Origin of the sequence: Fortiea sp. LEGE XX443 (assembly GCF_015206815.1) — a bacterium.
GTDB lineage: Bacteria > Cyanobacteriota > Cyanobacteriia > Cyanobacteriales > Nostocaceae > Nostoc_B.
Genome location: NZ_JADEXZ010000046.1, coordinates 1 through 48168, shown reverse-complemented (window position 1 = coordinate 48168; position 48168 = coordinate 1). Strand labels below are relative to the sequence as shown.

General features: G+C 39.9%; 44 protein-coding genes and 2 pseudogenes. 27 read left to right on the top strand and 19 right to left on the bottom strand.

Annotated features, from left to right (window positions below; translation table 11 throughout):
• Positions 1-22: 22 nt before the first annotated feature.
• Positions 23-397, bottom strand: coding sequence for a hypothetical protein (locus IQ259_RS17265; protein WP_193886925.1), 375 nt, complete (start codon positions 395-397; stop codon positions 23-25).
• A gap of 138 nt (positions 398-535) precedes the next feature.
• Here IQ259_RS17265 and IQ259_RS17260 point away from each other — a divergent pair, with 138 nt between their 5' ends.
• From IQ259_RS17260 to IQ259_RS17240, 5 genes are all read left to right on the top strand, one after another.
• The gene (locus IQ259_RS17260; RefSeq protein ID WP_193886924.1) at positions 536-1144 is read left to right on the top strand and encodes a hypothetical protein; all 609 of its coding nucleotides are present in this window, start codon (positions 536-538) and stop codon (positions 1142-1144) included.
• A 188-nt stretch (positions 1145-1332) separates the two neighbouring features.
• Positions 1333-2931, top strand: a complete 1599-nt coding sequence (gene gpmI / locus IQ259_RS17255; RefSeq protein WP_193886922.1) for a 2,3-bisphosphoglycerate-independent phosphoglycerate mutase — start codon at positions 1333-1335, stop codon at positions 2929-2931.
• A gap of 217 nt (positions 2932-3148) precedes the next feature.
• Positions 3149-3382, top strand: a complete 234-nt coding sequence (gene secG, locus IQ259_RS17250; protein ID WP_193886920.1) for a preprotein translocase subunit SecG — start codon at positions 3149-3151, stop codon at positions 3380-3382.
• A gap of 10 nt (positions 3383-3392) precedes the next feature.
• Positions 3393-4154 carry a peptidase gene (locus IQ259_RS17245; RefSeq protein WP_193886918.1) on the top strand — a complete coding sequence of 254 codons (762 nt, stop codon included), beginning with the start codon at positions 3393-3395 and terminating at the stop codon, positions 4152-4154.
• 87 nt (positions 4155-4241) lie between these two features.
• Complete coding sequence (locus IQ259_RS17240; RefSeq protein WP_193886917.1) at positions 4242-6026, top strand: DUF262 domain-containing protein; 1785 nt, start codon at positions 4242-4244, stop codon at positions 6024-6026.
• 38 nt (positions 6027-6064) lie between these two features.
• On the opposite strand, the gene IQ259_RS17235 is transcribed toward IQ259_RS17240, so the two are convergent.
• From IQ259_RS17235 to deoC, 4 genes are all read right to left on the bottom strand, one after another.
• Positions 6065-7213 carry a glycosyltransferase family 4 protein gene (locus IQ259_RS17235; RefSeq protein ID WP_193886915.1) on the bottom strand — a complete coding sequence of 383 codons (1149 nt, stop codon included), beginning with the start codon at positions 7211-7213 and terminating at the stop codon, positions 6065-6067.
• A gap of 345 nt (positions 7214-7558) precedes the next feature.
• Positions 7559-9196, bottom strand: coding sequence for an MFS transporter (locus tag IQ259_RS17230; RefSeq protein ID WP_370568045.1), 1638 nt, complete (start codon positions 9194-9196; stop codon positions 7559-7561).
• Positions 9180-10091: a DNA repair protein RecO gene (gene recO / locus IQ259_RS17225; RefSeq protein ID WP_193886914.1), complete on the bottom strand. Its 912-nt coding sequence runs from the start codon at positions 10089-10091 to the stop codon at positions 9180-9182. Before recO ends, IQ259_RS17230 begins: the two co-directional genes overlap by 17 nt.
• Before the next feature lie 81 nt (positions 10092-10172).
• Complete coding sequence (deoC, locus tag IQ259_RS17220) at positions 10173-10853, bottom strand: deoxyribose-phosphate aldolase (RefSeq protein ID WP_193886912.1); 681 nt, start codon at positions 10851-10853, stop codon at positions 10173-10175.
• A gap of 799 nt (positions 10854-11652) precedes the next feature.
• Here deoC and IQ259_RS17215 point away from each other — a divergent pair.
• The gene (locus tag IQ259_RS17215) at positions 11653-12186 is read left to right on the top strand and encodes a hypothetical protein (RefSeq protein ID WP_193886910.1); all 534 of its coding nucleotides are present in this window, start codon (positions 11653-11655) and stop codon (positions 12184-12186) included.
• Between the two features lie 415 nt (positions 12187-12601).
• On the opposite strand, the gene IQ259_RS17210 is transcribed toward IQ259_RS17215, so the two are convergent.
• On the bottom strand, positions 12602-13237 hold the full coding sequence (locus IQ259_RS17210) for a response regulator (RefSeq protein ID WP_193886908.1): 636 nt from the start codon (positions 13235-13237) through the stop codon (positions 12602-12604).
• Positions 13238-13469: 232 nt separating this feature from the next.
• Here IQ259_RS17210 and lipA point away from each other — a divergent pair, with 232 nt between their 5' ends.
• Both lipA and IQ259_RS17200 read left to right on the top strand, forming a co-directional pair.
• Positions 13470-14393: a lipoyl synthase gene (gene lipA / locus IQ259_RS17205; RefSeq protein ID WP_193886907.1), complete on the top strand. Its 924-nt coding sequence runs from the start codon at positions 13470-13472 to the stop codon at positions 14391-14393.
• A 193-nt stretch (positions 14394-14586) separates the two neighbouring features.
• A complete protein-coding gene (locus tag IQ259_RS17200) occupies positions 14587-14724 on the top strand; it encodes a photosystem I protein PsaX (RefSeq protein ID WP_193886905.1) in 138 nt (45 codons plus the stop codon).
• 21 nt (positions 14725-14745) lie between these two features.
• Here IQ259_RS17200 and IQ259_RS17195 read toward each other — a convergent pair whose 3' ends face one another.
• On the bottom strand, positions 14746-15612 hold the full coding sequence (locus IQ259_RS17195) for a branched-chain amino acid ABC transporter permease (protein WP_193886904.1): 867 nt from the start codon (positions 15610-15612) through the stop codon (positions 14746-14748).
• A 189-nt stretch (positions 15613-15801) separates the two neighbouring features.
• Between IQ259_RS17195 and hrmK the strand changes: the two genes are divergently transcribed.
• Both hrmK and larE read left to right on the top strand, forming a co-directional pair.
• Positions 15802-17574, top strand: coding sequence for a hybrid histidine kinase/response regulator HrmK (hrmK, locus tag IQ259_RS17190; RefSeq protein WP_193886902.1), 1773 nt, complete (start codon positions 15802-15804; stop codon positions 17572-17574).
• Positions 17575-17659: 85 nt separating this feature from the next.
• Complete coding sequence (larE, locus tag IQ259_RS17185) at positions 17660-18490, top strand: ATP-dependent sacrificial sulfur transferase LarE (RefSeq protein ID WP_193886900.1); 831 nt, start codon at positions 17660-17662, stop codon at positions 18488-18490.
• A 94-nt stretch (positions 18491-18584) separates the two neighbouring features.
• Here the strand turns inward: larE and IQ259_RS17180 are convergent, their stop codons facing one another.
• Together IQ259_RS17180 and IQ259_RS17175 are read right to left on the bottom strand one after the other, a co-directional pair.
• Positions 18585-18947, bottom strand: a complete 363-nt coding sequence (locus IQ259_RS17180) for a DUF4864 domain-containing protein (protein ID WP_193886890.1) — start codon at positions 18945-18947, stop codon at positions 18585-18587.
• Between the two features lie 5 nt (positions 18948-18952).
• Positions 18953-20107 (bottom strand): SGNH/GDSL hydrolase family protein, encoded by a 1155-nt coding sequence (locus IQ259_RS17175; protein WP_193886889.1) that lies wholly within the window; start codon positions 20105-20107, stop codon positions 18953-18955.
• Positions 20108-20758: 651 nt separating this feature from the next.
• Between IQ259_RS17175 and IQ259_RS17170 the strand changes: the two genes are divergently transcribed.
• Positions 20759-20953, top strand: coding sequence for a hypothetical protein (locus tag IQ259_RS17170; protein WP_193886887.1), 195 nt, complete (start codon positions 20759-20761; stop codon positions 20951-20953).
• Positions 20954-20997: 44 nt separating this feature from the next.
• Here the strand turns inward: IQ259_RS17170 and IQ259_RS17165 are convergent, their stop codons facing one another.
• From IQ259_RS17165 to IQ259_RS17155, 3 genes are all read right to left on the bottom strand, one after another.
• Positions 20998-21903, bottom strand: coding sequence for a site-specific DNA-methyltransferase (locus IQ259_RS17165; protein WP_193886885.1), 906 nt, complete (start codon positions 21901-21903; stop codon positions 20998-21000).
• 92 nt (positions 21904-21995) lie between these two features.
• Complete coding sequence (locus IQ259_RS17160) at positions 21996-23063, bottom strand: DUF6745 domain-containing protein (RefSeq protein ID WP_193886883.1); 1068 nt, start codon at positions 23061-23063, stop codon at positions 21996-21998.
• The gene (locus IQ259_RS17155) at positions 23050-23343 is read right to left on the bottom strand and encodes a hypothetical protein (RefSeq protein WP_193886881.1); all 294 of its coding nucleotides are present in this window, start codon (positions 23341-23343) and stop codon (positions 23050-23052) included. The genes IQ259_RS17160 and IQ259_RS17155 overlap by 14 nt, the downstream gene beginning before the upstream one ends.
• A gap of 515 nt (positions 23344-23858) precedes the next feature.
• Between IQ259_RS17155 and topA the strand changes: the two genes are divergently transcribed.
• From topA to IQ259_RS17125, 6 genes are all read left to right on the top strand, one after another.
• Positions 23859-26504 carry a type I DNA topoisomerase gene (gene topA, locus IQ259_RS17150; protein ID WP_193886879.1) on the top strand — a complete coding sequence of 882 codons (2646 nt, stop codon included), beginning with the start codon at positions 23859-23861 and terminating at the stop codon, positions 26502-26504.
• Between the two features lie 276 nt (positions 26505-26780).
• Positions 26781-26918 carry a hypothetical protein gene (locus IQ259_RS17145; protein WP_193886877.1) on the top strand — a complete coding sequence of 46 codons (138 nt, stop codon included), beginning with the start codon at positions 26781-26783 and terminating at the stop codon, positions 26916-26918.
• 25 nt (positions 26919-26943) lie between these two features.
• Positions 26944-27396: a type II 3-dehydroquinate dehydratase gene (gene aroQ / locus IQ259_RS17140; RefSeq protein ID WP_193886875.1), complete on the top strand. Its 453-nt coding sequence runs from the start codon at positions 26944-26946 to the stop codon at positions 27394-27396.
• Between the two features lie 156 nt (positions 27397-27552).
• Positions 27553-28491, top strand: a complete 939-nt coding sequence (locus IQ259_RS17135; RefSeq protein ID WP_193886873.1) for an ADP-ribosylglycohydrolase family protein — start codon at positions 27553-27555, stop codon at positions 28489-28491.
• A 207-nt stretch (positions 28492-28698) separates the two neighbouring features.
• Positions 28699-31455: an HD family phosphohydrolase gene (locus IQ259_RS17130; RefSeq protein WP_193886871.1), complete on the top strand. Its 2757-nt coding sequence runs from the start codon at positions 28699-28701 to the stop codon at positions 31453-31455.
• Positions 31456-31527: 72 nt separating this feature from the next.
• Positions 31528-32103 carry a Uma2 family endonuclease gene (locus IQ259_RS17125; RefSeq protein WP_193886870.1) on the top strand — a complete coding sequence of 192 codons (576 nt, stop codon included), beginning with the start codon at positions 31528-31530 and terminating at the stop codon, positions 32101-32103.
• 21 nt (positions 32104-32124) lie between these two features.
• Here IQ259_RS17125 and IQ259_RS17120 read toward each other — a convergent pair whose 3' ends face one another.
• From IQ259_RS17120 to IQ259_RS17110, 3 genes are all read right to left on the bottom strand, one after another.
• Positions 32125-33372, bottom strand: a complete 1248-nt coding sequence (locus IQ259_RS17120) for a DUF445 domain-containing protein (protein WP_193886868.1) — start codon at positions 33370-33372, stop codon at positions 32125-32127.
• A 105-nt stretch (positions 33373-33477) separates the two neighbouring features.
• A complete protein-coding gene (gene ubiE / locus IQ259_RS17115; RefSeq protein ID WP_193886866.1) occupies positions 33478-34170 on the bottom strand; it encodes a bifunctional demethylmenaquinone methyltransferase/2-methoxy-6-polyprenyl-1,4-benzoquinol methylase UbiE in 693 nt (230 codons plus the stop codon).
• Between the two features lie 73 nt (positions 34171-34243).
• Positions 34244-35200, bottom strand: a complete 957-nt coding sequence (locus IQ259_RS17110) for a response regulator (RefSeq protein WP_193886864.1) — start codon at positions 35198-35200, stop codon at positions 34244-34246.
• A gap of 243 nt (positions 35201-35443) precedes the next feature.
• On the opposite strand from IQ259_RS17110, the gene IQ259_RS17105 reads away from it, so the two are divergent.
• Complete coding sequence (locus tag IQ259_RS17105; protein ID WP_193886862.1) at positions 35444-36529, top strand: RuBisCO accumulation factor 1; 1086 nt, start codon at positions 35444-35446, stop codon at positions 36527-36529.
• A 19-nt stretch (positions 36530-36548) separates the two neighbouring features.
• On the opposite strand, the gene IQ259_RS17100 is transcribed toward IQ259_RS17105, so the two are convergent.
• Positions 36549-38243, bottom strand: a complete 1695-nt coding sequence (locus tag IQ259_RS17100) for a glycosyltransferase family 39 protein (protein ID WP_193886860.1) — start codon at positions 38241-38243, stop codon at positions 36549-36551.
• Positions 38244-38451: 208 nt separating this feature from the next.
• On the opposite strand from IQ259_RS17100, the gene IQ259_RS17095 reads away from it, so the two are divergent.
• The 9 genes from IQ259_RS17095 (at position 38452) to IQ259_RS17055 (ending at position 46075) form a co-directional block, all read left to right on the top strand.
• On the top strand, positions 38452-40911 hold the full coding sequence (locus IQ259_RS17095) for an ATP-dependent helicase (RefSeq protein WP_193886858.1): 2460 nt from the start codon (positions 38452-38454) through the stop codon (positions 40909-40911).
• A gap of 129 nt (positions 40912-41040) precedes the next feature.
• Positions 41041-41358 (top strand): hypothetical protein, encoded by a 318-nt coding sequence (locus IQ259_RS17090; protein WP_193886856.1) that lies wholly within the window; start codon positions 41041-41043, stop codon positions 41356-41358.
• Positions 41359-41524: 166 nt separating this feature from the next.
• Positions 41525-41788: a prevent-host-death family protein gene (locus IQ259_RS17085; RefSeq protein WP_193886854.1), complete on the top strand. Its 264-nt coding sequence runs from the start codon at positions 41525-41527 to the stop codon at positions 41786-41788.
• Entirely contained in the window at positions 41785-42102 is a 318-nt protein-coding gene (locus IQ259_RS17080; RefSeq protein WP_193886852.1) for a type II toxin-antitoxin system RelE/ParE family toxin, read from the top strand. Before IQ259_RS17085 ends, IQ259_RS17080 begins: the two co-directional genes overlap by 4 nt.
• A gap of 274 nt (positions 42103-42376) precedes the next feature.
• Positions 42377-43687 carry a hypothetical protein gene (locus tag IQ259_RS17075; protein ID WP_193886850.1) on the top strand — a complete coding sequence of 437 codons (1311 nt, stop codon included), beginning with the start codon at positions 42377-42379 and terminating at the stop codon, positions 43685-43687.
• A 213-nt stretch (positions 43688-43900) separates the two neighbouring features.
• Complete coding sequence (rpmI, locus tag IQ259_RS17070; protein WP_193886848.1) at positions 43901-44098, top strand: 50S ribosomal protein L35; 198 nt, start codon at positions 43901-43903, stop codon at positions 44096-44098.
• Between the two features lie 24 nt (positions 44099-44122).
• Complete coding sequence (gene rplT, locus IQ259_RS17065) at positions 44123-44479, top strand: 50S ribosomal protein L20 (protein WP_193886846.1); 357 nt, start codon at positions 44123-44125, stop codon at positions 44477-44479.
• Positions 44480-44523: 44 nt separating this feature from the next.
• Positions 44524-45429: a transporter substrate-binding domain-containing protein gene (locus IQ259_RS17060; protein WP_228014598.1), complete on the top strand. Its 906-nt coding sequence runs from the start codon at positions 44524-44526 to the stop codon at positions 45427-45429.
• A gap of 121 nt (positions 45430-45550) precedes the next feature.
• Positions 45551-46075 (top strand): tetratricopeptide repeat protein, encoded by a 525-nt coding sequence (locus IQ259_RS17055; RefSeq protein WP_193886844.1) that lies wholly within the window; start codon positions 45551-45553, stop codon positions 46073-46075.
• Between the two features lie 190 nt (positions 46076-46265).
• On the opposite strand, the pseudogene IQ259_RS27225 reads toward IQ259_RS17055, so the two are convergent.
• From IQ259_RS27225 to IQ259_RS17045, 3 genes and pseudogenes are all read right to left on the bottom strand, one after another.
• Positions 46266-46394 (bottom strand): annotated as a pseudogene (locus IQ259_RS27225) (ABC transporter ATP-binding protein); the annotation flags it as partial.
• A 20-nt stretch (positions 46395-46414) separates the two neighbouring features.
• The gene (locus IQ259_RS17050) at positions 46415-47521 is read right to left on the bottom strand and encodes an IS630 family transposase (protein WP_193886843.1); all 1107 of its coding nucleotides are present in this window, start codon (positions 47519-47521) and stop codon (positions 46415-46417) included.
• Positions 47522-47584: 63 nt separating this feature from the next.
• Positions 47585-47766, bottom strand: a pseudogene (locus tag IQ259_RS17045) (ABC transporter ATP-binding protein); the annotation flags it as partial.
• Between the last annotated feature and the right edge of the window lie 402 nt (positions 47767-48168).

Here is a 48168-nt window from a genome sequence, read left to right as displayed (position 1 = left end):
GGTCGCAAGGTAACAGATGAATTTAAGCAGATGATGGAAATTGTATTTGATGATTATTTACCGCAATGGAATTATACAGCAGTCCCGCAGACCTCATAATTCTGGATCTTATTTTATCCTCATTCCTAACCGATTTGATTCTTGATTTCATAAGTTCATAAAGTGCAAGTATTGAACCCGTGATACCACCAGCCATCATAGCACCTACACCCGGTGCAATAACTCCAGACACAATTGTTGCAACTCCTCCGAGTGCTGCATAAGCGTTTCTTTCTACATCAATTTTTGCCAACGCTGTATCGATTTCATCGTTAGTAAGTTCCCAACGACAACCCCACTCGAAACTTTCCCACTTTCCAACTGACTCAAACCCCTTAAAAATATCAGGAACATCCATAATGTGTGATCGCTATTTTAAAAAATTAGATTTTTCCTAAGTATTATACAAAAAAATTCTGTATATCAAATCAAAATAATGAGTACAATTATTATTAACACCATATATCACTATGCGTTGGCTGCGATCGCCTAATTCATGAGCAAAGCCAAAATTCTTAACCAATCGGAGAGTTATACCTTTAGTAAATATGCCGAATTAGCCTACGATAGCGCCGATATCCTAGCTGAATTTGGTGTAACTCTCAAAAATAGCTCCCTCCAACTCCCACAACAGTTACCAATCGATCCTGAACCACTAAAAATAGAATTACAAGAAAATCTGACTTTGGTAGATCCTGTTTCAGAGATAGCTAGAAGGGAAGCACTGATATTTCCAATTCTCAAAACTGTTTGTAAATTCATTGAAGTCCCTCTCAAAATTGAATATCCTGTGAGAGTGAACAATTGGCTCAAAGGCACTTTTGATTATTTCATTTCTACTGAACAAAATTTATTAGTAATTGAAGCTAAAAATGCAGATTTAGCAAGAGGCTTCACCCAACTAGCGGTAGAATTAATTGCCCTTGATCAATGGACTGATTCAACAGTTCCCATGCTCTATGGCTCTGTAACCACGGGGGATACTTGGAAATTTGGTAGTTTTCAGCGACAAGAAAAAATAGTTTACAAAGATACCAACACATACGCCGTTCCTAGTGATTTAAATTTGGTGCTTTCTACTCTCTTTGGTATAAGTTTGAGCTAAGGCAGATCAAAAAATTAATTTTTGAAATGCAGTATCACACCATTGATGTGTAAAATTTGCAAAACTGCAAAAAAATCTAAAAAAGCTGTGAATACATGAGAAATTAAGTTAGTAAGCAAAATTCACTTGCACCTGTGATTAGCAGTGGTATCATTCGGGTATTACAAAAAGTAAAGGGCAATATGACTATGACCAAAGCACCTGTTGCTCCTGTGGTGCTAGTCATTTTAGACGGATGGGGCTACTGCGACCAGACGCGAGGAAACGCCATTGCTGCCGCTAAAACACCAATTATGGACAGCTTGTGGGCGGCGTATCCGCATACACTCATCCGCACATCAGGAAAAGCCGTAGGCTTGCCAGAGGGTCAAATGGGTAACTCAGAAGTTGGTCATTTGAATATCGGCGCTGGGCGAGTTGTGCCACAAGAACTAGTACGCATCTCAGATGCGGTGGAAGACGGTTCAATCCTCAGCAACCCTGCACTGGTTAAAATTTGCCAGGAAGTTCGCTCTCGGAATGGCAAGCTGCACTTAGTAGGGCTTTGTTCTGATGGAGGGGTACACTCGCACATTACCCACCTGTTCGGACTACTTGACTTAGCCAAAGATCAGCGAATTTCAGAAGTTTGTATCCATGCGATTACTGATGGTCGTGACACTTCCCCTAGCGAAGGTATAAAAACGATACGGCAGTTGCAAGATTACATCGACCACATTGGTATTGGACGCATAGCTACCCTCAGCGGCCGTTACTACGCGATGGATCGCGATCGCCGCTGGGATCGAGTCAAGCGTGCTTACGATGTCATGTCCCAAGATGGTGCAGGTGATGGACGAACAGCAACACAAGTCTTGCAAGCATCTTACGCCGAAGGCGTGACAGACGAGTTTATTATCCCAGTCCGCATTGCTCCTGGTGCAGTGGAACCAGAAGATGGGGTAATATTTTTCAATTTCCGCCCTGACCGTGCTAGACAACTGACTCAAGCCTTTGTCAGTTCAGAATTTACGGGCTTTGAAAGACAACAAATTCAGCCACTGTCGTTTGTTACCTTTACCCAGTACGATTCAGACCTACCAGTGACGGTAGCCTTTGAGCCGCAGAACTTGACTAATATTCTCGGTGAAGTCATTGCTAATCATGGTCTGAAGCAATTTCGGACTGCGGAAACAGAAAAATACGCCCACGTCACCTACTTTTTTAACGGTGGTTTGGAAGAACCTTTTGCTGGGGAAGACCGAGAACTTGTCAACAGTCCGATGGTGGCGACTTATGACGAAGCCCCAACCATGTCAGCAGCAGCAGTCACAGATGTGGCGATCTCGGCAATTCAAAAGGGCATATATTCCCTAGTGGTGATTAACTATGCTAACCCAGACATGGTAGGGCATACTGGTCAAATGCCAGCCACAATCACAGCAATTGAAGAAGTGGATCGCTGTGTGGGTCGTCTCCTGGAAAGCATTATCAAAGCTGGCGGAACAACAATTATTACCGCCGATCATGGCAACGCTGAGTATATGCTAGATGAAGAGGGTAATTATTGGACAGCCCACACTACCAATCCAGTACCCTGGATTTTGGTGGAAGGTGAAAAAGTTAAAATTCCTGGACATGGTACCAATGTTGAACTGCGTAGCGATGGCAACTTAGCCGACATTGCGCCCACCATTCTAGAGATTTTACAGCTACCTCAGCCACCAGAAATGACCGGGCGATCGCTGGTGAAACCAGTAGAGTTTGACCTCAAACGCGATCGTACACCCATGCAAATTGGTCTGTAAACAAAGTTAGAAGTTAAGAGTTAAAAGTGATGAAACAAAGTCCTTCTAACTCCTGACTTCTTCATTTTCAAACAGTTATAAGTAGAAAGGTGCAAATAAACCGAACTATGTAACGGAAAGTAAAGTAGCTTGAAAACCTCTTCCCTTCTGCCCTCTGCCTCCTGCCTTGTCATAACGACAATTTTTAACACCTACCTACTTAAATGAGATTACTAACATGACAGTAACAAGCATCGTACAAATTGTTTGGGCTTTAGCCGCCCTTGGCGTAATTATTTTGGTATTGTTGCACAGCCCCAAAGGTGACGGTATTGGTGCTATTGGTGGACAAGCCCAATTGTTTAGCAGCACCAAGAGTGCAGAAAACACCTTAAACCGAATTACTTGGGCTTTAACAGTAATTTTTCTCGGTTTGACAGTGGTTTTGAGTGCTGGTTGGCTACCTAAATAAGGATAGGGAAATGGGGAAAATCACCCTACACCCAATATTTAATATCCAAGAAAATCTCGTTTTACGGCGTTTACTAGCAGTCCTGACCTTAGCTATTGGTACAGGACTGCTAGTTATTTTTGCTAGTTTAAAATCCGATGCTATCCTAGCTAAATCCCTTCCTTCCCAACAAGCGCATTCTCTGCCGCCCACATTAGCACAATGGCAAGATAGTACGAACAGCGGTGATTACTTTTCTCAAGTTGCGACAACCGAATTAGGTTATTTAGTTTGGTCGCAATTTCCGGTTCGAGTTTATCTAGCAAGACCACAAGGAATTAGCAATCAACAGGCTGAAGCATGGGTTAACGATGTCTTACAGACTGTACAAGAATGGAGTATTTATTTACCTTTAACTATAGTTGAAGAACCAGAAGTTGCTGATATTAAAATTTTGCAGAAAGCACCGCCATTAGAACTTTCACCTGATAAAAAAATCACTCGCGCGCGTTCTGCACTAACTAGCTACGAAATATACACCAACAATAATCTTTTATTACACCGTTTCACTATCCTACTAAGTCCTAGCCAAACAGGTAGTTATCTCATTGCAGCCGCCCGCCATGAACTCGGCCACGCCTTGGGAATTTGGGGTCATAGCCCATTACAAACTGATGCTTTATATTTTTCCCAAGTTCGTAACTCGCCGAATATTTCGCCCAGGGATGTGAATACTTTGAAGAGAGTTTATCAGCAGCCAACAAGTTTGGGGTGGATAATATCTAATTATTAGTAATTAAAGTTTAAAAATTAAATATTTTTTTTAATAAAATGAATACATAAATTTATCTGCTAAAGCAGGCAAGGAGAATAAAGCTTAATGGCAGCAATTGAATCTCGTGATTATACTTTAGAGGAATTATTTCAAGATTTTTATGTAGTTAAAGAGTACCAGCGTGAATATGTTTGGGAAGAAAAACAAGTTCTAGAACTTCTTGAAGATGTCTACGAACTATTTCTAGATAATAAATCTGGCTCTGACTGGGAGTGTTTTATAGGGAGTATCATTGTCTGTAAATCTCAGGAGTTATATGAACTTATCGATGGTCAACAAAGAATGACCACTGCTTATTTAATTTTGTGTGCCGTTAGAGATTATTTACTAGAATTAAATCCTGATGAACCTGTCGGTAAAATTAAAGAATTTATTACTTCATATTGTGTGGAACAAAATGGAAATGAGAGATTAAAAGAAAGAATAGAGCTTCAGTATGATGACGAAAGCCGCCATGTTTTGGAAAAAATTGCTAGGCAACAAAATTTTTTAGATATTTCTGAAAATAGTTCTGTACAACGTATCAAAAATGCTTATCAAGTCGCATTAAAATTTCTAAAAGATGAATTTGGTGGAAACGAAACTACTATTCAGCAAGTTAGACTATTTTTTGCACGTTTTATTAAAAATGTAAGGGTAGTTCGTGTAGAAACCAAGAGTATGTCTCAAGCGCTCAAAGTTTTTGCAACTATTAATAATCGTGGAGTTGGCCTTGATTCTATGGACTTACTCAAAAACCTCATGTTTATCCAAATTAGTAAAGATAAAATCATTAAAGATAAAGACTTTGAAAGGCTTAAAAATAAGTGGAAAGAAATGCTAAAAATTTTATATGAATCCAATGAAAATCCTATAAGATTTCTCCGTTATTTTATTATTTCAAAATATGATTCGGAACGGATAAGAGAAGATAAAATTTATGAATGGTTTGATAAAAATGAAAGTAAATGTAAATATAAAGATAACCCATTTGAATTTGTTGATTCTTTGTTAAAATCAGCAAAAGCATTTGCAAATTTTAAAGAAGGAAAAGACATTTTTGGAAAACATAACCGTTATTTATTAAATATATCTTATCTCTCAACTAGTCAGCATTTTGTTTTACTTTTAGCATCTCAACATTTCTCAAAAGAAATGTTTATAGAAATTTGTAAACATCTGGAGAATTTCTTATTCATCTATATTATTACCGAGGCTAGGTCAAGTAAACTTGAGGTTTTATTTGTAAAATGGGCATCCAAGTTAAGGCAAATTAACAATCAGCAGTCACTTGATAAGTTTATATCTGAAGAAATCCAGACAGAAAAACAAAAATTATCAGAAAAATTTTTACTTGCTTTTCGTCAACTTGATGAGAATTCTGTACGTAAAAAAGTATTACAGTATATCCTAGCTAAACTTACGCAATATATTGATGAATTAGCCTATGGAGATATAGAAGCTCATACTAATTTAAAAAACTACATAAATAGAACTGTTGAAATAGAGCATATACTACCTCAAAACTATGAGTTAGTAAGAGCTTCTTTTGATAAAGAAGACCAAATATACAAATATGTTAAATATTTAGGAAATCTTACTTTAATAGAAAAGTCTATTAATACTTCAATAAAAAATAAAACATTTGAATTTAAGAAAAATGCTTATCAAAAGTCAAAGTTTTTAATTACTAAGTCAATAGTAGAACCAATAAATATTGGATTAAACACAGCAATTGACCGTGCAGCAAAAGACTTAAGCACATTTACTGTTTGGAACTCTGAGTCCATAGAGTACCGCCAAGAAATGTTAGCACAATTGGCAGCAAAAGTTTGGGACATTAATTATTAAAAAAGTCACAAAGTCATAGGCTACTATTTAATTTTCTCCTATGCACCCCAACTCAGATGTACAGGTCGCTGTACTAAAATTTCCTTATATAATTCTTCTAGCTGAGTAATATTCTTACTCAGGGTATAGCTTTCTAGTACGCGTTTTCTAGCCTTCTGCCCTAATAATGTTGTTAACTCTGGATGATCTTGACATAGTGGCAATAGGGTTTTCAATTGCGATCGCACTGTTTTAGTATTTAAAACTATGCCTGCCCCTTTTTCCAATACTTCTCCATCTGCACCTACATCTGTGGCTATACAAGCGACTCCACAAGCCATTGCTTCTAATAACGATAGAGACAGACCTTCTACCAAAGAAGGCAAAATAAATACATCCGCGCCCCGTAAAATTTCGATGCGTCTTTCTTCTTCAGCTATAAAACCTAGCCAGATAATGCCATATTCCCAACCATAAAATGGTTCTAAAGAAGCTCTTAAAGGGCCATCACCTACAATTAATAACTTACTATCCGTCCCCATATTCGACTGTTTCCAAGCTCGAAGGAGGGCTTCAACATTTTTTTCTGGGGCTACGCGTCCTTGGTAGACAAATAAGCGTTCAGCGTTGAATTCTGTTTTAATTTGAGAATATCCAGGGGAATATTTGACAGTATCTACACCATTAGGAATAACGGCAATATTTTCCTTCCGCACACTCATACTTGCCAGTAATTCTCGCTGAATTTGAGAAAATACAATTACGCGATCGTAGTTATCTAAAAAAGGTGCATATAATTGATAAGCTAACAGTTGAGTTCCTGATATGAGCTTTGCTCCTTTGCCTGCAAACGGTGTGTGAAACGTTGCAACTAGAGGCAAATTTAGCTGTTCGCAAATTTCTGGTAGAAAAAAATCAAGCGGAGATAGAGTCAAGGAAGCATGAACTATGTCCGGTTTGATTTCCCTTAACGATTCGGTTAGAACTTTGGTTGCTTTCAGCGCGGGAATTGTATAAACCTGAGACTTGTAAATGAAGGGTAGAGAAACTTCTTGGAATTTCGGCCAGTTGTCTGGTTCAGGTTCTTCTTGAGCGAAGTGAAGAAAACTAACTTGATGTCCTCTATCTAGCAAAGCATTTGTAATCTCTCGGCTGTAGGTGACATTGCCACAAAAGGGCGATTTTTTTCCAATCCAGGCTATACGCATTCTTTAAAGTTAGTTATAAGAAAGCTAGTTTCATTTATTAGTTTTGCGCCTTAGCTGTATTTAACTTGATCCTGATTTTACTTGATGATTTTTGATACAATAATACCGATGTAAGCCATTGTTAAAGTTGGGTATCAACTGATAAAAACAATGGATTTTCGGCTTGATTTATCTTAATGAATAAGTTGCTGATTTTTCACTTGGAATACAACTTAATTCTGTGTAATATCAGGTTTATTCCCAGCGACTAGGCACTAAATTATTTGTGGATTTAGTTTACCATGAAATCAAAGTCAATAGTAAATTATTAGTTTTGTCAAGTAATTAATTAATAACTCCTATTTTTTATAAATACTGACGGGAGTTATACCAGGTTAAGATACCACCAAAAAATACGATCGCGGCTAATCCCAAAAAAACGGCTTTCAATCCCACAAAGGTTTCTGCTACACCGGCTAATGCCAAAGGTAAAGTCAGAGCAATATTAATTACATTATTTTGCAGGCCAAAGACTTTACCGCGCATTTCTGGTGGAGTTTCTGTTTGAATAGCGGTTTGCATGGGAATCCCAACGAGCGCCCCAAAAATGCCCAATATAGCCACAAACAGCAGGACTAGCCATAATTGTGTTGTAAATAAGGCAAGACCAATTAAAGCTCCGGCCATCCCTAAACAACCACACAAGCCGAGTTGAGAATAAGAGAAGCGTTGCCCAAACTGACCAAGAATTGTCGCTCCAGCTGCAATACCCACACCGCCTGCTGCTAGTAAAAAGCCAAACTGGGAGGCTTTTAAGTTAGGAATTACTTCTGCCATGCGAACGGCTAGGACAGTTAATGCTGCAAAGACAGAAAATAAAATAATTAGTCTTACTAAAGCATTACGGACATGATGATTGGCTTTGAGATAAGCGAAACCATCCCGTAAGTCTGATAAAACGTGGGGAAACTCTGTGTCAGGAGGGTGGGGTTTTTCGTTGGTTGCCAACAACATTAAAATTATCCCAGCGATCGCATAACTGCCACCCACTAAAATTTCTTTACCCAGTCCATTGTTACCACCAAACTGCGCCCAAATATTATCAGCGATCGCTAAAATTGGTTCCCCAATGGCAAACCCAATAATCACCGATGCCATCATGGTTGTTGTGTAAAGGGAATTGGCTGAAAGTAAATGCTGTTCTTCCACTACTAAAGGAATTGCTGCTTGTTCCGCCGGGGCAAAAAACTGTGTCAGTGTAGATACTAAAAAAGTTACACCTAGAATAATCGCAAAACCTACTGGCAAAACTCCTATAGGTTGCCAATCATGAGTTAACCACAGCAAAAACGGAATTATTAAAACCAAAATGCCACGCCAAACATTTGATGCTACCAAAACTACTTTTTTCGACCAGCGATCTACAAACACTCCAGCTACAGAACCAAATAATACTGCTGGGATGGTAAATGCCATCATCAACGCTGACACCCAAGCACTAATGCTCTGACTACCTGCTTGAAAGTGACTATTAATTAAAGCAATCATCAATACCAGATATACTTTATCAGCCAGTTGGCAAAACACTTGACCACCCCAAAGTGCCAGAAAATTTGGATTTTGCAACACAGGTAAAAATCCCTGCTGTTGTAAGTTTTCTGATTTTGCTTCACCACCTGATCCATTCCAATCTGCTTTTTCTGGAGTAGTATCTACTGGCAAACTACCCTCATTGCCGCTTTTCTCAACATTGATTAATGGATCGTTAGCTTGTTGATCATCTTGACTAGGCACATCAGTTTTGGATTTTTCCGATTTCCACTGTTTACCATTTGTCGAAATGTCTGGTTTTGACATTTCGTGATTGTGAATTTGACTATTTGTAGAAGCGGGAATGGATCTCAGATTATTGTTAACAGTGGGATCTGATGCCCTACTCTGTTTTTTGGCATGGCTTGGTGATAAAGGCAGGATTTTTCTATCCAAATCAGATGGTTGCATCATGGTTGGCAGCAAAATAAGAGTCAATCAGGGTAGCGGAGCGAATCAAGTGGCCTAGATGATACTGAGCATACTGGCGCAAAATCTGCTCAATAGATAACCAGTCATTATCTCTAACTGCATCAATCTGCATTATCTCTGGTTGTGACAACTGTTGGAGCAGAGCAAATTCTGTAGCACTCAGACGACTGGAAATTACTGGAATTTCTTGTCTATGGACAACAGTCTCGTAACTAGGGATAGGAGAAGGCGGCGATGAGGAAAGCTGGGGATCATCTCTATCTTCCCACCTTTCTATCTCCTGTTTTCTGCGTAAATGTTCCCAAGCCTCCAAACAAATTGCTCCACCAGCCGCAACACTAAATCCTACTTGCCATTTGGGATTTACAAAATCTGGTGTTAAGGAGCGTTGAGTCAGACAACACGTTTGGATTTGAGGTGTCAGTCCTGCCAAGGCTAAAAGCTGAAATACCCCATGAGCTAGGTATCCGTAAATACCAGATATCTCAGTTTTTGAGAGTATTTCTAACCGATGTAGGTATTCATTGAGTAAATCATAAAGTTCTTCTTGGGGTTGTTCACTCAAAGCTTGAGATATGACTATTTCTGTTAAATACTGACCTGCGGCTAATTTTCCTAAATCTTTAGCCAATCCGGGATAGGTTTTGAGAGTTTGTGCTTGAGTAATTTTATCGAGCGATCGCCCTTTGGCGATCAGTAGTTCATTCACCACAAACATTCCACTCCTACCACCAAGGCTAGAGTTATGCTTGCGCGCCCCTGGTGCAACTGCTCGAATCAGACCGAACTCTCGTGTCAAAATGGTCACTATTTTGTCTGACTCTCCCAGCACTTGAGTTTTAAGATTAATTCCAGTTGCTTTATAAGTTTTACTCATGAGTCATTAGTCATTAGTCATCGATCATTAGCCATGAGTCATAAGTCGTTAGTCATTAGCTCAGGACAAAGGACAAAATGACTATTCCCCTTTCTTTAGATTATCGCGCTGGCGAATCAAATCGATACCACGAGATGTACCCAATCTGGTTGCACCTTCTATGATTAAGTCTAGGGCTTGCTCATGAGTCCGAATACCCCCTGAAGCTTTAATTCCTATTCTCTCTCGTACTAATTCTTTTAAAAAATGCACATCTTCTACTGTTGCTCCGCCATTCCAACCTGTACTAGTTTTTAGGAATGCTGCCCCCGCATCCATACATATTTCTGCTGCTAGTTTTTTTTCCGCATCCGTCAGCAGGCTGGTTTCCAAAATTACCTTAACTGTTTGCCCTGTTTCTTCGCAAATCTCGGCAATTTCTCGGTGAACTTCCTCGGTTTTGCCAACCTTCAACCAGCCTAAGTTAAGCACTACATCCAACTCAGTAGCTCCATTTTCTACCGCTTCCTGAGCTTCATACAGCTTAACGGCTGAAGTTGTCGCCCCAGTCGGAAAGCCAATGACTGTACAAACTTTCGGCTTTTTCCCTTTGAGGAGTTCTGCTACTTGCTTAACGTAGGTAGGATAAATGCAAACCGCTGCAAAATTAAATCTATATGCTTGTTCACACCATTGCTCAACCTGCTCTGGAGTGGCCGTTGGCGTTAACAGGGCGTGATCGATAAATGGCGCAATATCAATATCTGGATAGCCTGCTGCCATTGAGTCTTTTGCCTATGAAGATTATTAAACTTTATAAAAAATTAATACACTTTATTATATATTAAATCATATCTATTACAAATTTAGCGTGCCAACTACTCCGTTCGCTGAATGTGAGATGTAATTTTCCTTCTTTTACCCGAATCTAAAAGGACGTTTGAGTAAGGATCATGAACGCCTCCCGGAAATCTTAGAGATGTTCATTTATATTGCCATGATTCGTATTATGGTCAGACAAACTGCCTGATTTTTGACTGCTGTCAACTTTTAAAACATTCTCTCAAAAATAACGGGTGATCGCAGGGTAAACAGCGTTTAGAATACCAGGAGTGTGATAAAAACTGCCTAGATTGATAGCAGTTACCTATGAAAAATCTTGTAGAGTTAAAAATTAAGGGTAAGTAGGTCGGTGTTAAAAATTGTCGTTATGACAAGGCAGGAGGCAGAGGGCAGAAGGCAGAAGGGAAGAGGTTTTCAAGCTACTTTACTTTCCGTTACATAGTTCGGTTTATTTGCACCTTTCTACTTAGGTTTTGAGCTTACCCCTTGGTTTGTCTTCTAAAAAGCAGTGATGGGTTCAGTCATTTGATTGAAGTAATTTCTCTATTAAAAATTTAATTTAAATTTAACTTTTCATCATAAAACTTGACTTATCTTTATAGAATCGCACTTAAAGTCACAAATATTTATAGCTAAAAGCTGTTTTTCTCATACAGGCTTCCTCTTAGACATTGCAAAAATAAGTAAATTTCTATTTCCTATACTCTATTCCTTGTAGAACAAGGAATAGAGCATCTGAATGAGATTACTAGAACATATCAAAACTTTTATGTTACTCAATAAAAATCGATGCTACATAGCATTACTTATATTTGGAACAATCTTCAGTACAAATATAAAACCAGTTATTGCCATGCCTACTAGACCTGTTAATACTAAATCTGTGAAGAGGAATAATAGGCGAAAGGATGAAGATCAAGAAGCCACGTTATCTGTTGAGCAAAGAATGATATCTACAACAGGCGGAAAGATCATCAATACCATGAGTAACCCATTATCAAACTTATCAACTAACAGAATCAGTGGTAATTATATTAGAAATAATTTCAATACAGTGAACGTACAGCGAACGGAAAATAATTTACAGAGTATTGGCTACCTTGGCATGAATAACGTTAATGCTGAACTACCATCAAATAATCTTGCTAGAGAATCGAAAGCACCATCTCAATTAGCTTCTATAGCAGCAGTTAATATACCTGTGATTCGTGATACAAATTTGTCAGTACAGATGAATAAAAAACTTTCTTCTCCGCAAAATCTACAGATTTAGCTCAAAAAGTAAACAAATGAATGTACTGCTGAATTTTCTTGAATAAGAAGGAGAAAAAATTTCCTTGACATAGACAATATTAAAGCCGTTAGCTTCAAAGCCTAAATTAAGAAAACCCGAACCAGCGAAAAATGAGAAAATGGCAAGGCGATCGCTAGTCATTAGTCATGTTAATCAGCACATATTTAGTTTATTATTTTATACCAATTCTGTATAAAGATGTACAGAATAGAAAAAATAAATATTAACTTTAGCTTGAAAAAGGGTTTAGGGTGTAGAAAAAAAAGGCATTTTTATGATTAGCTGACTTGCAAAACTTTAAAAAAATGCTGAGTTAAAAAGACTCATTTCTCATCCCTAATCCCTAATTTTCAATCCATTTTTCATGTGTTCTGGTATGCCCAGTTCATGACAACTACTTAATTTTCTGCTTAATAAAGGTTACTACCTGAGTTAACTGTTTTTTCAAGCCTTCTATTTCAGCTTGCATTTTGACAATTTTCTCATTCAGCGCTTTAATCTCTACCAAAGAATCTGCTTCAGAGGGAGATTTTGTTATTAATGGAGGACTTTCAATACTAACTGTGGCTACTGTACCATGCTCGGCGATCGCAACTGCACCTGTACCATTTTTAGCAGCAACTGCTCCGACCAAAACTGGCTCTTGACGTGGCAGTTTAGCTTTAGCCATCGCTGATTTAATAGCATCAATCAACTGTTTTTTATCAAATGGTTTCCCTAGAAAATCAAAATATTCAAATGGTTCAGTGATTTTTTCCGTCACCTCTTCCTTACGACCAGACATGATCACTAAAGGAATTTTTCTTAACTCAGGCTGGGCTTGAATTTGTTGAAAAACTTCCCAACCACTCATTTTAGGTAGCAGGAAATCTAACATAATCAAGCTGAGTTTTTCTTGACGGATAAAATTGAGTCCTTCCACCCCGTCTTTAGCTTCTAATACCTCAAAGTTACCTGGAGGCAACATTTCTCGTACTTTTACCCTGACAACGGTAGTGTCATCGATAACTAAAATTTTGTTACTAGCCACAACTGATTTCTCTAACAGAAAATTTAAGTTTAAATAACGGCTATGCCGCTTGACCTTGAGAGTCATCCCACTATATCCAAATTTGTTATGGATTGGGGGATAGTATATTTCGGTATAAATGGCTTTATTAGCAGTGTTTTGTAAAACTTGTCCCCGTAGTCTTCGCAGATTGTGTCATGGTGATATTTAAGGCTTGAACCTTGCTCTACTTTTAGAATCACCTGGGATATCTATGACTTCGTTACAACCAGCCCAATCCAAGTCAGAAATTATGGCCATGCCTAGCTGGTTACGTCGCCCCATTGGCAAAGCCAGTGAAATCTCAACTGTACAACGCATTATTAAGCAACGCCAGATTCATACAATCTGCGAGGAAGGACGTTGCCCTAACAGAGGAGAGTGCTACGCCCAAAAAACGGCAACTTTTTTACTCATGGGGCCAACATGCACACGTTCTTGTGCTTTTTGTCAAGTTGATAAAGGTCACGCGCCAATGCCTCTTGACTTAGAAGAACCACAAAAGGTAGCAGAGGCAGTCCAGCTTTTAGGATTGCGTTATGTGGTATTGACTTCTGTGGCTCGTGATGATTTGTCAGATCAAGGAGCAGGACACTTTGTAAAAACAATGGAAACTATTAGGCAGTTGAACTCAGACACTCAAATTGAAGTGTTGACACCAGATTTTTGGGGCGGTGCAGGTGCGGGAGAAGAAGGTCAACGTCAACGGATTACCATGATCGCCACAGCCAAACCAGCCTGTTTTAATCACAATATTGAGACGGTACGGCGTTTAACTAGCCCAGTCCGTCGGGGGGCAAAATACGATCGCTCCCTCCGAGTCTTGGCTATAGTGAAAGAAATTGACCCGACCATTCCCACCAAGTCCGGTTTAATGCTGGGACATGGAGAAACCGTGGAAGAAGTGGAAGAAGCAATGGCAGATTTAAGAGCAGTAGGATGCGATCGCCTAACGATTGGCCAGTATATGCGTCCTTCCTTAGAACATCTGCCAGTACAAAAATACTGGACTCCAGAAGAATTTGAGCAACTTGGCAACCTAGCATCGCAAATGGGATTCACTCATGTCCGTTCCGCTCCTCTAGTTCGGAGTTCCTATCATGCAGGAGAAGAGACAAATCTGAAGTCTGAAGTGTGAAGTATGAAGTGTTCACAGCAAAATCACAACCAAACATATAAAACTCTCTTAACTCAGGACTCACACTTCGGCTGCGCTCAGTGTACAGCACTCAGCACTACTTCCCGCTAGACAAATATTTTTAACGAATGTGGGTAATTGGTGCAGCTATTTGGTATTTCTGAAAAAGTCATGACATTTAGGAGAACCACTTATGGCTAGTCAAAGCAAGAGTTCCGCAGTTGCCGATAGTGGAGCAAAACCCCCCTATGCCTTTCGCACAGGTTGGGCATTGCTTCTTTTAGCTGTTAACTTCTTGGTAGCAGCTTACTACTTCAACATCATTCAATAGTTAGAAGTGGACTGGTGCTGCTCAAATCGTGCCTTTGAATAAACCTTTGGGACGAATGAGCAGCACCAAAATCATCATCAGCAGTGCTATGCCTTGTTTGTATTGAGAACCCAGCCAAATAGTGCTGACCTCTTGAGCAATACCGATGATAAAAGCTGCGGCGATCGCTCCATAGGGATTACCAATTCCCCCTAAAATTACAGAAGCAAACAAAGGCAAAATTAAAAACCATCCCATATTTGGGCGCACTGCTGTAATCAAACCATACATGCTGCCACCCAAAGAAGTAAGTGTGCCAGCAATCAGCCAAGTCCAAAGGATAACTTGCTCGACATTGATACCCGAAACTCTGGCTAAATCTAAATCATCTGCCACTGCTCGCATCGCTTTACCAATTTTCGTGTTTTGCAGGAGGTAATGCAGCCCTACAATTGCTAACACAGCCAGCCCTAATACCAACAATTGATTTTGCGGTATTTTCACACCAAAAAATTCCCAAGCAGAAGTCACAGGAACATCGTAATTTTGGTTTTTGCCACCCCAAAGCAAGATAATGCCATTGCGGAGGAATAAGGCCAGACCAATAGAAATAATAATCAAAGTCGTGGAAGTAGCACGAATCAAGCGCATCCTTGACCACAACAGCTTTTCTGACAACAGCATTGCCGCCACTGTCCCGACCACTGCGAAAATCATTGATAGCCAAATATTTACCCCACTAGCATTTACCAGTAAAGTCAAATAAGCTCCTAATGTGAGAAAGTCTCCATGAGCAAAATTAGACAACCGTAAAATCCCGTAGGTAAGAGTGAGTCCAACAGCAGCCAGAGCAATAATGCTCCCCAAAGCAATGCCATTGACGATCAGTTGTATAAGTTGTGTATCCATGATTTTTAAGTAAATAAGTTCCTCTAAAGAAATTTGATGTGGGTGATTTCTTCAAAAAAATTGTTACGCCTGTTACCATCAACAGTAAAAGTTAGAGTTTGTGAACAATAAAGATTTGTGAGCTAATATACATAGAATCTTGTTCGCAATTTTGCGCGAGGCTAAACTTGTTCAGCGGTCTAGTTGACCATGCAGCAGTATTCAAGCTTACCAGAACAAAACTCACAGGTAGATGCAACGCCAACACTTTTGGCAACAATTCAACAACTCCAAGCCGAGTTATGGTTGGAGCGCAGTTTGAACAAGTTGCAAAGTCGCCTGAATGATTACCTACTTTCCGCTTCTGTCATGACGGTACAAGTAGGAACTACAGAAGCAGATATTTTTCAAACTGTGGTCAACGAACTCGATATTGCTTTGAACAATAGTAGAGTAGCGATCGCTCTGTCTCAAGTACAAGCAACATTTGCTAAAGTTTGTTATGTATCTTCTTCTCCATGCCCAGTGGTAGAAGTGATGCCCAAAAAAGGCAAAAAACTGCGGTTGAAATTGGCACAAGTTATTGAAATCGAAGATTTGCAACATCTAGTAAATCAGCAACCGCCCAGTGCTTGGCCTTTAGCTAGTGATTCTGGTATTGTTGGCTGGCTAATTATTCCTCAAGCACCTCGTGAACTCCTGACAGCATCACAGGTACAACTTAAACCACAATTATTAACCAGAGTTACCCAACAATGTACTGATGCTCTGGCACAACTTCAACAAATACAATCTTGGCAGCAACACTCTCAAAATATCGGCAGTTCTAATCAAGAATTAGAAAGGACAAATCAACTCAAAAATCAATTTCTGGCAAATACAAGCCACGAAATTCGGACACCACTGAGTTCCATTATCGGATTCACCCACTTACTATTAGCCCAAGGTTACGAACCTACCAAAGAACGCCATCAAGAATATCTAAATATCATTCAATCTAGTGGCAAACACCTGTTAGCACTGATTAATGACATTTTAGACCTCTCCAAAATTGAAGCTAACCAGTTGGAAGTGCAACAGGAAGAAGTAAATGTACCAGAACTGTGCCGCAATGTTCTGTCATTAGTCAAAGAGAAAGCCGCTAACAAAGGTTTGAAGCTGCGCCTAGAATTAGACCCCACAGTTAAAACCTTAGTTGCTGATCCCTTACGGCTTAAGCAAATGTTGTTAAATTTGCTATTCAATGCTGTTAAATTTACTCAGACTGGGGCGGTTGGTTTACAGGTTTTACCTCAAGATGCAACCGTACATTTTACAGTTTGGGATACTGGGATTGGGATCTCTAAAATCAACCAAGCTCAACTTTTTCAACCTTATTTTCAGATTGCTAACTCTGTAACTAGTCGTGATGAAGGTACCGGTTTGGGTTTAGTTGTGACTCGCAAACTCGCTGAAATTCACGGCGGTTCTGTGGAAGTCGAATCAGAAGTTAACAGTGGTTCGCGTTTTACCATTATCCTTCCCATTAAACCAGTGATGGATATGAGTGACAAAGCAGATGAAGAAGATATTGCGCCTTCATCTCCTTTAGCTTTTAGCACCAACTCAGAGATTTTGTTGGTGGAAGATGACTTATCTAATGGGGAGTTGATGCAAACTTATCTCAAGAGGTTGGGTTATTGTGTAACGTGGAGTAAGAATGCTACCCAAATGTGGTCGATTCTTTCCCAACTTCAACCAGGTGTAATTTTAATAGATGTTCAGCTACCAGATGAAAACGGACTGAATGTAGTGCAGCAATTACGACAACAGCCGCAATATCAGATGATTCCGGTAATTGCTCAAACTGCAATGGCAATGAAAGGCGATCGCGAAACTTGTTTAGCCGCAGGTGTTAATGAATATATTTCTAAACCTATTGACTTACCACTTCTAGCTAAGTTGGTATCAAAGTATATTAAATTACCTCAACCAAACTCTTAGGCTAGGAGTAGTTGAAACACAGATTTTTTCTACACCTCTAAAATGAAATTTATGAGGAAATGCAAAGTCTTACTAGGAATTTGAAATGAAATTGACCGAAAAACTTGAGCAATTAAAAGCTTTATTTGGTGAAATGGAACGTGCTTTAATTGCTTATTCTGGCGGTGTAGACAGCACGTTAGTTGCCAAAATTGCTTTTGATGTGTTGGGCGATCGCGCTTTGGCTGTGACTGCTGTTTCGCCTTCGTTGTTACCAGAAGAGTTAGAAGACGCAAAAATTCAAGCCGCAACTATTGGGATTCCCCATCAAATCGTTCAGACGCACGAAATGGAAAATCCTCATTACACATCAAATCCTGTCAACCGTTGCTATTTTTGCAAAAGCGAATTACACGACACTCTCAAACCGTTAGCTGTCAACTTAGGTTATCCCTACGTAGTAGATGGAGTGAACGCCGATGACTTGCACGATTATCGTCCAGGAATTCAAGCCGCTAAAGAACGAGGTGCGCGATCGCCTTTAGCAGAAGTTGGTGTGACAAAATTAGAAGTTCGTCAACTTTCCCAACAACTGAGTTTACCTTGGTGGGATAAACCTGCTCAACCTTGCTTGAGTTCCCGTTTCCCTTACGGAGAAGAAATTACTATAACTAAGTTACAACGAGTTGGTAGGGCAGAAATTTATCTGCGAAAACACGGTTGGGATAATTTGCGTGTGCGTTCGGAGGGTGATACAGCACGTATTGAGTTAGCACCAGAAAAAATCAGAGATTTTGTATTAACGACTGACTTACCATCTGTTGTTTCGGCTTTTCAAGAATTTGGATTTATCTATGTCACCCTTGACTTAGAAGGTTATCGCAGTGGCAAGTTAAATCAAGTCTTAAATAAAGAAGTTTTAGAAGCTAAATTATAAAATTTCTACTAAGGTGGAGCAAGAAAGCAATCAGTAAATATAGAAAAAATCAGTCTAATACTTAGGAATTAGCTTTTTTGTGTCTCCTGCTTCCTTAAATAATTTCTGCTTCCACTGATACCAAAATACAGCCGTTGATTTTCCAGATGTTATCTGGTTGTTGTTCCATAAAATATAATGCCCTTAAAGGCACGCCATGAGGACTAAGCAGTAATACAGGCTGAGTTATATTATCTTGGATAGTAGTAATTTTTTCAAAAACTACTGAACGGGGACGATACACAGCTGGATAACTAAGCATTACCATCCGCAGAAAGTTCTCTGGACTTTGAAATTGCTGATGAATTCCAGGACTAGCAAAGCTAAAAGCAGCTTGAGCATCATCTTTTTGAAAAGCTGCTAATTGACCTTCAATCACAGAACGAATGGCAATAGAATTACTTTCATTAACTTCCATACATTTTAAAATTGCGATCGCAATCTTTCATTTTCACGCTGTGTAAGCTTGAATTCTACTTGTTCAACTGCCGAACGCCAAACATCATACCCTTCTCGAGATAGATGCAAACCATCTGTGGTTAACTCTGGACGTAAATTGCCTTGAAAATCCATAAACCAATCATGAATATTTAAATAATTAGCTTCCTCTTGTTTGGCAATTAAGGCAAGTTGTGTATTAATCCGACGAATTCGACTATTAGAAATTGTTGGTAAGCGCGTCGGTAAAATTGATTGCACAATTATCTGAGTTTTTGGGTGAGTGTGTCGCAAGCTGCGGATGATTTGGCGGTGATTTTGCAAAATTGTTTCATCATTTAGTCCTTTACGTAAATCGTTAATCCCAGCCATGACATAAATGATTTCTGGTCTTGTTGCTGAAAATGCTCTTAATCTTTTTAAAATTCCGCCAGAAGTATCCCCAGATATACCTTGATTTAACCATAGTTTGCCACTTGGCAATTTTTCTGGGGGAAACCACAAACTTAAAGAATCCCCAACCATAATACTTAGATAATTCTTACCTTGACCTTTGGTAACTGCTTTGGCTTCTAAAGCTAATAAACTTTTCCAGTCTTCATAAGTTAATTGACGCTGCTTACTAGACTCTGAAAAGGATTGCGAATCATCATAATATATACGTGTATAAATTTGCCCAGTTTTTAAAGCTGCTAGTCTTTGGTAATAAAGTTGATAACCTGATGTTAGTAGCACATTTGGTGATTGAGAGCTACGCTCAAATAATGATTCTATTGGTGCTAAAAATCCTTGCTCACTAATTTCTGGTGAAGTTTCATCAAGATTTGAAACGTTTTTCTGATCAACTATTGACAGCGAATGTTCAGAAGTATGTGATGAGGTATCAACCCTTGGAGCATTTTTTTCGCCTACAGTTAACTGCGAATTTTTTATATGTTGTAAAGCTTGGTAGCTAAACTCTGGTAAGGATGTGTCAAAGCTGGGGATGATTTTTTCAGTCACGGTTGACTGCGAATTATATTTTAAATTCCACAGGTAACTAGAGTTTACTGGCAGAATGCTTGACAAATTTGGAAGCTTCGATGCTGGTATTACCAATCCTGTTAACAAGCCTGCTGCCAACAGATAATTGTGCCTCATCGCTTTGTATTTCCTCATACTTAGTGCTTTCCCTTATCACAGCATCAGTTACCTGTGTTCAGGATAATTTTCTCTCGATTAATTTATTATTCTTATTTATACTGAGTAGTACTGTAAAGTAGTTTAACAAGATTATATTTGGACTTCATCATCTCTTTAAAGCAACTTTCTCCAAAAGTAGAAGATTCTAATTGGTTGGCATGATTTGGCTGAAACACTATAAGTTAGTCTGTAAACTTGTTACTGAGGCAGATTTAGTTCTTTGCAGATATTTTATATTGTTACTTAAAAACTAGATATATTTACTTAACTTAATGGTAGTACTTTCGTGAGCAACTAAAGTTACTGTATATACTTATGTAGTACGTATGCGAACACTGTTTATTGGAGTATTGTCTCTAGGCTTTTTCTAGCGTGAAATTTACTAACTCAGGGTAGAGTAGATTTTTAGAAGTGATCGCCCGAAAATTTGTCAATTCAACTATGCTGCGAAAGTATCTAAAATCAGTAGTAAAACTCGTTTAAACTAGGGTTATTTCGCTTAGATAAGTAAATATTCTTTTTTGCAGAATTAAATTGAATATAAGTTATATAGAACAACTTAGAGGGAAATGCTAAAATTTAGGCGGTGTCTCTAATGTTTTATGTTCTGTGGCTAGAGCTAGTACTGCGATCGGTGTTAGTCCGATTATTAAGGAGATTGTGCAAAAACAGGCACATTCGACTCGTTTAACTCTCAAAGAAGTCATCCTCATGGGGATGTTAGCGATTGATAAGCTTGATGATCAAAGTCGTCAAGAATTAGCAGATCAGGTTCATAAAATGCAAGTGGATGGAGAGATTTGAGTAAAAATTAATAAATTTTACTTTTGATTCCCAATTAGATTGGGCTACTCAACAAACCGATAACCACTCCCCACGACATAATCCTGATTAATTTCAAAAGAGATCCATTGGCGTTTTAAAGTCTCAGCCACAAAACCAGTTGTGTTTGAACCAGCAAATGGATCTAAAACCATATCTCCTTCATCAGTTAGGAATTTTAGAAAAAATTCAGCAAACCCCTGAGGGAACCGTGCCGGATGGGGTTTAATTCCTGCAACTTTACAGCGACGTAAATAAGCACTATTTGATTCTGTGTTGGGGATTTCTAATAAATTTGGTGGAATTGCACCTTGATTGTCTTTTTGGAATTTATCAGAAATCTCATGTCCACTAGGACGCATTTTGGCTTCATAACCATTTTTGAGTAATCGCTGCATACTCTGACTATAAGGCTTCAATACTTTCCTATTGTCCGCTTTGGGATTTGGTGTTTTAGACAACCACCAAACCACATTCACTGCATCTTTTACCCGAATTCTTCTAATTGTCACCCACTCAGCCGGGGTAGGTAGTCGTGCTGGGTTGTAGTGATAAAATTCTTGCGCCAGAAAAAAGCCAACTTCCTTACACAGTCTTACCAAAAGTTCGTATTGATAAATACTCCGCACAGGATTACCAGGAAGATAAGCACCACCTAAATCTAAAATAAATGAACCGTTATTTGTTAAAACTCTTTTAAATTCATGAGCAAAAGGCAGAAACCACTCAATATATTTTTCTGCACTTTCATTACCATATTCTTTTTTGCGAGTCAAAGCAAACGGAGGCGATGTCAAGATTAAGTTAACGCTGCTTTCTTTCAAAAATTTAATTAGTTGTAGACTATCGCCTAAGTATATTGAGCCGTAATTTTGAGTGTAGTAAGGAGTAAAGTTACTCGATTGTGGTTGATTCTCTGGTTCAGTTGCCAAAATTTACAAATATTAAAAATAAAATTAAAGGTCTTCAGATCCCCGACTTCTTTAAGAAGTCGGGGATCTTTATTAGTCAAAAATCATATCTTTCAGGTTTCTATTATAAAATCATCTGGCTCAAGCCCCCAATTTACCCAGCGAATCGCTTCACGGGCTGATACCATATCTGGAGGAACACGTAAAGCATGAATAAATCCTGTGCTTGGACAAGTCATTTTTAATAAGTAAATTGGTTCAATATCAATATTATTATCAATTTTTAACAGGGTGTATTCAGCCCAATTATCTAATTCAATTGCTTGTAAATCTTGGCAAATACGACTGTAACCGATACCTTGAATTAACACTCGCCGCAATTCAGCATTTGTTTCTGTTAATAACCATTCGGCTTGCCATTGCTGTGGATGAATTTTACCGTATTTTTCAGGTAAGATGACACCATGATATGAGTAAATGCTATATCCATCAGCAAATTCAATTGCAGGCTCACCTTCGGCGTGGAGGCGGTTTTCATTATCAAAGCGGAGATGAATCGGGCGATCGCATATAATTGCTATTTTTTCATCAGGAAAAATCCAACTACAATTTTTAATTAAATTTTGTAACATCAACCAATCTTGCTGAGAGAAATCAAAATTTAACTCGGATATACAAAAATCAATAAAACTAGCGTCACGAACCCATCCTTCCGGTGATATGTAATTTAGGGAAAAAATATTAATATTTAATTCTTCATTTAAATTTTTATAGTCTTGATTTAGTTGGTTCGGTATAATCCAATCAAATATTAGGGCTATAACATCTATTAATTTGACAATAATTTCCAGGTTAAAAAAGATGGTTAGTTCTTCACGTAGTATTTGAGATTGGATATGATGCTTGATTGGAAAAATTATTTTTTCTTCTATTTGGTCAGCGTTTTGGTTAAATGGAGACTTATCTAATTGCTGCGAAAATTCTTTCAAAGCACCATAAGGACTATCGAAAAATAAAATTTCAGGCTCATCGAAGCCCATAAACTTATAAACAGATTTCACAGCTTCAGCCGCTTTCTTCCTATCAATCCTTTCAGTAGAAAGTGCAATTTTTCGCCACTTCTCCCGATAAACTGGAATCAACGCCTCTTGCTCAGGTGTGAGTTTTTCAATCTGCGACATATCGCCAACCTTCCGGCTCATATTCACGCTGAATTTTGACTACCCAGTTACCTTGAGGGATAGGAATTGCCTCATGTTCTTCGTGGGTTAGCAATGCTATATCTGATAAAACCCGCAGAAACAGAGTACTATCCTTTTCATATAACTCTGCCTGTCCCTTGCTAATTCGATGCTTGTGTCCTGTGACTTCACCTTCTGCCAAGGTTAAATCAAGTTTCTTTTGTCCATCAACTTGCTGTACAGGTAGTAAAATAACATCACCTTGACGAATCGCTTGCATAGTAATCAATTCCAACAATAGATAATCAACCCTACTTCGTTTTTTTATCTCAAGTTTGATTTAATTTTGGCATAACCTATAAAAATATAGAGTGAGTAGCAAAATAGTCATAAAAACAAACAGTGTTATTTTATACTTATTTGAGTTTTTCGTGTACTGTTGTACATCTGGATAAAAACTCTAAAAATATCGCTCTAATTTTTTCTATCCCGATTCTAGAAACTATAAATAAGTATGGTGCCATTACACTTGGGCGAGATTTTGCCAACGGTAGTCGCCAATTATGCCCTAGATAAGTTAAAGATTGAAATAGTTGGAAATTCACATCCAACCGTCCCATATCCTATGCTCTAAGAAAGACTCCGCCTGAAGTTTTGCGAATTTTCGCACTTACAGGCAGTTTGTGTGAGGATGAAATCACAGCCACCAAGCTCGAAATTTTCTCTTGACATTTCACCGAAATTACCTCAATTTGACTGTTTAGCTTAAGCAGCTATTCTTTTTTTGAAATTTCCATGTCAACTCTCGTCATCGTCGAATCTCCCACCAAAGCTCGTACCATTCGTAACTACCTGCCAAAAGACTATCGGGTAGAAGCGTCTATGGGTCATGTCCGTGACTTACCCCAGTCAGCAAGTGAAATTCCCACCAATATTAAGGGGGAAAAATGGGCGCAGCTAGGGGTAAATGTGGACGCAGACTTTGAGCCGGTGTATGTTGTCCCCAAAGACAAGAAGAAAATTGTTACCCAGCTGAAAGATGCCCTCAAAGAGGCAACTGAACTCATCCTGGCAACAGACGAAGACCGGGAAGGAGAAAGCATCAGTTGGCATTTATACCAGCTGCTGAAGCCCAAGGTTCCCACCAAGCGAATGGTGTTTCACGAAATCACTCAAGAAGCGATCAAAAAAGCTTTAAAAAACTGCCGCACTATCGATGAGCAGCTAGTACGCGCTCAAGAAACGCGGCGGATTTTAGATCGGCTTGTTGGTTACACACTTTCTCCTCTGCTGTGGGAGAAAATCGCCTGGGGATTATCTGCTGGGCGAGTGCAATCGGTAGCAGTGCGGTTATTGGTGAAAAAAGAACGCCAACGTCGGGCATTTCATGAAGGAACATACTGGGATTTAAAAGCGTACTTAGAGCAGAAAAAAGCACCGTTTACATCCCAGTTAGTGACCTTGCGTGGAACCAAAGTAGCTAATGGCAGTGATTTTGACCCTGCTACCGGACAAATTACTGCTGGACGGAATGTCGTGTTGCTCAAGGAAGCTGATGCTGTTGCTCTTAAAGAACGGCTGACAGGAAAAACCTGGAATATCACAGACATTGAAGAACGTCCAGTTACCCGCAAACCTGCGCCACCGTTCACAACCTCCACCTTGCAGCAAGAAGCGAACCGCAAGCTCAGGCTTTCGGCGCGTGATACCATGCGGATTGCTCAAAACTTGTACGAGCAAGGGTATATTACCTATATGCGTACAGACTCGGTGCATTTGTCAGAACAGGCGATCGCAGCTGCTCGTGATTGTGTAGAAAAACTTTACGGTAAGCAATATCTCAGCCCCCAACCACGGCAATACACCACTAAATCCAAAGGCGCACAAGAAGCCCACGAAGCTATTCGTCCAGCAGGTAATACCTTCCGCACACCCCAAGATACTGGTTTAAGCGGTCGAGAACTAGCCGTCTACGACTTAATTTGGAAGCGCACCGTCGCCTGTCAAATGGCAGATTCCCGCCAAACTCAAATTACCGTGCAATTGCAAGTCGAGGATGCTGGTTTTCGTTCCTCTGGTAAACGCATCGACTTTCCGGGTTACTTACGCGCCTACGTCGAAGGTTCTGACGACCCTGAGGCCGCATTAGAAGACCAAGAAATCATCTTGCCAAACTTGAAAGTCGGGGATCATCCAGAATGTAAAGAACTGGAAGTGCTTGACCACGAAACCCAACCACCAGCCCGATACACCGAAGCCACTTTGGTGAAAACCTTAGAAAGTGAAGGTATTGGTCGCCCTAGTACCTACGCCAGCATTATTGGGACAATTATTGACAAAGGTTATGCTCAATTAGTAAGTAATGCTCTAATACCCACCTTCACTGCCTTTGCTGTCACCAGCTTATTAGAAAAACATTTTCCCGATATCGTCGACCCTGGCTTTACCTCCAAAATGGAGCAAACCTTAGATGATATTGCTGAAGGTGAAGTTAAATGGCTACCCTACCTGCGGGAGTTTTATTTAGGCGATAAAGGTTTAGAAACCTTAGTCAAAGAACAGAAGAGTCAAATTGATGTTACTCAAGCTAGAACTGTAGAACTAGAAAATTTGGCAGTGAAAGTCCGCATCGGGAAATACGGGCCTTATATCGAAATGGACAATGGAGAAGGTGTAGTCACAGCCTCCATCCCCAAAGACTTAACACCTGCTGACCTCGACCCTGAACAAGTAGAAGTTCTGTTGCGGCAAAAAACTACAGGCCCCGACGAACTCGGTCGCCATCCAGATACAGGTGAGCCGATTTATCTCAAAATTGGGACTTACGGGCCATATGTCCAATTGGGTGACAAAACAGAAGAAAATCCTAAACCAAAACAAGCTTCCATACCCAAAAACGTGCCGAAAGAAAACGTTACTTTAGAGATAGCTGTCGGTCTTTTGGCACTCCCTCGGATCTTGGGAACACATCCAGCTACGGGAGGCAAAATTCAAGCAAGTATTGGCCCCTATGGCCCTTATGTAGTTCACGACCAGGGTAAGGAAGGTAAAGACTACCGCTCGTTAAAAGCAGCGGATAATGTCTTAATGATTTCTTTAGAACGGGCGTTGGAATTGTTATCAGAACCCAAAAAAGGGCGGAGTTCTACTAATAGTAAATCCAAAGCAGCGTTACGCGAATTGGGTAATCATCCAGAAGACGATTCACCTGTTAATATTTACGATGGCCCCTACGGACCTTACATCAAACATGGCAAAACTAATGTGAGTATCCCAGAAGGGCAATCGGTGGAAGATATGACTCTATCTAAAGCGCTGGAATTGTTAGCCAGTAAAACTTCGTCATCTAAATCGACCCGCAAGACCAATAAAACAACTAGCTCACGAGCTAAATCAACCACTAAGTCATCAAAAACGACTGCAAAAAAAAATGACGTGTAAAATTAGTTAAAGTCTTTGGTCAATTGTCATGGGACTATTGACCAAGGACTATTGACTATTTCCACAACATACCCATCCTTGCGAAATGCCGTTCATTAGGTTGCTGATGTGATACTCTAAAAAGTAAGGGAAATCACAACATAAAACTTTCAAAATAGCTAATACTCAGAATTCAAAATCCAGTATTAGCTAAATTAGTAGCCAAATGTGTAGAATTACGCCAGTTTCCGCGTAACTGTTAATTACAAGAGGTAGTATCTCAGGAGCGGTCAGTTCATGGACTATATAGAAAAGGTACTGGAAAAGCTGAAGGAATTGGCTCGCAAGCTGATTGAAGCCCTACTGGGGCCAGAAACTGAGCCGGAACCGGAACTGATTCCGATTCCAGTTAATGAACGCTCCCGTCGTCGCTAAACACTTAAAGGAACAGAAGTAGAAGGTGCAACCTTTAAGCATTTTGGTACTGCATGGGCCAAACCTAAATTTACTAGGACAGCGAGAGCCTGGAATCTATGGTGCGATGACTTTGGCTGAAATTAATCGCTTGTTGCAAGAAAAAGCGGCGCAGCTGCAAGCAAGTACTTTTGCCATGCAATCTAATCATGAAGGTGCTTTGGTAGATGCAATTCATGAAGCTTTAGGGAAGCACCAGGGCATTTTGATTAATGCTGGGGCATATACACATACTAGTGTGGCATTGCGAGACGCGATCGCCGCAGTTAATTTACCCACAGTAGAAGTACACCTGAGCAATATTTACCGCCGAGAAGATTTTCGTCATAATTCTTACATAGCCCCTGTAGTTATTGGACAAATTAGTGGTTTCGGCGCACAAAGTTATTTATTGGGCTTACAAGCTTTAGTGCATCATTTGAAAAAAAATGAAGGATAAAGTGTGAATGTTGAAATTTCATACTTCATACTTTACACTACCCTTCTCCTAACGGAGACGCTACGCGTCGTAGACTTCGGCGTGAGCTCAGTCGAACGCTTGCTTCCCCGTAGGGGTACGGGAAGCCACTCAAAGGGTGTCTATATACTTCAGAATATGCGCTATTCACTTTTCAGCCGATTTAGAGGAACTTTATTAGGAGCATTATTAGGTGCAAATTTAGCCAAGTCTGGAGAAGAAGAACCTCAAGGTTTTTCTGACATTGGTAAATTAATGCTTCTGGGTACAGAAAGTCTTATTTCGTTAGGCAAATTAGATTTGGATGACTGGAAACAGCGACAGCAACAAGCATTAACTGATTTAAATATAAGTAATAGTGTCTCGTTAAAAGTAATTTTAGCCACCTTACCAGTGGCACTTTTTTTTCATGACAATCTGCTAAAATTGCGCCACAATCTGCTATGTACTTACCAAATTTGGGGAGATGACCCAGTTGTGCGGGATGGAATCTTAGCAGTAGGGTATACTGTTGCTCAATGTTTAACCGAAAAACTTAATTCTCAAACCCTCATCCCCCAAATAATTGCTTTTGTTGGAGACACACCAACATCATTACCAAAAAAATTATTACAAGTTAATGATTTGTTAGCTAAACATGCAGGGTTAGAAACAGCCGAAGCAGAGTTAAGTACAGAAGATAAAATTAGCAGTGCGATCGCCATAGCATTTTACTACTTCCTAAGTACCTTAGAAGACTTTCGCTTAACAGTCTTGCGCTCTACTCACCATCCAACGCGGCTTTTACCTTCGCAGACTATAAGTGCGATCGCGGGTGCTTTATCTGGAGCTTATAACAGTACAGCAGGAATTCCTGTCCAGTGGAGGCTTTTGTACTCATCAACTGATGCTTCCACTAGGATACTGGTCGATTTTCCGCAAATGCTAGAATTGACCGATGCACTTTTAGTTGTGTGGTCAGGAGCGTATGACCTGTCCCTACATTCAAAACATTTCCCACAAGAAGGATGTATTATGCTTGACAAACAAAATGCGGTGTCTGTCTTTGCCGCACCACGCGTCATTCGGTCACGTTAATCAGTGCAAGTGCTAAACAGCAATTAATACCGATCAATCCAACCACTACCAAAATTTATAATTTTTACATTCCTGTTTCAATTTTTACCTCTACCTGATTCTGTAGACAGATACCATAACTAATTGTTGTCAATTACTTATGACCAAAGTTTAAACTTTTCTTAAAATAATCTTGTTCTGAGCTATCAAAATCAGCAGCTAGAGGTAATGAAAAAGCAGCAATTTTTTCAGTCCTTAACCCAGCAATTAACTAACTGGCCACGTTACACAGTAATACATCGCCCAGTGCGTTGGCTAGTTAAGAAAAATCAAAAGAACCAAAGCTGCCGTGGTAGACCTCAAGCAGATGTCCTCAGCAAGTTTCGTCTATCTGTATTAAAAATTGTTAACGACAGCAAACACCACAAACGAGCAACAGTATCCAGACCAATGGTAAAATCGATCAAAACTCAAAGTGGAATTTGTGCAGTCGGTTTAGGCTGGGTACATCAAAAACGTTCTTCCGTGGTTTTTGCGATCGCAGTTGTGTCTCTTACGGGGGTGCTAGGTCATAAGCTATACAACCAACCCCAGCTGCAAGTAGGAACTTACGCACCACAGACTTTCAAAGCGTCTTACTCTACCAGCATTGAAGATAAACAAAAAACTAAAGAGCAGCGCAAAGCTGTTAGCAGAAGTTCTGCACCAGTATTAATGGTTGATGCCCACATAACAGCAAAAATCGACCAAAATTTACAACAACTTCTAGACCAAGGTAATGAAATTCGTTCTGTTGCTGGGTCTTTTCCTTTTTTTGATACCTCAGTTTTATCTATAACTACCCAACAGTATCTGCGTGCTTGTTCTGACTTAGAGTGGAAAGCACTGCTAGTAGCTCTAGAAAATAAGAGTAAACAAAAATTAGGGCTTTTAGCAGAAAATAAAACTAGTCTTCGTCAAAAGCAGCACCTCAGCACAGAACAAAAACATCACCCTTCTAAATCTCCCCCCTTATTTCCATCCATAACCAGTTCATCTATTCAACAGCAGCAGTCAAATTTAACTAACTTCTATTCCCTGAATATTACTCAGTCTCTACCATCTGAAGAAGTTAAACCTGTTGATATTACTCCAAACAAAGACTTCCAGCCAGCAGTGGACGAATTGGATGCTTACCGCATCAGCACTTCTGCACAAAATTTAATCTCATTGGTGCAGCAAATATCTCAAGTACGCCAAGCATATGTCCAAGCAAAGTCTCAAATTTTACAATTAGAAACTGCTACCCCAGATAGAGTTAATCCAGAAACTATCATCTTAGATTTATCAGATGATAATTGGTCAACTACTTACACACAAGTGCGCCAAATTGCCGAGCGCATTCTCACTCAAGGAATTCCTGAAGGACTACCAGACAGTATTTTACAAAATGCAGTGAGTTTACATGTACAAGCTGTTGTGCCGAAAGATGCTGAAGATTTAGCAACTAAGCTTTTGTTGGCAGTCCTAAAACCTAATTTGAAAAAAGACGAAGAAAAAACCAAACTACAAGCACAGCAAGCAGCAGAAGGAGTAGAACCAGTCATAGTACTGGTGAAGCAAGGTGAGGTGATTGTCCACAGAGGAAAAAAAATCACTGATTGGCAGTTTGATGTACTGGAAAAGTATAAATTAATTCGTCGGGAAAATAACTGGCTGGGTTTAGGGAAATTAGCAGCCATAATTACAGGCGCAATAGGGATTTTTGTTTGGGTAGAAAAGCAAAACAAGTATCCATTACGGCAACGGGATCACCTCTTGGTGTTACTACTGACGTTGAGTACACCAGGGGCGATCGCAATGGGTATAATTCATACTACTTGGTGCGCTCTTGGTTTACTGTTGGGTAGCTTTTATGGGCCGATTTTAGGTGCAACAGTAGTAGGACTGTTGTTGCTAGTCATACCTATCAGTTTGGAAGTGAGCCAGATAGCACTGATAGCTGGTGCAGCCGGAGGCATATTAGGTAGTTTTATAGCACAAAAACTGCGATCGCGTGAGGAATTGGCATTATTAGGCGTAGCTATCGCTGCAACTCAAGGCGGCGTTTACCTGATTTTGAATTTATTCATCGGTGCAGCATTTGGTACAGGCTGGTACATGGTTTTTCAAGAAGCAGGATTATTTGCGTTATCAGGTTTAGCCTGGAGTATTGTAGCCCTAGGTATAAGCCCTTATCTAGAAAAACTATTTGATTTAGTCACCCCGATTCGGTTAGCCGAACTGGCAAACCCCAATCGCCCCTTATTAAAAAGACTTGCGACAGAAACCCCAGGAACTTTTCAACACACCCTATTTGTCGCTACTCTTGCCGAAGCAGCTGCTAAAAAGTTGGGGTGTAATGTCGAACTAGTCAGGGCTGGGACTCTTTACCACGATATTGGTAAAATGCACGATCCTTTAGGTTTTATTGAAAACCAAATGGGAGGGCCAAATAAACACGAAACAGAAATTCAAGACCCTTGGAAAAGTGCAGAAATTATCAAAAAGCATGTCAGCGAAGGGTTAGTAATGGCACGTAAACACCTCTTGCCCACAGCAATTCAAGCTTTTATTCCCGAACATCAGGGTACAATGCTAATCGCCTATTTTTATCATCAGGCAGAACAGCAAGCCCAAGCAGACTCTAGCTTCAAAGTTGATGAAGCAGATTTTCGCTACGACGGCCCGATTCCTCAATCACGGGAAACCGGAATTGTCATGTTAGCAGATGCCTGTGAAGCAGCCCTGCGATCGCTAAAAGATGTTACACCCGAACAAGCTTTAACCACACTGAATAATATTCTCCGGGCGCGATGGCAAGATAATCAACTGCTAGACTCAGGACTAACGCGGGATGAAATGACGCAAATTGCTCAAATTTTTGTCGAAGTTTGGCAGCAATTCCACCACAAACGCATTGCTTATCCCAAGTTAAAGGCTAGTAATGAAAAATTAGCTAAATAGTCAAGAGTCAACAGTCAAGACGACTTAGCAATTTGCTGTTAGGCTAAAAGTTATCAATATTGAGGAACAAATATGACTGCTTTGATTCTCAACCTCAGCCCCACTATTGAGTTAACAGACGATCAGTTTTTTGAAATTTGTCAAAATAATCGAGACTTACGTTTTGAACGCACAGCCCAGGGAGAATTAATTATCATGCCACCAACAGGTTGGGAAAGTGGAAATCGCAATAGCCGTTTAAACCAACGCTTGAGTAACTGGGCAGAAGCTGATGGTACAGGTTTAGTTTTCGATTCTTCTACAGGTTTCATTCTTCCCAATGGTGCAACTCGTTCGCCTGATGCGGCTTGGGTGAAAAAAGAACGCATAGAAGCCTTAAATCCTAATCCAGCCAAGTTTTTACCAATGGCTCCTGATTTTGTGATCGAGTTGCGCTCTGCTACAGATAGCTTGCAACTACTACAACGCAAAATGCAAGAATATATTGATAATGGTGTACGTTTAGCCTGGCTGATTGATCCTCAAAATCAACGAGTGGAAATTTATCGATTGGGGCAAGAAGTTGAGGTTTTACAATCTCCTAGTAGCTTGAGTGGAGAGGATGTTTTATCAGGATTTATTTTAGATTTAGCCCAGATTTTGAGTTAAGCGATCGCCTCTGTTTTACCTTTATAATGACTGCTGACTCAATAGCAAAAATACTGTCTGGAATAACCCAACAACAAAACCTAAGACACCGCCTAAAGTCACGATCGCCTGTAATTCATTTTTAACAATTCCTTCAATTGCTGCTTCTAAATCAGCAGGAGAAGTTGATTTTACACGGTCAATAATTACTTGATCGATTGATAAAATAGGAATCACTTGAGCCACAATAACTTCTAAATCTTTTTCTAAATAACGCTCTAAAATCAAGGCTAATTCTAGGCTGACAACTTCTAAAGAAGAACTGACAACAGGTGAAGCACTCAGCCGATTTAATAGCAGTGTGGCAATATTTTCCCAGTTAACAGAATCTGTGAATCCTTTTAACAAATCACTTCCACTGGTTTGAATATATTGGCGAACGGTTTCCCGTGTGGTTTTGCGTAACTGACGTACCGTGCCGATTGGCAAGTTTTGTAATGATAAATTTTGGAGGATTTTTTTGAGGCGATCGCGCACTTGCAAATCTTGAGTTAATTCTAGCAAGCGAGCATTGGTAGCCTCTTTCTCATCTAAACAAAAAGTTCTCAGTCTGGTGAGAGTATTGCGTAAGCCAAACAGATTTGCTACTACCCAATAAGTCCCACTGGTTTTTTCTCGAAAGCTTTCATCGATAATTTGAATTGTGCGATCAGTTAAAAAATCAACAATTGCCTGTCGTAACACATCTGGTGGTAAAACTGTCTGCAACAACCAATCAGCTAGACGCGTAGCTTGTTCGTCAGTCAGTTGTAAATCTAGCAGTATTTGATCAAAGATTTGATTTATTTGCGCTTCTAAAAAGTCTTCCCTTCGTGCTAAAACTTTCAGTAATCGTGGTAAAGATTCTCCCAACAAATCGCGCAAAATTCCTGCCACAATTTTGGCGCTTTTTTGGTTTTTATCGGCTTTGATTTGTTCAATTGCTAGACGTAATAACCACAAAATTGCTGCTTGTACTCGTTCTGTTTGCAACAAGCGCCGCGCCAAATTTTGTAATTCCTCTGGCGTGAGCAGCGAACCCATAATTGTACTAGAAATATTTTTAGCCAGACGTTCCTGATTGCGGGGAATCAAACCAGGAGTGAAAGGCACTCGTCGTCCAGCAATATAAATTGCTCGGTAGGGACGAAATAACATTTTGATGGCTATATCATTTGTGAAATAGCCAATTATCCCGCCCAGTATTGGGGGAGATACATAAAGCCAAAGATGAGACTGAGACCAATCCACAGGATTTTGGACTTGCCAATTTTGAGTTTGGGAATTTAGACGAAGAGATTAATTTCTGAATTATTTCTGCTTATTTGCCAGCAAAGCCAATCCAAAATCTCAAATCTAAAATTTACTGACTACCAGCACTCCCATCATACCGTTCACAATGGGGTAGTGTGTAACTGATGCAAAACCAGCTTGACGGGCTAATTCCATTTGTACATCTCCTGTCGGAAAGCGATCTAAGCTGGGGCTGATATAGGCATACTGTTCTCTTAAACCCATATTTTCAGCCATTGGTACAACTATAGAGTCCAAATACCACTGCTGAAAAGCGCGCAATTGCTGATTATTTGGTCGATGAAAGTCTAAAATAGCAGCCTTACCACCTGGCTGAAGAACACGGTGAATCTCTTTGAGGCTGCGGGGAATATCTGTAACATTTCTTAACCCATAACCCATTGTCGCCGCATCAAATTGGTTATTTTCAAAGGGCAAATTGAGAACATCAGCTTCTACCCAAGTTACAGGCGGTTGGGGGTATTGTAGTTGGGAACGTTCTTGAGCAGTGGTGAGTAGGTTAGGGGAAAAATCCACACCATAAACATGTCCTGTTTTGCCTACGCGCCGTGCTAAACGCAATGCTAAATCGCCGCTTCCGCAACATAAATCAATACAAGTGTCTCCAGGTTTAGCACCAGTCCATTTAATAGCCATTTCCTTCCATATCCGGTGTTGTCCCAGACTTAACCAATTATTTAGCTGGTCATATACTGGGGCAATACTGTCAAAAATGGCGCGAACGTCTTGATTCATTGGTAAATATTCAACAGTTATTATTCAAAAGTCATTCGTCACAAGCCAAAGACAACGGACAAATGACAAATAACTACTGAGTGGACTGATAGCAACGACTACTAGTAAGTGCGATCGCTACCAACTGTGCTGATAAATTAATGAGGTTCAGTTCATCTTCTCGCAAAGAGCAAGGTTGTTTCCACTGGAGTGACAACACCCCTAACATACCATTCCGGTAGGTTATTGGGATAACTAAATGTGCTTGTACACCTGTATCTTGATAGTGAGACAGTCCGGCTAGTTTAGAGTCTTTGGCGACATTCAAAGTCACTTGCATCTTGCCAGTAGCGATCGCCTCATTTAACAACAGGTCTTTGTCTAGCCAGTTTACTATAGTACCAACACGGCTATAAGAACCTTGGATGTTGGCTAATTGATTTCCCTCAACTAACTGCAAAATACAGCCATCAGCAGCGAAACTATCACTAAAGGCTGTAGCTATGGGTTCCAAGATTGACTCTAAGGTTTCTGCTGCTTGGGTAACTTGTACTAACACAGACAATAAAGCCATTTGAGCATTGGCGCGGCGTAGTTCTTCTGTGCGTTGCTTCAGCAAATCGTAAGTTTCTGCTGCCCTTTGAACTACTGCCTTCAGTTCTCCTGGGTCCCAAGGCTTGGTAATATATTTGTAAACTTGTCCAGCATTAATCGCTTCAACTAAGTCCTCAATATCAGTAAAGCCGGTGAGGATAATCCTGACTGTATCGGGAAACTGCGGCACAGTTTTACTCAGAAACTCAGTTCCTTTCATTTCTGGCATTCGCTGATCGGAAATAATTACTGCTACTTCCCCTTCTGTTGCCAAAACTTCCAGAGCATTTATGCCGCTATCAGCTTTTAAAACATTAAAATCGCGCCGAAAAGTCCGATAAAGTAGATCGAGGTTATCAGGCTCATCGTCAACTACCAATATTTTGAGCTTTTTTGCTCTTTCTAAAGTAGCCACTTGCCGACGACTTGTATTTATTTCGAGCGTGGGATTATCCATGAGATAATTCCTGTAAATAATTCACTATAGTGTTATGTTCTACATCAAGCTTAGTTGATATATAGTGAGTAAGCCTTGCGTGAAGTTACTGATAAGTGAAATGTAGAACTTGTGCGTACTATTTGATAACCTAGAATTGTGTTTGGCGATAGAGTGTAGAGATAGTCTGCTGTTAAAGATTAGAATAAGACTTGCCGATTAGTTCTCAGTAATCTCCTTCACTACAGGCTGCTACTCCAGATTATGACTGACTTACCACTAAACCCACAAAATCCTGACGCTTCTGCAAACAATAACGCACAAGAGTTACTCCGCAAACTTAGGCAAAAGCAAGGTAATTGGGTGGAATGGGGAACAGCGATCGCCACTCTGCAAAAATCTGGCTACAATCCCCAAGAAATTTTTGAAGCAACTGGATTTGAACCGATTCAACAAAATCAGGTAGTAGTTGGCGCTCAAGTCTACAACTCTATAGAAAAAGCCGGGGCATCAGAAGCGACGCGATCGCACTATGCAACGCGAGGTAGTGATGTTTTATATGAATTACGTTTGCTCAGTCAAGAAGAACGCGCGGCTGCGGCTGAACTGACGTTCATTCACAAAATTGATTTAGACGGGGCGCGAGAAGTAGCCAAAGCAATCAAAGATTATTCCTGGTTACGCAATTTACCAGAAGGATTTTCTGCCCATGCTGGGGATGCAGTTGCTTACCAAGCATGGAAATTAGCCCGACAAAACTCCGATTTGGCAGAGCGATCGCGTCTGATTGCTAAAGGATTGCGTTTTGCTCACACCGACTCAGCCAGGAAGCAACTAGAGCAACTACTAGTTGATTTTAGCGTTGTCCCCAAGCGCCCGGCTCCTCTACTGCCCTTTTACCGCCTGGATTCGGAAGAACAACTGCCTCGGATAGTTCCGGTTGTAGGTAAATTTCCTTTGACACCTCAAGACTTACAAGCTGTCCCTTTAATTACAGCAATTGAACCATTTCAGATGGTGAAGTTTGCCGGGGAACAAGCATGGGTTCCAGTACCTGGTTGGCAAGTGCTGTTAAATGCAGAAGATCCGGTAGTGATTTTGGCGAATAGCGATCGCCTTCCTAATCAAGCAAAAAACACAAAAGAAGAAGTACTGATAGTTGTTGATCGCGCTCAACGTCAATGGGATGCTTCTAGTTATTTTGTAGTCGATCATGACGGGGAATTAGACATTCAGTGGCTGGAAACTGAACCAGAAATTTCCATCCTGGGAAAAGTGATTGTGATTGTGCGTCCAAAGAGGATTTTGGATGAAGAAGTCACCAAAGAACCTTGGCTGATTGATGAATAGTTAACATAAATATTCATGCTTACCTACTTATTTGTCTGCTAGAAACTTCTGCTTTACTACATCGATAAAGCTGATAGGGAATACCTATACGATAATGCTGTGTATGGTCTATATGACAAACAGTTTTTCCAGATAGTGTAACCTGCGGTTGATAATCGCGTCGTCGCAAACCAGGGGCTACTATCCATAAATTTAGTTTAGATGCAAATGGAATAGGTAATTGTGAAAGTTTTTTCCAAAAAGGAGTTATGTGGGAGTTTTGATTAATAAACGCAAAGCTATCAAATTTTTCTGCATTTCTCAGCGGTTCTAAAGCTAAAGCAAAACTTAATCCTAGTGCTACATCTTGATAACTGCCATAACGGGTAACTAACATGATTGGAATAGATGGCTCTAAATTTATATTTAGAGCCACTTTTTCAGGTTGAAAAGGCTTTTTAAAAGCTAGATTAGAAGCAACAATAATACAACTAACAGTGCCAACAGTTAACAATATTAGAATTAATTTTTTATTTTTGATTATAGAATTGTTATTGACGTTAATACTAGCTGCTAAAAGCGCACAGAAACTGGGGTAATAAACAAAATTATATCTAGGAACAAGAGTAATATCTTTACTAAATAAATAAATAATAATAAAAAATTCTAAAAGTACGAAAGTGGTAAAAATTAAAAGTGTCATTGTAGGCACTTTAGTTTTATTTTGTGTGCATAAGATATGCCAGCCTTGGAATACTTTCTGTCCTACCCAAATAAAAAAAACTACCATCAAAAATCCACTAATAATAGTAACTGGTAGAGGCTGATTTTCTACAGGTATAGTAATTATCATCAATATCCAGTTAATCACAGTCTGATATAGAGGTGAAATGTAGTTAGGAGTTGCTAACCAATTTGTTTCTGCACGCTGAACATGGTTGAATATTACTAGCAACCAAGGAGTAAAACTGAGAAAAACAAGACTGCTAGAAATAAATAGAGCTAACCAGATTTTATTTATGATTAAAATATCTAGCTTATATCTGTAAATTAGTAATATTAAAGTAGCAATTTCTGCAATTAAAGCCAGTCCAAAAAAGTAGTGAATATAAAGACAAATACTATTAATAGTTGTCCAAGATAGCCAAACCCAAATCCTCAGACGCGATCGCTCAAAGATATCCTGCTGAATTTGCATCAATCCCAATAAGGATAAAGTTATCAAAAACATCGGCGCAGTATAGTGTCTAGCCTCTTGGGAAAGGTAAACAGCAAAGGGCGAGGTTGCCATAACCAAGGCTGCTATAATTCCAGAAGTTTTGGAAAACGCAAGCCGATTTAGACAGTAAATTGCAGGGATAGTCGCGACACCAAATAAAGCCGGAAGCGATCGCAATTTCGCCACCCAGTCTGTTCCCAAAGGACTCATCCAACCTAACCACTCATACATCGCGCAGAAAAATAACGGTGGATGGGTAGACTGCGTATCAACATCTGTGGCAATTTGGTTGCAACTTACACCTGGATTAAAAGTAAAAATTTCTTGTACACGTTCCAGAGGAAACACCACATCCAAAGGCAAATCATGATAATTTTTTCCTAAACTAAAGATGGAAGTAATCACTTCATCCATCCATAAAGGTTTTAAATCTAAATGCCAAAAGCGCAAGACAGCACCGAGTGCGATCGCTCCAACTAAACCGAGATAATGTAGAGAAAGTTTGCTATTGATCATTATTGAGCTATGGAAATTTTTCACCATAAATGCACATAAATACAAACGTTATTCGTCTCGGTGGTTTAAAAATTACATTTAAGTTGTTAGACATTAATACTTTTTTTGGGCTAGATAGGAGGCAAAAAATAAGAGAGTTTACATACTTGATTTTTCTTAACATAATCCTGTTAGTTTTTATCCATTTGCCCAAAGTATAAAATTTACCATGTCAGATACTAACTTTACTGCTACTGTGCCTTTAAAATCTACCCAATCGGAATTATCTCAGTCATCGCCTGTTTTGTCTTTGCAAGAAAAGATTTTAACAATCCGTAATGGACTGCGCCAAGGACAACAACAGATGGGTGATTGGGAATCTGGGCCATTAGCTGTTTCTGCGGTTCCTGGTGCTGGTAAATCTACAGGTATGGCTGCCGCCGCCGCGATCGCAATTGCGCGTCAATATGAACGCTTGGCGCAGTCACGTTCATCTGTTCACCGCCAGTTAGTAGTTGTTACCTTTACTCGTTCTGCTGCTGCTAATATTAAAGCGAAAATCCGTAAATATCTCCGGGAGGATTTATCTTTACCCCAAACAGGTTTTGCTGTTTATACCCTACACGGTCTAGCATTAAATATAGCTAGTCGCTACCCTGATTTATCAGGTTTACAGTTAGAAAATCTGACATTAATCACCCCTAGTCAAAGCCATCGCTTCATTCGCACAGCCGTAGAACAATGGATTAATAATCATCCCGAAAAATATTTTCGTTTATTAGAAGGACAACAATTTGACGGTGAAGAAACAGAAAGATTACGTCGTCAATCTGTACTGCGAACAGAAATTTTACCAGATTTAGCAACGACAGTAATTCACGAAGCAAAAAGTTCGGGGATACCACCAGAACAACTACAACAGTGGAGTCAACAAACCTCAGATGAATATGCAATTTTAAGCATAGCGGCAGGGTTGTACGAACAATACCAAAATTTAATGCGATCGCGTGACTTCATCGACTACGACGATATGATTCTCGCCGCCCTACGAGTATTAAAAAATGACAGCGCCCGTCGCATTGAGCAAAATCAAGTTTTCGCCGTCTTTGAAGACGAAGCACAAGATTCTAGCCCCCTCCAGACTCGGTTATTAGAAATTTTGGCAAGTGATGGAGAAGATGACAGATGCGGGGATAAGGAGACACGGAGACACAGAGATAATTCTTCCAACTCAGCACGGGCTGAACGCCCCGCTACCGCTAACAGCACTCAGCACTCAGCACTCAATCTGGTGAGAGTTGGTGATCCTAACCAAGCAATTAACTCCACTTTTACACCAGCCGACCCTATTTATTTTCGCCAATTTTGCGAAGAGTGCGATCGCGTTGAAAGATTGGCAACAATGAATCAAGCTGGACGTAGTACGAGAATTATCATCGCTGCGGCTAACTTCGCCTTGGAATGGGTGAATAGTTTTTATGGCGCTAAAAATCAAAAATCTGCTCATTTTCCCCTTTCCTCTCCCTTCCGCCCGCAGACAATTTACCCAGTCAATAATAACGACCCACAAAAAAATGCCAACCCTGAACCAGAAGGTAGAGGACTAGAACTATATACCCCCCGTGATATTCATCACACAGTCGAATTATTGGCAAAAAGAGTAGTGGAGTTATTTATACCAGACCCCACAAATACCCGTGTGGCGGTGTTAGTGAGAGAAAATCGCCAAGGCCGATGGTTAGCAGAAATGCTTGCACCTGTATGCAAAGAGCATAAAATTACGCTTTATGATGTGGGTGAACGCGATCGCCGTTCTCACGTACCTCAAGAAATTTTAGCATTATTGCAATTTTGCGATCGCCCCCACTCCCCCGATTACCTCAAAGCTGCATTAGAAGTATTAGTACAACGGCAATTAATTCCTACCCAAGACCTTAACGCCTTGGCTAGTTTACCAGAAGAGTTTTTGTATCCCAGCCCCTTAGCAGCACCGCAAGCAGAACCAGTAGAAAAAGCCGCGCACCTTTGCCGTAGCTTACTCCGCGCCCGTTTGGAGTTACCCCTTTATCAATTAATTTCCTTCCTCGCTTTGGCTTTAAATTACGACCAAGCAGAATTAGCAACGGCTGATAAACTTGCAGAACGAGTCAATCAGCAAATAGCTGGTGGTAGTTCAATGGGTGCAATGTTGGGAGCTTTAAGCGAAATCGTCAGTTCAGAACGCTTTGAGCCTGTGGAAACTGAAGATTTAGAAGCACATTATACCCGTCCTAATCAACTCACCATCATTACCATGCACAAAGCCAAAGGGTTAGATTGGGACTATGTTTTCATTCCCTTTTTGCATGAAACCTTGATTCCTGGTAGATTTTGGGTTCCGCCTCAAAGCCAGTTTTTAGGCGACTTCACCTTATCAGAAGTCGCACGCGCCCAAATTCGCGCCGCGCTTCACGGAGAATCTGGTATACCCGATGTTACCCAAGCTTGGGAACAAGCCAAACATCTAAAAACTGCTGAAGAGTACCGTTTACTTTATGTGGCGATGACGAGAGCCAAGCGCCTGTTATGGATGTCTGCGGCGCAGAAAGCACCATTTACTTGGAGTAAACCAGACAATTTACAAGAACAAGCACCTTGTCCAGTTTTCCCAGCTTTAAAAAGGCAGTTTCCAGAATCAATTAAAGTCTGAAGTATGAAATTAAACTAGCGATGAAGTGCGATAAAATAAGCTGATCACATTCTGTCATTTTAAAGCCTTAAGATTAGAAGTAAAAGCTCTAGTAAGAGAATTTAGGTTAAAACCCTTTTGAAGACAAAAGTGGAAATTTATGGAAAAGATTATGCTCTTATTCTTGAACTTCTTAATCTAAAAGGTGATAAAGGACTTCATTGGTACAAGCTGGAGCGCTTGATGATGCTAATCGGTGAACCACTAGTTTTTCATGAATCTGCCTCGCAAGTGGTGAGAGAATTATCAGATTTGGGATTAATCAAAATTATCAGGGATAACAGTCTATTAAGTGGTAAGTATCTCATCTCAGATGAGGGTAAAAAATGGTTGACTGACAGGAACTATAGTGGCTCCCTAGCTCGTGAACTATTGTCTAAACTTGTTGTGAACTATTGCCTACAGTAGTATGATCGCCCAGCTTGCAGCGACAGTGCAACACACTAAAAAATCAGGCGAGCGCGCAGACTAATATAAATTTTGCGATCGCATTTTCTATAATTGGAATCGCTGATATGGATTTGGTGATCGCTATACTAGAAACATAAATCTCATCTATTATCTATTAAATGTAATGACGATCAAAGAATTGCTATTGCAAGAAATTGATAACACTCCCAAGGAACTGCTAGAGGATGTACTTGGATTTTTAAAATCACTCAAAGCAGATCCACAACAGCCCCTCACATACAGAAAACTCTTAGAACGCATTGATTACCTAGAAACAATAGTAGGTATTCGTAAAGGGCTAGATGAGTTTGAGCAGGGTGAAGGAATTCCTGCCGAGCAAGCCTTGGCAACCCTACAACAGAAATTTGGCATTCCGCCTCACCCATGAATTACCAGATTCTCATTCAGCCTACTGCCTTTCAAGAAATAGAAACATCTTATCGTTGGATGTGCAACAACCTGAATGCTGAAGTAGCTAACAACTGGTATTACGAACTTCAAGACCCTATTGCTTCGCTTCAAGAATTTCCTAATCGCTGTAGCATAGCACCAGAAGCACCAGTTATTGGTCGTGAAATTCGGCAACTCTGGGTTGGAAAACGAAGAAAATATCGAGTTTTGTTTGTCGTTGAAGAAGATGTTGTAGCAATTCTTCATGTTCGCCACAGTCGCCAATCTTACCTAAGTGAAGAATCTGGGTAATTTTTGTCAGTGTTAGTATAGCTTGCCCCAGGTATCGTATTTTTGGCGATGAGGAGAGCGATCGCTTCAACACACCCTACTTAATATTTACTACGCATTTACTAAATTTTACATGAGTAAATATAGAGCGCCTGAAGATTACCAAGAAACATCAGCAACAATCAACCCGCATCATCCGTCAACCCACCTACAACAGACGAGAAAGTCGAAAGGTTTGTGCATCAAGGCTTTCGACTGTTTGACATGGTATTTGTACTTATGCAGGTATGACGGTATGACATCAAATATTAAGTTGTCTGCAATTATCAACAACACCAGCAAGTTACCCAGAGGTGTTGTTTTAACCCTTGCTTTAACAAGCTTACTATCTTTTGGACAGGGATTTGCGAGTAATTACGCGGCTGATGCTGCTCCGCGTGGCGAACCAATACAATTGTCTCAACGCTTACCTGATCACTTTCGTAATCGCGCAAATCGACTACCACGAGGAATTGCTGACACGATAATTCGGGATGCGGCGCGGCGTGCTAGAGTCCCGAACAATCAGGTGAGGATTACCCAAGCTACGCGCAAAACTTTTGGTAATCCTTGCATCTTCAACTTTGGCGAAGTCTGCACCAGGGAATATAACCCGATTCAAGGTTGGGAAGTAGTTGTGCGAGTTCAAAATCAATCTTGGATTTACCACACCAATGAATCTGGTTCTCAAATCGTTTTAGATCCGAATATTGGCGACTCCGGTTCAGGAATCAATAGCCAATTACCAAGAGCGATCGCCAACAATATTTTACGTGATGCGTCTCGCCGTTCTGGTGTCAATACTAACAATTTAAGAATTACCCAAGCTACACGCAAAACCTTTAGTAATACTTGTGTCTTCAACTTTGGCGAAGTTTGCACACAACAATATGATCCCATTTCAGGATGGGAAGTAATTGTGAGAGTTGAGAGACAGTTGTGGACTTACCACAGTAATGAATCTGGTTCTCAAATCGTTTTAGATCCGAATATTAGCGACTCTGGTTCAGGAAGCAATAACCAACTACCAAGAGCGATCGCCAACAATATTTTACGTGATGCTGCTCGTCGTTCTGGCGAAGACGTAAGTGATTTAAGAATTACTGAAGCTACACGCAAAACTTTTAGTAATCGTTGTGTCTTCAACTTTGGCGAAGTGTGTACCAGGGAATATAACCCGATTCAAGGTTGGGAAGTGGTTGTACGTGTTCAAAATCAGTCTTGGACTTACCACAGTAATGAATCTGGTTCCCAAATCGTTTTAGATCCGCAATTTTCCGACTCAGGCTCAGAGAACAGCTATCAATTACCAAGAGCGATCGCCAACAATATTTTACGGGATGCTGCTCGTCGTTCTGACGAAGACGTGAGTGATTTAAGAATTACTGAAGCTACACGCAAAACTTTTAGTAATCGTTGTGTCTTCAACTTTGGCGAAATCTGCACCAGGGAATATAATCCTATCCAAGGATGGGAGGTAATTGTCCGAGTGCGTCGTCAGTCTTGGACTTATCACGCTAATGAATCTGGTTCCCAAATCGTTTTAGATCCGGAAATTGGACGATAGATTGGTTTCTGTGTAGCGATCACGATGAAAGCTAATGATGTATTTTAGTAGAGATGCAATTAATCGCATCTCTACAGATATATTTTATATTTCGCTGTCAAACGGGACTATATCCAGATTTTTGATTGCTTTATTTAGCATATATTGGCATTTCAGCACTTTGAATAGTATATAATTATGGATTGTGTCGAATCGTCAAATTAAAGCCAGCCAATGCCTAAATTAAAAACCCGTAAAGCAGCTGCGAAACGGTTCCGCGCTACTGGTAGCGGTAAAATCGTCCGCCGCAAAGCCTTCAAAAACCACTTGTTAGAACACAAGACAACTAACAAAAAGCGTAAAATGTCCAAAATGGCAATTGTAAACGAGCGCGACGAAGAAAACGTGCGCTTGATGCTGCCTTATTTGTAATCTAAATTTTTTAGGAATTAAAACATGACACGGGTAAAACGCGGTAACGTAGCTCGTAAACGCCGCAATAAAATTCTCAAATTAGCTAAAGGTTTTCGTGGTTCTCACTCCACCCTGTTTAGAACTGCTAACCAGCAGGTAATGAAGGCACTACGCAGTGCCTACCGCGATCGCAAAAAGCGCAAACGCGACTTCCGCCGTCTGTGGATCACTCGGATCAATGCCGCTGTTAGACAGCATGGTTTAAGCTATAGCCAGTTTATTGGCAACTTGAAAAAAGCTGATGTCCAACTCAATCGCAAGATGTTAGCACAATTGGCAGTCCTCGATCCGACCAGCTTCAGCAAAATTGCTGAATTGGCAAGCCAAGCTAAAGCATAAAGGTAGTAACGGATGAATAACCTTTGAAGGATGAAGTATGAAGTATGAAGGCTGAAACTTACCCCAAGAATGAATCGAGGGGTGTGAAAAAGATTAGCTCGTTGCTAAAAACCTTTGTGATGCAGCAAATCTTTGTTTCATCTTTGATCCTTTATCCTTTATCCTTTATTCGGTTACATCTGGTATTACCCATTACCATTATTGGGATTTTCTGCTGTTGCTTTTTATTCACAGGATTACCTGCATCTGCCGCAGAAATGCCAGAAATTCAGCGGCGGGGTTATTTTAATATTGCTGTCAAAGATAATTTGCGTCCCTTAGGATTTAGGGATACTAACGGCAATCTGCAAGGTTTAGAAATTGATTTGGCGCAACGTTTAGCAGCAGACTTGCTAGGTAAAGCAGAGGCTGTCAAGTTGCAACCTGTAGCGAATCGCGATCGCTTATCTGTAGTCTTAAAGCATAAAGTTGATTTCACTATTGCCAGAGTCACTGCCACTGAGTCACGCTCTCGGTTAGTAAGTTTCAGTGTGCCGTATTACTTCGATGGCACTTACTTGATTACTAAAGATACCTCTGTAAAAGAGCTTCGGGATTTAGCACCCCGTAAAATAGCCGTACTCAACCACTCTAATACAATTGCTCAAGTACGTTATTATCTCCCCAATGCTGAGTTAGTGGGAGTAAATTCTTATCAGTCAGCGCGAGAGCAACTAGAAAGCAATACAGTCGCAGCTTTTGCTGCCGATGCTAGTGTTCTCAGCGGTTGGATACAACAGTACCCGCAATATCAACTGCTCTCAACAAGGCTATCGACGGAACCCTTATCTGTCGTTATGCCCAAGGGCTTGCAATATGACGAACTGCGACGTAAGGTAAATGAAGCGATCGCTCGTTACACAGTCCAAGGTTGGCTCAAACAACGCGCTCAATATTGGGGATTACCTTAAAAATTCAAAAAGCAAAAGGTAAAAGCCAAAAGAGATATTATACTTTTGCCTTTTAACTTTTAACTTCTCTACGGTCGATAATAGATATAGAAAGTAGTTTTAATATTTGTATTAGCAAGCAATGGATAACAATCTAGCAGTTGTTTACCTCTCAATTGTGGTAGCAATTCTCGCATTTGCTGTTGTGAGTGTTTTTCGGGAAATTTTCAAAACTCGCAGGTTAGAAAGCTCACTTTCAAAACTGCGAAAAAAATTAGATAAAGAAAAAGGCACAACTCAGGAATATTACGAGTTAGCCTGTATCTATTCAGAAAAAAAATTGTACACTCAGGCGATCGCGCTGTTTCAAAAAGCTCTGAAAGCAGCTGAAGAAGAAAGCGAAGAATCTGTTGCGCCCATTTACAATGGCTTGGGTTATACTTACTTTGCCCAAGAGCAATACGATTTAGCAATTCGTCAGTACAAAGAAGCACTGAAAAATAAACCAGATTATGTAGTAGCGCTGAATAATCTCGCTCACGCCTACGAACGGAAAAAACTCACTTCCCAGGCGCTACAAACTTACGAAGAAGCACTTAAATTCGCGCCTAATAATGCAACTGCTAAACGTCGTGCTGAATCCTTGCGCCGTTTAGTTTCTGCATAATTATTCAGATATAGCTGTATGTTGAGTGAATAACCGTATAGCCCAACATACAGCTGAGGTTTATAGGAAATCTCAAAATTTTAAAATCCATTCATGGTCAACATCACAGGCTAGAAGCGAGTTTTATTTCTTTTATTTCCTTCCAGCCCAGGTTTTCAAGATTACGTCTGTAAGTAATCATAACTTGCCATCAAGCAGCCAAGTGAGTCAAATCAGTTGGTGTAAAATTAGAGTTTACCACTTCACCATTACGGAACTAAACGATGCGCTGAGTTTGGCGAGCTACATCTGGTTCGTGAATTACTATGACTACGGTAATAAGCTGCTACGCAGCTAAATTTAATAAACAGCATTACCTTTATTTTTAATCTTACGCTCCCATTTAATAATAAGACCACCTTGATTGAGCAATTTATTTAACAATTGTTCTAGCTGCGATACAGACTCGAATAATCTATGAGCTATATATTCTTTTGCTGAATGCCAAACTAATTCAATTAAATTATAATCTGGACTATACGGGGGTAAAAATTCTAGAATAATATTTGGCATTTCTGACTCTATTTTAGCTAAAATATCTTTCCTTTTATGGAAACTAGCATTATCAAGAATAATCACTATTTTCGCTGAACCATCTTTAAATTCTTCAATTGCTTTTCCTTGCTCTAACCATTCTTGTAACAGAAAATTGTTCCAAGATTGAATCTGCTCATAAAATACATCTGCATTTCCTTTTTTAATTACAAAATTTATTCTCTTTTTGTCGTGATAACGTAAGCCTCCCATAATATTTACTCTTCCTCTTTTCCTCTGACCTGTAATTTGTTTTCTTGTACCTTTTTTACCCCAATTTTTTCTTCTTATCACTCTCAAACTAAATCCACTTTCATCCCAAAACCATACCTGTAAACGCTCTGGCGATTCTTTCGTTATTCTTAAATATTCCCGCAATTTTTCTTTAAATGCTTTACGCTTTTCAGGATTCTGTTTTTCCTCTAGGCTGTACTTTGCCCAAAGGTAAACGTACTTTTTTCTCTCTAATATTCTCCTAACTTGAGAGCCACTTAAGTTAATTCCTGTTGGCTCTTTCATATAAGTTGCTAATCTCGCTGCTGTCCATCGACCAAATTCATATCCATACTCTGCTGGTGATTTTTCAATTACTTCTAATAGTATGTCTTCATATTCCTTAGTAACTTTACGGAAGTTTCCTTCTCGTCTTCCATCCAAAAAACTTTCTAGGTTATCTGGATCGCCGTGAACTGCCCAATACGCTACTGTTGGGTATGCAATATCTAAGAAATTACTAATTTCTTGATAAGTTTTTCCATCATTCATCAACAGTAAAATTAGAATCTTCTCTCTTACATATGGATTTTCATGCTCTTTTAGCGTTTTTAATAGCCGTTCCTTTTGCTCTTGATCAAGATGGTTTTTTGCTGGCATTGGCTGCTGATAATAGCTTAGATTATTAATCTTATATTATACAATTAAGCTGCGTAACAGCTTACCACTTGCGTTTAATTTAGTGAAAATTTCCAACACTTCTTGAGTTGTACGGGAATCAAGTGCGCCTGTGAGTTCATCAGCGAGGAGGACAACAACAAAGAGTAGCGATCGCACGGGCATTGTCAATCTTCCTGTTGTCCTCCTGAAATTTCATTTGGTTTGTTATTGAAGCGTTTTTCTAACCTTCAGGAATTCGAGTTTGAAGATTGGTGTAGGCCAGGAACTAGCAACCCACACCATTGATTTGATTGCACAGATAAGGAATCCTGGCATTTTTTAGTTCCGTCGAACTCACGTTAAAAGACTGAGATGCAGCAAAGCTTTCAGGGTTTACATCTGTATTAGATGTTTCGTGAAATGGTACAACCACCAAAACCTAGGCTCTTAAGGTGTGAATGCTGCCTAATTGTGTCCGAAGCATTGAGCAACACCAAAGCAAAAAGCCTCTTTCGTAAAATTACGAAAGAGGCTTTTTGAAAATAGAGACCTGGCATCGAGCTATTGTGGCAGGAGGCGACCCTCCAACTATCGTAGCCGCAGCAGCGTTTCACATCTGAGTTCGGGAAGGGGTCAGAGTGGTTCCA

Excerpts from the sequence above, each read along its gene's own strand:
- hrmK (WP_193886902.1), top strand. The coding sequence starts at position 15,802 with ATGCAGCAGTATTCAAGCTTACCAGAACAAAACTCACAGGTAGATGCA.
- IQ259_RS17055 (WP_193886844.1), top strand. The coding sequence starts at position 45,551 with ATGGATAACAATCTAGCAGTTGTTTACCTCTCAATTGTGGTAGCAATT.
- IQ259_RS17130 (WP_193886871.1), top strand. The coding sequence starts at position 28,699 with ATGAAAAAGCAGCAATTTTTTCAGTCCTTAACCCAGCAATTAACTAAC.
- IQ259_RS17200 (WP_193886905.1), top strand. The coding sequence starts at position 14,587 with ATGGCTAGTCAAAGCAAGAGTTCCGCAGTTGCCGATAGTGGAGCAAAA.
- IQ259_RS17160 (WP_193886883.1), bottom strand. The coding sequence starts at position 23,063 with ATGTCGCAGATTGAAAAACTCACACCTGAGCAAGAGGCGTTGATTCCA.
- IQ259_RS17105 (WP_193886862.1), top strand. The coding sequence starts at position 35,444 with ATGACTGACTTACCACTAAACCCACAAAATCCTGACGCTTCTGCAAAC.
- recO (WP_193886914.1), bottom strand. The coding sequence starts at position 10,091 with ATGAGTAAAACTTATAAAGCAACTGGAATTAATCTTAAAACTCAAGTG.
- IQ259_RS17230 (WP_370568045.1), bottom strand. The coding sequence starts at position 9,196 with ATGATGCAACCATCTGATTTGGATAGAAAAATCCTGCCTTTATCACCA.
- IQ259_RS17080 (WP_193886852.1), top strand. The coding sequence starts at position 41,785 with ATGAATTACCAGATTCTCATTCAGCCTACTGCCTTTCAAGAAATAGAA.
- IQ259_RS17085 (WP_193886854.1), top strand. The coding sequence starts at position 41,525 with ATGACGATCAAAGAATTGCTATTGCAAGAAATTGATAACACTCCCAAG.
- rplT (WP_193886846.1), top strand. The coding sequence starts at position 44,123 with ATGACACGGGTAAAACGCGGTAACGTAGCTCGTAAACGCCGCAATAAA.
- deoC (WP_193886912.1), bottom strand. The coding sequence starts at position 10,853 with ATGGCAGCAGGCTATCCAGATATTGATATTGCGCCATTTATCGATCAC.
- IQ259_RS17050 (WP_193886843.1), bottom strand. The coding sequence starts at position 47,521 with ATGCCAGCAAAAAACCATCTTGATCAAGAGCAAAAGGAACGGCTATTA.
- IQ259_RS17260 (WP_193886924.1), top strand. The coding sequence starts at position 536 with ATGAGCAAAGCCAAAATTCTTAACCAATCGGAGAGTTATACCTTTAGT.
- IQ259_RS17155 (WP_193886881.1), bottom strand. The coding sequence starts at position 23,343 with ATGCAAGCGATTCGTCAAGGTGATGTTATTTTACTACCTGTACAGCAA.
- IQ259_RS17180 (WP_193886890.1), bottom strand. The coding sequence starts at position 18,947 with ATGGAAGTTAATGAAAGTAATTCTATTGCCATTCGTTCTGTGATTGAA.
- IQ259_RS17145 (WP_193886877.1), top strand. The coding sequence starts at position 26,781 with ATGGACTATATAGAAAAGGTACTGGAAAAGCTGAAGGAATTGGCTCGC.
- IQ259_RS17100 (WP_193886860.1), bottom strand. The coding sequence starts at position 38,243 with ATGATCAATAGCAAACTTTCTCTACATTATCTCGGTTTAGTTGGAGCG.
- IQ259_RS17195 (WP_193886904.1), bottom strand. The coding sequence starts at position 15,612 with ATGGATACACAACTTATACAACTGATCGTCAATGGCATTGCTTTGGGG.
- IQ259_RS17125 (WP_193886870.1), top strand. The coding sequence starts at position 31,528 with ATGACTGCTTTGATTCTCAACCTCAGCCCCACTATTGAGTTAACAGAC.
- IQ259_RS17215 (WP_193886910.1), top strand. The coding sequence starts at position 11,653 with ATGAGATTACTAGAACATATCAAAACTTTTATGTTACTCAATAAAAAT.
- lipA (WP_193886907.1), top strand. The coding sequence starts at position 13,470 with ATGACTTCGTTACAACCAGCCCAATCCAAGTCAGAAATTATGGCCATG.
- IQ259_RS17075 (WP_193886850.1), top strand. The coding sequence starts at position 42,377 with ATGACATCAAATATTAAGTTGTCTGCAATTATCAACAACACCAGCAAG.
- IQ259_RS17245 (WP_193886918.1), top strand. The coding sequence starts at position 3,393 with ATGGGGAAAATCACCCTACACCCAATATTTAATATCCAAGAAAATCTC.
- IQ259_RS17060 (WP_228014598.1), top strand. The coding sequence starts at position 44,524 with ATGAAGGCTGAAACTTACCCCAAGAATGAATCGAGGGGTGTGAAAAAG.
- IQ259_RS17235 (WP_193886915.1), bottom strand. The coding sequence starts at position 7,213 with ATGCGTATAGCCTGGATTGGAAAAAAATCGCCCTTTTGTGGCAATGTC.
- ubiE (WP_193886866.1), bottom strand. The coding sequence starts at position 34,170 with ATGAATCAAGACGTTCGCGCCATTTTTGACAGTATTGCCCCAGTATAT.
- gpmI (WP_193886922.1), top strand. The coding sequence starts at position 1,333 with ATGACCAAAGCACCTGTTGCTCCTGTGGTGCTAGTCATTTTAGACGGA.
- topA (WP_193886879.1), top strand. The coding sequence starts at position 23,859 with ATGTCAACTCTCGTCATCGTCGAATCTCCCACCAAAGCTCGTACCATT.
- rpmI (WP_193886848.1), top strand. The coding sequence starts at position 43,901 with ATGCCTAAATTAAAAACCCGTAAAGCAGCTGCGAAACGGTTCCGCGCT.
- IQ259_RS17110 (WP_193886864.1), bottom strand. The coding sequence starts at position 35,200 with ATGGATAATCCCACGCTCGAAATAAATACAAGTCGTCGGCAAGTGGCT.
- IQ259_RS17265 (WP_193886925.1), bottom strand. The coding sequence starts at position 397 with ATGGATGTTCCTGATATTTTTAAGGGGTTTGAGTCAGTTGGAAAGTGG.
- IQ259_RS17095 (WP_193886858.1), top strand. The coding sequence starts at position 38,452 with ATGTCAGATACTAACTTTACTGCTACTGTGCCTTTAAAATCTACCCAA.
- IQ259_RS17240 (WP_193886917.1), top strand. The coding sequence starts at position 4,242 with ATGGCAGCAATTGAATCTCGTGATTATACTTTAGAGGAATTATTTCAA.
- secG (WP_193886920.1), top strand. The coding sequence starts at position 3,149 with ATGACAGTAACAAGCATCGTACAAATTGTTTGGGCTTTAGCCGCCCTT.
- IQ259_RS17175 (WP_193886889.1), bottom strand. The coding sequence starts at position 20,107 with ATGAGGCACAATTATCTGTTGGCAGCAGGCTTGTTAACAGGATTGGTA.
- IQ259_RS17135 (WP_193886873.1), top strand. The coding sequence starts at position 27,553 with ATGCGCTATTCACTTTTCAGCCGATTTAGAGGAACTTTATTAGGAGCA.
- larE (WP_193886900.1), top strand. The coding sequence starts at position 17,660 with ATGAAATTGACCGAAAAACTTGAGCAATTAAAAGCTTTATTTGGTGAA.